Origin of the sequence: Cellulomonas fimi ATCC 484 (genome assembly GCF_000212695.1) — a bacterium.
In the GTDB taxonomy this organism is placed as follows: domain Bacteria; phylum Actinomycetota; class Actinomycetes; order Actinomycetales; family Cellulomonadaceae; genus Cellulomonas; species Cellulomonas fimi.
In genome coordinates this window covers 2,748,168-2,805,838 of record NC_015514.1, presented here as the reverse complement: position 1 = coordinate 2,805,838, position 57,671 = coordinate 2,748,168, and the positions used below count along the sequence as shown (strand labels likewise).

The 57,671-nt window shown below is 75.4% G+C and carries 47 protein-coding genes (2 of these 47 cut by a window edge); 22 read left to right on the top strand and 25 right to left on the bottom strand.

Annotation, left to right across the window (positions count from 1 at the left end):
- On the top strand, positions 1-38 hold the 3' end of the coding sequence (manA, locus tag CELF_RS12750) for a mannose-6-phosphate isomerase, class I (RefSeq protein ID WP_013771676.1). Its footprint begins 1,159 nt before the window's first position; 38 of the gene's 1,197 nt are visible here — the last part of the coding sequence; its start codon lies off the left edge, out of view; its stop codon occupies positions 36-38.
- A 30-nt stretch (positions 39-68) separates the two neighbouring features.
- Here the strand turns inward: manA and CELF_RS12745 are convergent, their stop codons facing one another.
- Complete coding sequence (locus CELF_RS12745; RefSeq protein ID WP_013771675.1) at positions 69-572, bottom strand: GtrA family protein; 504 nt, start codon at positions 570-572, stop codon at positions 69-71.
- A 193-nt stretch (positions 573-765) separates the two neighbouring features.
- On the opposite strand from CELF_RS12745, the gene CELF_RS12740 reads away from it, so the two are divergent.
- Positions 766-1,932, top strand: coding sequence for a 5-(carboxyamino)imidazole ribonucleotide synthase (locus tag CELF_RS12740; protein WP_013771674.1), 1,167 nt, complete (start codon positions 766-768; stop codon positions 1,930-1,932).
- 47 nt (positions 1,933-1,979) lie between these two features.
- Positions 1,980-2,516, top strand: a complete 537-nt coding sequence (gene purE / locus CELF_RS12735; RefSeq protein ID WP_013771673.1) for a 5-(carboxyamino)imidazole ribonucleotide mutase — start codon at positions 1,980-1,982, stop codon at positions 2,514-2,516.
- Between the two features lie 81 nt (positions 2,517-2,597).
- On the opposite strand, the gene CELF_RS12730 is transcribed toward purE, so the two are convergent.
- Positions 2,598-3,530 (bottom strand): LCP family protein, encoded by a 933-nt coding sequence (locus CELF_RS12730; RefSeq protein WP_013771672.1) that lies wholly within the window; start codon positions 3,528-3,530, stop codon positions 2,598-2,600.
- 607 nt (positions 3,531-4,137) lie between these two features.
- On the bottom strand, positions 4,138-5,400 hold the full coding sequence (locus tag CELF_RS12720) for an LCP family protein (protein ID WP_169317637.1): 1,263 nt from the start codon (positions 5,398-5,400) through the stop codon (positions 4,138-4,140).
- A gap of 271 nt (positions 5,401-5,671) precedes the next feature.
- Here CELF_RS12720 and CELF_RS12715 point away from each other — a divergent pair, with 271 nt between their 5' ends.
- Genes CELF_RS12715 through CELF_RS12705 form a run of 3 tightly spaced genes read left to right on the top strand, consistent with a single transcriptional unit; the run spans position 5,672 to position 9,098 of the window.
- Positions 5,672-6,505, top strand: a complete 834-nt coding sequence (locus CELF_RS12715; RefSeq protein ID WP_013771669.1) for an ABC transporter permease — start codon at positions 5,672-5,674, stop codon at positions 6,503-6,505.
- Positions 6,505-7,716: an ABC transporter ATP-binding protein gene (locus CELF_RS12710; RefSeq protein ID WP_013771668.1), complete on the top strand. Its 1,212-nt coding sequence runs from the start codon at positions 6,505-6,507 to the stop codon at positions 7,714-7,716. The genes CELF_RS12715 and CELF_RS12710 overlap by 1 nt, the downstream gene beginning before the upstream one ends.
- Positions 7,713-9,098 (top strand): glycosyltransferase family 4 protein, encoded by a 1,386-nt coding sequence (locus CELF_RS12705; protein ID WP_013771667.1) that lies wholly within the window; start codon positions 7,713-7,715, stop codon positions 9,096-9,098. Before CELF_RS12710 ends, CELF_RS12705 begins: the two co-directional genes overlap by 4 nt.
- 91 nt (positions 9,099-9,189) lie before the next feature.
- Here CELF_RS12705 and CELF_RS12700 read toward each other — a convergent pair whose 3' ends face one another.
- Complete coding sequence (locus tag CELF_RS12700) at positions 9,190-10,107, bottom strand: class I SAM-dependent methyltransferase (RefSeq protein WP_013771666.1); 918 nt, start codon at positions 10,105-10,107, stop codon at positions 9,190-9,192.
- Positions 10,108-10,264: 157 nt separating this feature from the next.
- On the bottom strand, positions 10,265-11,260 hold the full coding sequence (gene rfbB, locus CELF_RS12695; RefSeq protein WP_013771665.1) for a dTDP-glucose 4,6-dehydratase: 996 nt from the start codon (positions 11,258-11,260) through the stop codon (positions 10,265-10,267).
- Positions 11,261-11,429: 169 nt separating this feature from the next.
- Between rfbB and CELF_RS12690 the strand changes: the two genes are divergently transcribed.
- The gene (locus CELF_RS12690) at positions 11,430-13,814 is read left to right on the top strand and encodes a carboxypeptidase-like regulatory domain-containing protein (RefSeq protein ID WP_013771664.1); all 2,385 of its coding nucleotides are present in this window, start codon (positions 11,430-11,432) and stop codon (positions 13,812-13,814) included.
- A 122-nt stretch (positions 13,815-13,936) separates the two neighbouring features.
- Positions 13,937-16,720: a peptidoglycan recognition protein family protein gene (locus CELF_RS19570; protein ID WP_013771663.1), complete on the top strand. Its 2,784-nt coding sequence runs from the start codon at positions 13,937-13,939 to the stop codon at positions 16,718-16,720.
- 139 nt (positions 16,721-16,859) lie between these two features.
- Here CELF_RS19570 and CELF_RS12680 read toward each other — a convergent pair whose 3' ends face one another.
- Positions 16,860-18,365 (bottom strand): glycosyltransferase family 2 protein, encoded by a 1,506-nt coding sequence (locus CELF_RS12680; RefSeq protein ID WP_013771662.1) that lies wholly within the window; start codon positions 18,363-18,365, stop codon positions 16,860-16,862.
- Entirely contained in the window at positions 18,362-18,721 is a 360-nt protein-coding gene (locus CELF_RS12675; protein ID WP_041553495.1) for a hypothetical protein, read from the bottom strand. The genes CELF_RS12680 and CELF_RS12675 overlap by 4 nt, the downstream gene beginning before the upstream one ends.
- 100 nt (positions 18,722-18,821) lie before the next feature.
- On the opposite strand from CELF_RS12675, the gene CELF_RS12670 reads away from it, so the two are divergent.
- Together CELF_RS12670 and CELF_RS12665 are read left to right on the top strand one after the other, a co-directional pair.
- A complete protein-coding gene (locus CELF_RS12670) occupies positions 18,822-21,317 on the top strand; it encodes a glycosyltransferase (protein WP_126297773.1) in 2,496 nt (831 codons plus the stop codon).
- Complete coding sequence (locus tag CELF_RS12665; protein WP_013771659.1) at positions 21,314-23,389, top strand: DUF2142 domain-containing protein; 2,076 nt, start codon at positions 21,314-21,316, stop codon at positions 23,387-23,389. The genes CELF_RS12670 and CELF_RS12665 overlap by 4 nt, the downstream gene beginning before the upstream one ends.
- Positions 23,390-23,431: 42 nt before the next feature.
- Here the strand turns inward: CELF_RS12665 and CELF_RS12660 are convergent, their stop codons facing one another.
- Together CELF_RS12660 and CELF_RS12655 are read right to left on the bottom strand one after the other, a co-directional pair.
- Positions 23,432-24,385, bottom strand: a complete 954-nt coding sequence (locus CELF_RS12660; protein WP_013771658.1) for a glycosyltransferase family 2 protein — start codon at positions 24,383-24,385, stop codon at positions 23,432-23,434.
- Complete coding sequence (locus CELF_RS12655; protein WP_013771657.1) at positions 24,382-25,002, bottom strand: dTDP-4-dehydrorhamnose 3,5-epimerase family protein; 621 nt, start codon at positions 25,000-25,002, stop codon at positions 24,382-24,384. The genes CELF_RS12660 and CELF_RS12655 overlap by 4 nt, the downstream gene beginning before the upstream one ends.
- A gap of 126 nt (positions 25,003-25,128) precedes the next feature.
- Here CELF_RS12655 and rfbD point away from each other — a divergent pair, with 126 nt between their 5' ends.
- Positions 25,129-25,977 (top strand): dTDP-4-dehydrorhamnose reductase, encoded by an 849-nt coding sequence (rfbD, locus tag CELF_RS12650; RefSeq protein ID WP_013771656.1) that lies wholly within the window; start codon positions 25,129-25,131, stop codon positions 25,975-25,977.
- Positions 25,978-26,040: 63 nt separating this feature from the next.
- Here the strand turns inward: rfbD and CELF_RS12645 are convergent, their stop codons facing one another.
- The 3 genes from CELF_RS12645 to CELF_RS12635 all read right to left on the bottom strand — a co-directional run bounded on the left by CELF_RS12645 (position 26,041) and on the right by CELF_RS12635 (position 29,597).
- Positions 26,041-28,317, bottom strand: coding sequence for a DUF2142 domain-containing protein (locus tag CELF_RS12645; protein ID WP_041553493.1), 2,277 nt, complete (start codon positions 28,315-28,317; stop codon positions 26,041-26,043).
- A gap of 105 nt (positions 28,318-28,422) precedes the next feature.
- On the bottom strand, positions 28,423-28,863 hold the full coding sequence (locus tag CELF_RS12640) for a DUF2304 domain-containing protein (RefSeq protein WP_013771655.1): 441 nt from the start codon (positions 28,861-28,863) through the stop codon (positions 28,423-28,425).
- The gene (locus CELF_RS12635) at positions 28,860-29,597 is read right to left on the bottom strand and encodes a glycosyltransferase family 2 protein (protein ID WP_013771654.1); all 738 of its coding nucleotides are present in this window, start codon (positions 29,595-29,597) and stop codon (positions 28,860-28,862) included. Before CELF_RS12635 ends, CELF_RS12640 begins: the two co-directional genes overlap by 4 nt.
- 141 nt (positions 29,598-29,738) lie before the next feature.
- Between CELF_RS12635 and CELF_RS12630 the strand changes: the two genes are divergently transcribed.
- Both CELF_RS12630 and CELF_RS12625 read left to right on the top strand, forming a co-directional pair.
- The gene (locus tag CELF_RS12630) at positions 29,739-31,013 is read left to right on the top strand and encodes a polysaccharide biosynthesis protein (protein WP_013771653.1); all 1,275 of its coding nucleotides are present in this window, start codon (positions 29,739-29,741) and stop codon (positions 31,011-31,013) included.
- Positions 30,995-32,038 carry a glycosyltransferase gene (locus CELF_RS12625; protein WP_041554267.1) on the top strand — a complete coding sequence of 348 codons (1,044 nt, stop codon included), beginning with the start codon at positions 30,995-30,997 and terminating at the stop codon, positions 32,036-32,038. Before CELF_RS12630 ends, CELF_RS12625 begins: the two co-directional genes overlap by 19 nt.
- Positions 32,039-32,092: 54 nt before the next feature.
- Here the strand turns inward: CELF_RS12625 and CELF_RS19565 are convergent, their stop codons facing one another.
- The 8 genes from CELF_RS19565 to CELF_RS12585 all read right to left on the bottom strand — a co-directional run bounded on the left by CELF_RS19565 (position 32,093) and on the right by CELF_RS12585 (position 41,625).
- Positions 32,093-34,501 (bottom strand): hypothetical protein, encoded by a 2,409-nt coding sequence (locus CELF_RS19565; protein ID WP_013771651.1) that lies wholly within the window; start codon positions 34,499-34,501, stop codon positions 32,093-32,095.
- Positions 34,498-35,031, bottom strand: a complete 534-nt coding sequence (locus CELF_RS12615; RefSeq protein WP_013771650.1) for a hypothetical protein — start codon at positions 35,029-35,031, stop codon at positions 34,498-34,500. Before CELF_RS12615 ends, CELF_RS19565 begins: the two co-directional genes overlap by 4 nt.
- 105 nt (positions 35,032-35,136) lie before the next feature.
- Positions 35,137-36,069 (bottom strand): NAD-dependent epimerase/dehydratase family protein, encoded by a 933-nt coding sequence (locus tag CELF_RS12610; RefSeq protein ID WP_013771649.1) that lies wholly within the window; start codon positions 36,067-36,069, stop codon positions 35,137-35,139.
- Between the two features lie 8 nt (positions 36,070-36,077).
- The gene (locus tag CELF_RS12605) at positions 36,078-37,109 is read right to left on the bottom strand and encodes a glycosyltransferase (protein WP_013771648.1); all 1,032 of its coding nucleotides are present in this window, start codon (positions 37,107-37,109) and stop codon (positions 36,078-36,080) included.
- On the bottom strand, positions 37,106-37,582 hold the full coding sequence (locus tag CELF_RS12600; protein WP_013771647.1) for a GtrA family protein: 477 nt from the start codon (positions 37,580-37,582) through the stop codon (positions 37,106-37,108). The genes CELF_RS12605 and CELF_RS12600 overlap by 4 nt, the downstream gene beginning before the upstream one ends.
- Positions 37,579-39,933, bottom strand: coding sequence for a hypothetical protein (locus tag CELF_RS12595; protein ID WP_013771646.1), 2,355 nt, complete (start codon positions 39,931-39,933; stop codon positions 37,579-37,581). Before CELF_RS12595 ends, CELF_RS12600 begins: the two co-directional genes overlap by 4 nt.
- Positions 39,930-40,805, bottom strand: coding sequence for a glucose-1-phosphate thymidylyltransferase RfbA (gene rfbA / locus CELF_RS12590; RefSeq protein ID WP_013771645.1), 876 nt, complete (start codon positions 40,803-40,805; stop codon positions 39,930-39,932). The genes CELF_RS12595 and rfbA overlap by 4 nt, the downstream gene beginning before the upstream one ends.
- 70 nt (positions 40,806-40,875) lie before the next feature.
- Complete coding sequence (locus tag CELF_RS12585; protein WP_041553486.1) at positions 40,876-41,625, bottom strand: TIGR03089 family protein; 750 nt, start codon at positions 41,623-41,625, stop codon at positions 40,876-40,878.
- Positions 41,626-41,845: 220 nt separating this feature from the next.
- Here CELF_RS12585 and CELF_RS12580 point away from each other — a divergent pair, with 220 nt between their 5' ends.
- The 3 genes from CELF_RS12580 to CELF_RS12570 are packed head-to-tail and all read left to right on the top strand — an operon-like array spanning position 41,846 to position 47,376.
- Positions 41,846-42,175, top strand: coding sequence for a WhiB family transcriptional regulator (locus CELF_RS12580; protein ID WP_013771643.1), 330 nt, complete (start codon positions 41,846-41,848; stop codon positions 42,173-42,175).
- Between the two features lie 51 nt (positions 42,176-42,226).
- The gene (locus tag CELF_RS21380) at positions 42,227-45,736 is read left to right on the top strand and encodes a glycosyltransferase (protein ID WP_013771642.1); all 3,510 of its coding nucleotides are present in this window, start codon (positions 42,227-42,229) and stop codon (positions 45,734-45,736) included.
- Entirely contained in the window at positions 45,733-47,376 is a 1,644-nt protein-coding gene (locus CELF_RS12570; RefSeq protein WP_013771641.1) for a DUF5719 family protein, read from the top strand. The genes CELF_RS21380 and CELF_RS12570 overlap by 4 nt, the downstream gene beginning before the upstream one ends.
- 40 nt (positions 47,377-47,416) lie before the next feature.
- On the opposite strand, the gene CELF_RS12565 is transcribed toward CELF_RS12570, so the two are convergent.
- Together CELF_RS12565 and CELF_RS12560 are read right to left on the bottom strand one after the other, a co-directional pair.
- Positions 47,417-48,271 carry a glycosyltransferase family 2 protein gene (locus CELF_RS12565; protein ID WP_013771640.1) on the bottom strand — a complete coding sequence of 285 codons (855 nt, stop codon included), beginning with the start codon at positions 48,269-48,271 and terminating at the stop codon, positions 47,417-47,419.
- Positions 48,272-48,282: 11 nt separating this feature from the next.
- Complete coding sequence (locus CELF_RS12560; protein ID WP_244851190.1) at positions 48,283-48,810, bottom strand: metallopeptidase family protein; 528 nt, start codon at positions 48,808-48,810, stop codon at positions 48,283-48,285.
- 170 nt (positions 48,811-48,980) lie between these two features.
- On the opposite strand from CELF_RS12560, the gene CELF_RS12555 reads away from it, so the two are divergent.
- The 5 genes from CELF_RS12555 to ahcY all read left to right on the top strand — a co-directional run bounded on the left by CELF_RS12555 (position 48,981) and on the right by ahcY (position 53,046).
- Complete coding sequence (locus CELF_RS12555) at positions 48,981-49,352, top strand: DUF3499 domain-containing protein (RefSeq protein ID WP_013771638.1); 372 nt, start codon at positions 48,981-48,983, stop codon at positions 49,350-49,352.
- A gap of 1 nt (position 49,353) precedes the next feature.
- Positions 49,354-49,629: a hypothetical protein gene (locus tag CELF_RS12550; protein ID WP_013771637.1), complete on the top strand. Its 276-nt coding sequence runs from the start codon at positions 49,354-49,356 to the stop codon at positions 49,627-49,629.
- Between the two features lie 73 nt (positions 49,630-49,702).
- Entirely contained in the window at positions 49,703-51,175 is a 1,473-nt protein-coding gene (locus CELF_RS12545; protein ID WP_013771636.1) for a phosphomannomutase/phosphoglucomutase, read from the top strand.
- Positions 51,175-51,378, top strand: a complete 204-nt coding sequence (locus CELF_RS12540; RefSeq protein WP_013771635.1) for a Trm112 family protein — start codon at positions 51,175-51,177, stop codon at positions 51,376-51,378. The genes CELF_RS12545 and CELF_RS12540 overlap by 1 nt, the downstream gene beginning before the upstream one ends.
- A gap of 180 nt (positions 51,379-51,558) precedes the next feature.
- Positions 51,559-53,046 (top strand): adenosylhomocysteinase, encoded by a 1,488-nt coding sequence (gene ahcY / locus CELF_RS12535; protein WP_041553484.1) that lies wholly within the window; start codon positions 51,559-51,561, stop codon positions 53,044-53,046.
- 61 nt (positions 53,047-53,107) lie between these two features.
- Here the strand turns inward: ahcY and CELF_RS12530 are convergent, their stop codons facing one another.
- Positions 53,108-53,938: an RDD family protein gene (locus CELF_RS12530; protein WP_013771633.1), complete on the bottom strand. Its 831-nt coding sequence runs from the start codon at positions 53,936-53,938 to the stop codon at positions 53,108-53,110.
- Between the two features lie 66 nt (positions 53,939-54,004).
- Between CELF_RS12530 and CELF_RS12525 the strand changes: the two genes are divergently transcribed.
- Positions 54,005-54,994 carry a stage II sporulation protein M gene (locus tag CELF_RS12525; RefSeq protein WP_013771632.1) on the top strand — a complete coding sequence of 330 codons (990 nt, stop codon included), beginning with the start codon at positions 54,005-54,007 and terminating at the stop codon, positions 54,992-54,994.
- A 64-nt stretch (positions 54,995-55,058) separates the two neighbouring features.
- Here CELF_RS12525 and CELF_RS12520 read toward each other — a convergent pair whose 3' ends face one another.
- A complete protein-coding gene (locus CELF_RS12520; protein WP_013771631.1) occupies positions 55,059-56,243 on the bottom strand; it encodes a winged helix DNA-binding domain-containing protein in 1,185 nt (394 codons plus the stop codon).
- Between the two features lie 164 nt (positions 56,244-56,407).
- A protein-coding gene (locus tag CELF_RS12515; protein WP_013771630.1) for a DUF58 domain-containing protein crosses the window boundary here: on the bottom strand, positions 56,408-57,671 show its 3' portion. 29 nt of this gene lie beyond the right edge of the window; the window shows 1,264 of its 1,293 coding nt (coding positions 30-1,293); its start codon lies off the right edge, out of view; its stop codon occupies positions 56,408-56,410.

Below are 57,671 nucleotides of genomic sequence, written 5' to 3'. Positions count from 1 at the left end.
GCGGCGACGGCGTGCTCGTCCAGGCGGACGTGCCCTGACCCCGGCGCCGGCCGGCGCGTGCAGCGCCGTCAGGAGCGGCCGGTGAACACCCAGCGCTTGTAGCCGACGTACCGCAGGACCGTGCCGACGGCGATGCCGACGACGGTCGCGACGTTGTCCGCGAGCGGGCTGTCCTGCTGCAGGACGTAGTGGGAGAAGGCCAGCGTGAGGACCGGCACCGCGGCCCCGACGAGGTTGACCGCGCCGTAGACGAGCAGCTCGCGGCCGTGCCGCTCGGTGCGGTGGGCCGCGAAGGTCCAGTGGCGGTTCCCGAGCCACGACACGAGCGTGGCCACCGCCATGGACAGGATCTTCGCCGTGAGCGGCTTGTGCTCGAGCAGCTCGCCGGGGCCGAACCGCAGCAGGTTGAACAGGCCCAGGTCGACGACGAAGGCGACGCCGCCCACGGACAGGAACCGCAGCATCTCGGCCGCGCGGGCCCACAGGGCGCCGAGTCGGGGAGAGGCCTGCGGACGGGCGTCCGGACCCGCGTGCGGCACGTCGGCGACGCGCCGCTCGTCGGTTGCGCTCACGGGCTCTCCTCGACTCGGGCTGCCGTGAGGATATCGGGCATCGTCCGGGACCGGGAACGCGAGCCCTGGCGGAGGGCCGGGGTGAAGCGATTCGGCGCCGCGGGCGGGGCGACGGCGCGGGTGCGACGCCGTCGGCGGCGCCGCGTGGACGCCGACGCGGGCGTGCCCACGTCCTCGATTAGGCTCGGCACCCGTGGCAGCTCCTGTGGTGGCGGTGGTCGGCGGCGGTCAGCTCGCGCGGATGATGGCTCCGGCGGCGACCGCGCTCGGCGTCCGCCTGCGCGTCCTGGTGGAGGAGCCGACGTCCTCGGCGGCGCAGGTCGTCGTCGACGCGCCCGTCGGCGCCGCGTCGGACGCGGCCGCGATCGAGCGGCTGACGGACGGCGCCGCAGTGCTCACGTTCGAGCACGAGCACGTCCCGAACGCCCTGCTCGAGCGCCTCGCCCACGACGGCGTCCCGGTTCGGCCAGGCGCGCACGCGCTCGTCCACGCGCAGGACAAGGCGGTGATGCGGCGGCGCCTGGAGGCCCTCGGGCTGCCGTGCCCGCGGTGGAGCCCGGTCGCGTCGGCCGACGACGTCGACCGCTTCCTCGCGCAGGTCGGCGGCGAGGCCGTCGCCAAGACGACCCGCGGCGGGTACGACGGCAAGGGCGTGCGTGTCGTGCGCTCGGCGGCCGACGTGACGGACTGGCTCGCCGCGGCCGCCGCCGGCTCCGGTGCCCCGCTGATCGTCGAGGAGAAGGTGCCCTTCACGCGTGAGCTCGCCGTCCTGGTCGCGCGCCGGCCCGGCGGCGAGGTGCGCACCTGGCCCGTGGTCGAGTCGCTGCAGCAGGACGGCGTGTGCGCCGAGGTCGTCGCGCCCGCCCCGGGCCTGGACCCGCGGACGGAGGCGCTCGCCGTGGACGTCGCGGTGCGCGTCGCCGAGGGCCTCGACGTCGTCGGCGTGCTCGCGGTCGAGATGTTCGAGGTGGAGCGGCCCGGCCAGGCCCCCGGCGTCCTCGTGAACGAGCTCGCGATGCGGCCCCACAACTCCGGGCACTGGACGATGGACGGCGCGGTGACGAGCCAGTTCGAGCAGCACCTGCGGGCCGTGCTCGACCTCCCGCTCGGCGCGACGGACGCGCGCGCGCCGTGGACCGTGATGGCGAACGTCCTGGGCAGCACCCTGGAGGACCCGACCGACGCCCTCGCTGCGGTCACCGCCGCCGATCCCGCGGCCAAGGTGCACCTGTACGGCAAGCAGGTGCGCCCGGGGCGCAAGCTCGGCCACGTCAACGTCAGCGGCCCGGACCTCGAGGACGTCCGCCGCCGCGCCCGGGACGCCGCCGCGCTGCTGCGCGGGGAGCAGCCCGCTCGATGACCGGGACGGCGACGCCGACCGCCGACGACACCACCGCAGGAGGAACGATGGCACCGCAGCCGCTCGTCGGGATCGTCATGGGATCCGACTCCGACTGGCCGGTGATGGAGGCGGCGGCCGACGCGCTCGCCGAGTTCGACGTGCCCGTCGAGGTCGACGTCGTCTCCGCGCACCGCCAGCCCGAGAAGATGATCGACTACGGCCGCTCGGCGGCCGGCCGTGGGCTGCGCGTGGTGGTCGCGGGTGCCGGGGGAGCGGCGCACCTGCCCGGGATGCTCGCGTCGGTGACGACGTTGCCGGTCGTGGGCGTGCCGGTGCCGCTGCGGCACCTCGACGGCCTCGACTCGCTGCTGTCCATCGTCCAGATGCCCGCCGGCGTCCCGGTCGCGACCGTGTCCGTCGGGGGCGCGCGCAACGCGGGACTGCTGGCCGTGCGGATCCTCGCGTCCGGCGTGGACGCCGAGGCCGCACGGCTGCGCGAGGCCATGGCGGCGTTCCAGGTCGGGCTGCGCGCGCAGGCCGACGCGAAGGGTGAGCGACTGCGGCAGCGCGCGTCCGGACGGCCGGTGGGCTTCACGTCCTGACGGGGCGCCGCCTGGCCGGGCACCGCACCGCGTCGCCGCGGCACGCGCGCCGTCCGTCGTGCGTCGACGCGCGGCGCGCCGTCAGGACGTCGGCATGCCCCCGACGGGTCCCGGCGGGTAGCTGCCGTCCCGGATCGCCACCCAGAACGCGGGCGCCTGGTCCGGGTCCAGCAGCACGGTCGAGCCGAGGTTGTGGCCCGGCCGGTAGTCGATGGTCGCGATGGGCGGCGTGCCGGTGATGCCCTCGGGGCCGCTGGCCGCGCGGAACGCGAGCCCGAGCCGCCCCATCGTGAGGATGTCCGCGTCGTCGTCCATCGTGAGGGCGCCCGTGCCCGCGCCGACGAGCGCGACCTGACGGCCCGGCCGCAGCGCGAGCGAGCCCGGGTCGACCTTGCCCATGACGGCGCCGACGACCTGGCGCTGGCGCTCGGCCCGCCCGACGTCGCCCGTGGGGTCCGCCTTGCGCATGCGCGCGAACGCGAGCGCCTGCGTGCCGTCGACGTCGTGGCACCCCGCCGTCCAGACCATCCCGGAGTCGGGGTCGTTCACGTCGGCGTCGTGGCACAGGTTGACCCCGCCTACCGCGTCGACGACGTCCTGCACGCCGGCCATGCCGATCTCGGCGTAGTGGTCGACCGTGAGCCCGGTGAGCCCCTCGACCGTGCGGACCAGGAGCCGTGGGCCACCCCAGGCGAACGCGGCGTTGAGCTTCGCCGGCCCGTTCTCGGGCACCTCGACGTACGTGTCTCGGGGCAGCGAGATGAGCGCCGTCGGCCCCTGCTCGGGGACGTGCAGCAGGAGGATCGTGTCGGTGCGGGCTCCCTCGGTGCCGTCGGCGACGATCCCGCCGTCCGCGCGCGAGTCGGAACCGGTCAGCAGGTACGTCGTCCCCGGGGTGTCCGGTGCCCCGGACAGTGCCGCGGTGTGCTGGACCTTCCCGTTCGCCCATACGACGAGCCCGATCGGCCAGGCGAGGAGCAGGACGAGGACGAGGGCGAGGGCGCCGAGGACCATGCGGCGCCGGCGGCGCGGGCGCGGTGCGGCCGTGGCCGGGTCGCGGGGCGGCGGCGTCGTGCCGCCGCGCGCGGGACGCGGTGCCGGACCCGCTCCGGGGCGGGCCGCCGGGCGCGTGCCCGTGCCGCGAGGCGGGGTCGACCGCGGGGCCGCGGACGCGGGCTGCGCGGAGCGGGGGGCGGGCGACGCGGGCCGGGCGGCGGGCGACGCGGGCCGCTCCGACCGGGCGCCGGGCGACGCGGGCGTCGGGGCCGACCGCGGGGCGCTCGGGCGGCCCGGCGCGCTGCGCGCGGAAGCGGCGCCGGAGGGACGCTGCGAGGCACGGTCACGTCCCGGCACGACGACGTCGGGCGTCCCGCTCGCGGGCCGACCGGGGCCGGGCTGCGGCGCGAACGACGCGGGCCGGCCGGGCGCCCCGCCGCGGCGGGCGGCGTCGCTCCCGCGCGGGGGCGTCGACGGTGCCGGCTCGGCGGGTCGCCGGGCCGCGCCGTCCTCGCCCACGACGATCGCGGGCCCGGTGCCCGAGGGGCGGCGGGCCGGCGCCGCGGGCGTGAACGACGGCGGCGGTCGGTGCTGACGGTCCGCGGGGCTCACGGGGCCTCCGCCGTCATCCGCACACCGCGGTCGTGTCGCCCGCGGTGAACGCCTCGCGCCCGGCCTTCTTCGTCTCGGTGGGCGTGGGTGTCACGGGCGTCTCCGCGACCGGGGGTGCCTGGGTCGCCCCCGCCGTCGGTGCGGTCGTCGTCGGCGCCGTCGGAGTGGCCGGGACCTCGGGCGTGCCGAGCGCGGGCAGGTCGGCGGCGATGTTGCCCCACATGGTCGCGGCGGCCGACGTCCACTCGACGCGGTTGGGGTCGCTCTTCGCGGGGGCCCACGGCACGGTCATGAAGGTGATGTTGCCACTGCTGATGGACCGCATGTTGTAGGCGAGGCCGACCATCGCACTCGACGAGAACTCGGAGTCCGTGGTCAGCGAGCTGGTCGCGGCGTTGAGGAACCCGACGAGCTGCGGGACGTCGGTGAGGACGTTCTTCGACAGGACGGTCTGCACGATCGCGGCGGCCAGACGCTGCTGGTTGCCGATGCGGTTGATGTCGGACCCGTCGCCGACGCCCTTGCCGTGCCGGGCGCGGGCGAACGCGAGAGCCGCCGGGCCGTTGAGCACCTGGTTGCCGGCCTTGAGGTCGAGGCCGGAGTACGAGTCCTTCATGTCGTTCGGGATGCAGATCGGGACGCCGCCGATCGCGTCGATCATCGACTGGAACCCGCTGAAGTCGACGACGACGAAGTGGTCGATCGGGACGCCGGTGTTCTCCTGCACGGTGCGGATGGTGCACGCGGCGGCCGACGCCATGTCCCCGCCCATGTCCCAGCCCGTCGCGAACGCCTCGTTGAACATGGCGGTCTTCGCGCGCGAGGTCTTGCCGTTCGACATCTGGCACGACGGGATGTCGACGAGGGAGTCGCGGGGGATCGAGACGAGCTCGACCCGCTGCCGGTCCGCCGAGATGTGCACGACGATCGCCGTGTCCGACCGCATGCCGGCGACCGCGCCCGCGATCTCGGCGTTCACCCCGTCGCGCTGGTCCGAGCCGAGCACGAGGATGTTGACGGGCATGCCCGCGTTCGGGTCGTCCGGGTCCGGGGTCGTCGTGACGCTCGGCTTGGGCGCGGCACCGACGAGGTCGGAGACGTCCACGCGGTCGATGTTCCCCTGGAGCTTCTGGACCGTCGCGGCCGCACCGGTCACGCCGAAGGCGAGGATCGCCGTCGTCACGAGCGCGACGTTGCGCAGGGCGTGGTGCGGGCGCACGCGGCGCGAGTGCCGTGCGGCACGAGGGCGCGGGACGGCGGCATGACGGGTCGGCACCCCACGATGGTAGGAGCACCGCCGCGCGGGGCGGCGGAGCCCGGGCAGGGGTGGCGTGGAGGATTCGTGCAGATCACGGCTCCCGGGCCACCCCGTGCCGCGTCGTGCCGCGTGGTCACGCGGCGGGCCCGGCGCGGGCGGGTCGCCCGGACGGAGCAGCGTCCGGGACCGCACCGGCGGGCGATCGGCCCGGGTTATCCTGGGCCGCCGCCGACCGCGGCGTGCGCGGCGGGTCGGGGCGTGCGTCCACCCATCCGCTTCCGGAGGTCCCGTGAGTCTCATCGCCGACGTCCGCGCGTCGCGCGAGCTCCTCGTCAACCTGACCCGTCGCGAGGTCAAGGGCAAGTACAAGAGGACCGCCCTGGGACAGCTCTGGTCGCTCGCCAACCCGCTCGCGCAGATGCTCGTCTACACGCTGGTCTTCTCCGTGATCATCCGGATCGACCCGGGCCCCGGCGACCCGAGCGGCGTGGACGTCTTCGCGGTCTGGCTCATGTGCGCACTGCTGCCGTGGACGTTCTTCACGGGCGTCGTGACCGGTGGCATGTCCTCGCTCGTCGCCAACGAGAACCTCATCAAGAAGGTGTACTTCCCGCGCTCCACGCTCGTCGTCTCGAACGCGCTGGCCACGTCGTACACGTGGGCGATCGAGATGGCCGTGCTCGTCGTCGCGATCCTGCTGGTCGGCGGTCAGCCGCTGCCGTTCCTGCCGCTCGTGGTGCTCGCGATGGCGGTCCTGTTCGCCTTCTCGCTCGGCGTCGCGCTGCTGCTCTCGGTGGCGAACGCGTACTTCCGCGACATGCAGCACCTCGTCACGATCCTGTTCCAGGTGTGGTTCTACCTGACCCCGATCCTGTACCCGCTGTCCGAGGTCGAGCGCCGGGCCGAGGCCGCCGGGCCGATCGTGGGCGACGTGACCATCCTCGACGTCTACAAGCTCAACCCCATGGAGGGGTTCTCCGAGGTGTTCCGCGACCTGCTGTACGACAACCGGCTCCCGCAGTGGGGCACCGCCGTCGAGTGCGTGGTGTGGGCCGCCGTCGCGCTCGTCGTCGGCAGCCTCGTGTTCCAGCGGCGTCAGCGCGGACTGGCGGAGGTGCTCTGATGACCGACGCGATCACCGTCGAGGGCATCTCGAAGCACTTCCGCGTCTACCACGAGCGGAACCAGACGCTGAAGTCGGCCGTCATGCGCCGCTCGCGCGGGACGTACGAGGACTTCCTCGCGCTCGACGACGTCTCCTTCGCCATCCCCGAGTCGTCGACGTTCGCGCTCGTCGGGGACAACGGCTCCGGCAAGTCGACGCTGCTCAAGTGCATGGCGCAGATCCTCGTGCCCGACGCGGGGACCATCACCATGAACGGCAAGGTCGCGGCGCTGCTCGAGGTCGGCTCGGGCTTCCACCCCGAGCTGTCCGGCCGGGACAACGTCTACCTCAACGGCTCGATCCTCGGCATGTCGCGCCGGGACATCGACCGCAAGTTCGACGAGATCGTCGACTTCTCCGGCGTCGAGCAGTTCATCGACCAGCCGGTGAAGAACTACTCGTCCGGCATGTACGTCCGGCTCGGGTTCTCCGTCGCGATCAACGTCGAGCCGGAGATCCTGCTGGTCGACGAGGTCCTCGCGGTCGGCGACACGGCGTTCCAGGCCAAGTGCACCGAGAAGTTCGCGTCGCTGAACCGGGAGGGCCGCACGGTCGTCCTCGTGTCGCACTCGCTGCCGTCGGTGCGCGCGATGGCCGACCAGGCGGTGTGGCTGTCGCACGGGCACGTCCAGTCCGTCGGCCGGGCCTCGGACGTCCTGGAGAAGTACGAGGAGTCGACGCGCGGCGGCGACGGCCGGGCCGTCCTCGGCGGCGTCGTGCACACGGGCAGCGGCGAGGCGCGCGTCACGCGCGTCGAGGTCGTGCCGCCCGCCGGGCACGACCGCCTGGTCGTGGGGGAGCCCGCGACGCTGCGCCTGCACGTGTCCGCCACGACGCGCGTCGAGCGGCCCGTCGTCGGGTTCGCCGTCGAGGCGCTCGACGGGACCTACCTCGCGGCGACGAACACGCGTGACGCCGGCGCGCCCGTCGCCTCGCTCGACGGGGACGACGTCATCGAGTGCGTGCTGCCCTCGATCCAGCTGCACCCGGGCGACTACATCGTCACGGCCGCGATCACGGACGAGACGACGACCCACTCGATCGACCACGTGCGCGACGTGGTGCGCTTCACGGTCGACGCGGGGGCCCGGCACTGGTCGGGCGGGTACCTGGCGCTCCCCGCCGACTGGGCCGCGCCCGTGACCACGGGCCCGGAGGTGTCGTCGTGAGCGGCACGAGGCGGCGCGTCGCGGTCGTCACGCTCGACCGCCTGGCCGAGCAGATGGCGGGTCCCGCGATCCGGGCCTGGGAGATCTCCTCGTACCTCGCGCCCGACCACGACGTGCGCCTCGTGACGTTCGCGGAGTGCACGCGGTCCGGCGACGGGTTCCGCACCGAGCGGATCGGTGTCCCCGACTTCCGCGAGGTCGTCGACTGGGCCGACGTCGTGATCCTGCAGGGGTACGTCGCGGCGACGTTCCCGTGGCTGCGCGAGGCGGACGTCGTCCTCGTGGTCGACCTGTACGACCCGTTCCACATCGAGAGCCTCGAGGTGCAGCGCGACCAGGACCTCGCGGCGCGCGACGCGTCGCTGGCTGCCGCGCTGCGCGAGCTCGACGCGCAGGTCTCCCGCGGCGACGTGTTCCTGTGCGCCTCGGCGCGGCAGCGCGACCTGTGGATCGGCCACCTGGCCGCCGCGGGCCGGATCAACCCCCTGACCTACGACGCCGACCCGGGGCTCGCCGAGCTGGTCCGGCTCGTGCCGTTCGGGATCTCGGACGTGGCGCCCCGGCGCAGCGCCCCCGCGATCAAGGGCGTCGTCCCGGGCATCGGCGAGGACGACCTGGTGCTCCTGTGGGGCGGCGGCGTGTACAACTGGTTCGATCCGCTGACCCTGGTCCGCGCCGTCGACCGGGTGCGCGAGCGCGTCCCGAACGTCCGGCTGCTGTTCCTCGGCATGCGGCACCCCAACCCCGACGTCCCCGAGATGCGTGTCGCGCGTGAGCTGCGGGCCCTGACGAGCGAGCTCGGCCTGCTGGGCACCCACGTCTTCTTCAACGAGGAGTGGGTGCCGTACGACCGCCGGGTGGACTACCTGCTCGACGCCGACGTCGGCGTCACGTGCCACCTGCCGGGGATCGAGACGGAGTTCTCGTTCCGCACCCGCGTGCTCGACTACCTGTGGGCGGGGCTGCCGGTCGTCGGCACCGACGGCGACGCGTTCGCGCCCCTGGTGGAGTCCGAGCGTCTGGGGCGGACCGTCCCCGCACGTGACGTCGACGCGCTCGCCGACGCGCTCGCCGAGCTCCTGCTCGACGGCGACGAGCGGGCACGCACGAGCGAGCGCGTGCGCGCGGTGGCCGAGCGGTTCAGGTGGTCACGCGTGCTCGAGCCGATCGGGGCGGTCTGCGCCGACGCCCGGCGCGCCCCGGACGCCGGCCGGCTGGCCGCGGCCCCCGGTCCCGGCGGTCGCACGGAGCCCGCTGCCTCTCTCGTCGGGCGTGTGCGCCTGGCCGCTCGCACGACGGTGCGGCACCTGCGTTCCGGCGGCGTGCGGCACACCGGCCGCAAGGTCGTCGCGCGCCTGCAGCGCCGCCGCGCCGCCCGCTGACGCGCCGCCGCACGGCGGCGTCCCCGCGACCGACGTCCGTCCCGACAGCCCCCGTCGGGACGGACGAGCGTCCGCCCGACGGGCAACCGCGTCAGGACGGGCGGCGGCGGGTGCGGCCGAGGATGCGTGAGGCCCCGCGCGCGACGCGGTAGGACTTCGTCGCCGTGATCGTGCGCACGTCCTGCGCCAGGCGGTCGCGCTCGGCGGCGAGCGCGGCGATCTCGGCGTGCAGGGCGTCCATCGTGGCGATGAGGCGCAGGTCCTGCTCCTGCACCTGCCGGTCGGACCAGTGCCCGCCCAGCGCGAGCAGCTGCGGCACCGGCACGTCGGCGTCCGCCTCCTCGCGGCCGCACACCAGGTAGAAGTACAGGTACTGGTCGCGCTCGAGCGGCGCGAGGTTCGTCACCTGCAGGTCCACGGGGCCCTCGGACGCGAGCGCCTTCTCGTCCGCCACGGCGACGGCCTTCCACGTCGCCTGGAAGAAGGGACGCACGTGCGGGAACCGGTCCTTGACCAGGTCCAGCAGCTCGTCGTACACGAACTCGTGCAGGTGGTAGTGGTTGCCCTCGATGAACTCGAGGTCGTTCGGCGTGGAGATGATCGCGACGCCGCCCGGGGCCAGCACACGGTCGATCTCGGCGACGAACGCCCGGTAGTCCTCGACGTGCTCGATGGTCTCGAAGGTCGTGACGACGTCCACGCTCGCGTCGTCCAACGGGATCTGGGTCGCGTCGCCCTGCCGGAACTCGAGGTTGTCGCGCGCGAACTTCTCCTGCGCGTACGCGACCGCCTGCGCGCTCACGTCGACGCCCACGACCGACGCGGCGGTCTCGGCGAGGAGGTGCCCGCCGTAGCCCGAGCCGCTCGCGATGTCGAGGACCCGCTTGCCGCGCACCAGCTCGGCGGCCGCCACGTAGCGCGTGACGTGCTCCGCGTACATCAGCGAGGGGCGGTGGAGCTCGGGCACCATGCGCTCGCCGTCGTTGTCGATCGTCGTCGCCTCGCCCATGCCTGCCACCGTCCGTTCCCTGCGCGGGCCATCGCCGTCCGCGCTCCTGCGGGGCGTCACACTACCGGGTCCGGACGGACGTCCCGGACGTCTCGGACGCGGCGACGCCCGCCGTCGCGCGGGGCGTCGGCGGGCGTCGGAGCGGGCGTCGAGCGGGTCAGCGACCGAGCTGCGAGTACTTCGCCTCGGTCTCCTCCTTGCGGGGCCGCCACCACGCCTCGTTCGCGCGGTACCACTCGACGGTCGCCTCGAGGCCCGCACGGAAGTTCTCGTAGCGGGGCGTCCAGCCGAGCTCCTCGCGCAGCTTCGTCGAGTCGATCGCGTAGCGCAGGTCGTGGCCGGGGCGGTCGCTCACGAGGTCGTAGGCGTCGCGCGGCTGGCCCATGATCTCCAGGATCGACTCGACGACGGACTTGTTGTTCTCCTCGCCGTCCGCGCCGATGAGGTACGTCTCGCCGATGCGGCCCTTCTCGATGATGGCCCACACGGCGCTGTTGTGGTCGTCGACGTGGATCCAGTCGCGGACGTTCTCGCCCGTGCCGTACAGCTTGGGGCGCACGCCGTCGAGGACGTTCGTGATCTGGCGCGGGATGAACTTCTCGACGTGCTGGTACGGCCCGTAGTTGTTCGAGCAGTTCGAGATCGTCGCCTGCACGCCGAAGCTGCGGGCCCACGCCCGCACGAGCAGGTCGGACGACGCCTTCGTCGAGCTGTAGGGCGACGACGGGTTGTACGGGGTCTCCGGCGTGAACTTCGCCGGGTCGTCCAGCTCGAGGTCGCCGTAGACCTCGTCCGTCGAGATGTGGTGGTACCGCACGCCGTGCCGGCGGACCGCCTCCAGCAGCTGGTACGTGCCGATCACGTTGGTGCGCACGAACGGCCACGGGTCGTGCAGCGAGTTGTCGTTGTGCGACTCGGCCGCGAAGTGGACGACGAGGTCCACGTCCTTGACGAGGCTGTCGACGATGTCGGGGTCCGCGATGTCGCCCTTGGCGAAGACGACCCTGCCCTCGACGGGGTCGAGGCTCCGCTCGTCGCCGGCGTAGGTCAGCGCGTCGAGGACGGTGACCTGGACGTCCGGGCGCTCCCGGACGGTCTGGTGGACGAAGTTGGCGCCGATGAAACCGGCTCCACCGGTGACGAGCACGTGCATGGCCGCAGTTCCCTCTCGTGGATGGACGAACCCCGACGATACCGGCTGGCGGGCACGCGTCGGCCCGCCTCCGGCGGCGCGAACGGGGGACGGCGACCGCGTGCGGCTGACGCGGGCGCGCCGTGCTGGCCTACACTCCGCCGCGTCGGACCCGACGGAGGGCTGTGGTGTGAGGAACGGACGCACGACCCGGACGGCGGCCCTGGCCCTCGTCCTCGCACTGACCCTGGGCGGGTGGACCGCCACGGGCGCGCAGGCCGCCGCGACCGGCGTGATCACCGGGGTGGTCGTCGACGACACCGGGGCACCGGTCGTGGGCGCCCAGGTCCGCGTCGAGGAGGGCGTGGCGTCGGGCACGACCGACGAGACGGGCCGGTACCGCATCGCGTCGCTCGCCGCGGGCACGTACCACGTGCGGTTCTCGCCGCCAGCGGACAGCAATCTCGTGTTCGAGTACTCCGGCGACGCGGACACGGTCGCCGGGTCGGCACCCGTCGCGGTCGCCGACGGCCAGACCGTCGACGGCGTCGACGCGGAGCTCGCGACGGGTGGTCTCCTGGCCGGCCGGATGATCGGCACCGACGGGACTCCCGTCGTCCACGAGGACGTGTACGTGTACGGGCCGGACGCGACGGACATCACGCACGCGGTCACCGACAGCGACGGCACGTACGTCGTCGAGGGGCGCGGGGACCGTCCCTACCGCATCTACCACGGGAACGTCGCGGGGGAGGTCCACTCGCTCCCGCAGCCGTACCCCGTCCAGGGGCGGGCGGGGGCCGACGTCATCGTCCCCGACGACCGCCTCACGTGGAGCGGGATGGTCGACGGCACCGTCACGGACGACACCGGTGCGCCGGTCGCCGACGTCCAGGTGCGGCTCGAGTCGGTGTACACGCCCGGGTACGTGGTCGCGTCCGCGTGGACGGACGAGGACGGGTACTACCAGGTGCGCGGGTTCGGCACGGGCTGGTTCTACGTCCTGACGCACGCGACGGTCACGGCGAACGGCCTCGGCTCGTCCGTGCTGCCGACCTACTGGCTCGAGGGATCGCCCCTCGGCACGCAGGACAGCGCAGAGGCGCGAGGGCTCGCCTCGTGGTACGCCGAGGAGCCCGTGACCGGGGTGGACATCGAGCTCCCACGCCGGGGCGACGCCGTCGCGGACCTGCGTCCCGCGGTGCTGCACGACTTCCGTGAGTGGTCGACGGTGACGGTCGACGGCTCGGACGCGGCGGTCCCGCCGTCGGGGCTGGTCGAGGTCCGCAGCCGGGGGTACCGGTACGGCGCGTTCCGGCTCGACGGCGAGGGGCGCGGCCAGCTCCCGGTCGGCCTCGGCTGGCAGCAGCAGGAGGTCGAGCTCCTGTACAGCGGGGACCCGCAGCACGCCCCGTCGCGGGTCGTCGTCCGGCCGGAGGAGTTCGTCGCGTACCCGCCGACGCACGGCGTCGTCGCCTTGGAGCCGCGGCGGCTGACGGACATCATGGTCGAGCCCGGCGTGCCGACGTGCACCTCCGTGGGCGGGCGCTGGGACCTTCCACGGGACGCCACGGGCGTGATGCTCAACGTGACCGCGGTCGCGCCGGCCGGCCCGGGCTACGTGGTGCTGTACCCCGACACGGACGACACCGGGAGCACGCCGCCGCCCGCCGAGGGGGCGACCGTGAACTTCGAGGCGGGCAAGGACGTGTCGAACGCGGCGTTCGTCGCGCTGTCGTCGTCGGGCCGGCTGTGCTGGGCCACGCCGCCCGGCGCCGGTCGCACCCGGCTCGTGGTCGACGTCGCGGGCTACGTCGCGGCGGACGCGGGCGTCGAGCTGCGCAGCCACACCCGGCTGCTGGACACGCGGCAGGGGACGGCGCTCGCGCCGCGCACGCCGCGGACCGTCGAGGTGGCCGGGCGCGCGGGCGTCCCGCAGGACGCGACCGCGGTGCTGCTCAACGTCGCGGTGACGCGCGTCGGGGCGGTCGGGCACCTGCGGGTGCTGCCCGAGCCCGGGGGTGAGACGGTGACGGCGCACTACGTGCCCGGCGTCGACAAGTCCGTCGCCGCGCTCGCGCCGCTCGGCCAGGACGGGTCGCTCACGCTCTTCTCCGACTCGTCCAAGCCTGTCGACGTGGTGCTCGACGTGGTCGGGTGGGTGACCGACGGCGGGGTCTACCACCCGCTCGAGCCCGCGCGGGTGCTGGACACCCGGCCTGGCGCGCCGGTCGCCCAGCGCCGCATCGCCGGTCCCCTCGAGGCGAACCGGGTCTACGGCATGGAGCTGCCCGGCGCCGGGGGCGTGCCGGCCGACGCCACGGGTGCGGTCCTGAGCGTCACGGCGATCGCGCCGTCGTCGGTCGGGAACCTGTCGGTCTACCCCGACACGGACGGCACGGGGCTCACGCCGCGGCCGGACGCGTCGAACATCAACTACGTCCCCGGGCGTGCGATCCCCAACATGGTGGTCGTCGCGATCCCGCCGGACGGGCGCGTCAACCTCGTCTCGCAGGCGCCCCCGGGCGGCCTGGTGAACGTCGCCGTGGACGTCGTCGGCTACATCACCGACTGACGGCCTCCACCCCGGGGCGCCCGCCAGGAGGAAACGCCCACATCGGACGACCTCGGTGTCGGTCCTTGACCCGCCGCCATCCGGCTGGTCCACTTCCGGGTGGCGACGGGGGAGGTCCGACGATGACGGTGCGCGGGCGCACGGGGGCGACGACGACGGTGCGCGGTCGCGCCGGGGCAGCGACCACGGTCGCGGTGGTGCTGGGACTGGGGTGGCTCGCGCCACCCGCGACGGCTGCTCCACCGACGTCCGCGGCGCCCGTCGCGGTGCAGGGCGCGGCCCCTGTGGCCGGCGAGGCCGTCCCGAGCGCGGAGGACCTCGTCGTCGACGAGGTGCCCGTCGTCGTCGACGACACGACGCCGGCCGCGGCGACCGCCGTGCCGGAGCCGGAGCTGTCGGACGCGCTGCCCGAGGCGGTCGTCGTCGAGGCCGGGGCTCAGGGCGCCGGCGAGCGCGTCGAGAGCGACGCCGTCCCGGTCGACCCGTACCAGACGCTCGGCGTCACGTGGCCGGCCGACGCCGCCGCGCAGGACGTCGAGGTGCAGGTCCGCACCCGTACGGACGGCGACTGGTCGGCGTGGATGCCGCTCGAGAGCGACGGCGTGACGCCCGACCCCGGCACCGCCGAGGCGGGCCGCGAGGTCCGCGCCGGGACCGAGGCCGTCTGGATCGGCGGCGCGCAGGACGTCCAGGTCGCGTTCGCCGACGGTGCGCAGGTGCCCTCGGACGTCCGCATCGCGCTCGTGGGCGACCCGGCGACGGACGAGGCGCAGGACGCACGCGGCGAGGACCAGGCGTCCCGGTCGGTCGAGCGCACGGCGAGCGCCACGACGACGGGAGACGCCACCGCGACCGCGGTGACGCCGACACTCGTGCCGGCTCCCGGCATCACGTGGCGCTCCGGCTGGGGTGCGGCACCGCAGCTGTGCGCGCCCGACGTGGCCTCGACGCTGCTCGCGACGGTCGTGCACCACACGGCGGGCCCCAACACCTACTCGACGATCGAGGAGGCGAAGGCGCAGATCCGCGGCGACCAGCAGTACCACCAGCAGGCGCGCGGCTGGTGCGACATCGGCTACAACTTCCTCGTCGACAAGTGGGGCAACATCTACGAGGGCCGCGCCAACTCGGCGACGGAGCCGGTCATCGGTGTCCACGCGGGTGGCTTCAACACCGCGACGCTCGGCATCTCCATGCTGGGCGACTACAGCTCGGTGACCCCCGGCGCGAACCAGCAGGAGAGCGTCGCCTGGCTCATCGCGTGGCGCATGTCGCAGTACCACCGCGACCCCGCCAGCACGATCGGCTACACGACCCTCGGCGGCGAGAACTCCCGCTACCCGGCGGGGACGTGGCTCGCTCTGCCCGTCGTCATCGGGCACCGCGACGTCGCCTACACGGCGTGCCCGGGCGAGCGCGGCTACTCGACGCTCGGCTGGCTGCGCACCCGGGCCCGTCAGATCATCGGCGCGACGTTCGTCAACCCGTCGCTGTCCACCACGAGCGCGACCATCGGCTCGTCGGTGACCGTGCAGGGCGGCGTGAACTCGACGATCGCGTGGACGCTGCAGGTCGTCGACCAGCTCACCGGGTACGAGGTGCGGCGCGTCACGGGCGTCGCGGGGTCGAGCAGCGGCGGACCGATCGCGACGTGGGACGGCCGGAACGCGACCGGCGGAGTCGTCGGGCCGGGCACGTACCGCCTCACCCTGAGCGGCACCGAGCAGAGCACGGGCGGCACGGTCAAGCCGTGGAGCGGCACGGTCACGCTCAGCGGGAGCCAGAACCCGCCCACCGAGCAGCCCGTCCCGCTCGTCGGCGACCTCGGCTTCGTCCCGGTCACACCGGCACGCCTGCTCGACACGCGCACGACCGGCGGCTCGCTCGGCCCGGCGTCGCGCATGGACCTCGACGTCACGGGCTCGTTCGGCGTGCCCGACAACGCCAAGGCCGTCGCGCTCAACGTCACCGCCGTCGGCACGTCGCAGGTGACGTTCGTGCGGGTGTGGCCCGCCGGCCAGCCGGCGCCGGGATCGTCGACGTTCAACACCGACGGGCGCCGGACGACCAACGCGGGCGTCGTGGTCGGCGTCGGCGGCGGCGGCAAGGTGAGCCTGTACAACAACGCGGGCACGACGCACCTCGTCGTCGACGTCACCGGGTACTTCGTCGAGGGTGCAGGGACGGGCAGCGGCTACACGCCGCTCGCGACGGGCGCGCGCGTGCTCGACACCCGCTCGGACGGTGGCCGGCTGACGTCGGACAAGACGCGTGCGGTGCAGGTCGCGGGCCGTGAGGGCATCCCGTCCGACGCCCGGGCCGTGCTCGTCAACGTCACGTCGGTCATGCCGGCGGGGCAGGGCAACGTCATCGCCTACCCGTCGGGCGGTACCGTGCCGACCGTCGCGAGCGTCAACCACCTGCCGGGCAACAACGTGAGCAACCGGTCGATCGTGCCGCTCGGCGCCGACGGGAAGGTCGCGCTGGCGCTGCAGGGCGCCGCGGCGGACGTCGTGCTCGACGTCGTCGGCTGGTTCGGCCCGACCGGCGAGCTGACGTTCACGCCGATCCAGCCGACACGCGGCTGGGACACCCGCGCGGTCGCGGGCGGACCGCTCAACCAGCAGGAGGCGCGCGACCTGTCCGTGGCCGCGGCGAACCTGCCCGCGGATGCGAAGGTCGCGCTCGTGAGCCTGGTCGCGACCGGGACGACGGCGGGCATGACGTTCCTCACCGCCTGGCAGCCCGGCAGCGCGCGTCCGACCGCCTCGGACCTCAACGGCGGCGCCGGACGCGACGTCGCGAACCTCGTGGCCGTCCCGATCGGTCCCGACCGGGGGGTCCGGGTCTACAACGACCTCGGTCGCACCGACGTCGTCATGGACGTGCAGGGCTGGTTCGGCTGACCGGCGGCGCGGGCTCCCGGCCTCGAGACGGGAGCCCGCGCACGCCGCGCGCTGCGGGCGGCGGACGGACGGTCCGGGGTGCACGAGACGCCCCGAGCATGCGCCTGCGGCGTTGCGCGCCTCCGGCGTGCGGAGACGGTCAGCGGGTGCTGCGGGTGTTCTCCCACGGGTCGCGCCACGCGAGCCACTCCCACGGCCCCTGCAGGCGGGCGACCTCGTCGTCGCGGATGGTCGCCTCGCGGGTCGACGACTCGTAGTGGTACAGCCGGGCGGCGGGCGTGACGACCACGCGCCGTCCCGTCAGCACGACCTTGTGGCACAGGTCGACGTCGTTGTAGTTGAGCGGCAGGTCCTCGGGCAGGCCGCCGACCTCGCGGTACAGCTCGCGGCTCATGAGCAGGCACGCCCCGGTCGTGGCGACGAAGTCCGCGTCGACGAGCCCCAGGCCGAAGTGCGTGAACCCGTCGGGGTTGCCCTGCAGCACGTGCCACGGGACCCACACGTCGGAGTAGACGACGCCCACGTGCTGCAGCCGCTCGTCCTCGTGCACGAGCCGCGCCCCGACGACGCCCACCGCGGGGTCCTGCAGCACGGACACCATGCGGTCCAGCCAGTCGGCGCCGTCCGCGTCGACGTCGTCGTTGAGCAGCAGGACCAGGTCACCGCGGGCGGCGGCCACGCCCGTGTTGACCGACGTGGAGAAGTTGAAGTCACCCTCGACGGGGGCGACGACGAGCCGGTCGCCGACGACGGCGCGCACGGCCTCGACCACGTCGTCCGGGGTGCCCTGCGACGGCACGAGCACGAGCTCCCAGCGGTCGTACGCGGTGCGCTCGACGAGCGAACGGGCGCACAGCTCGGCGAGCAGGACCTCGGTGCCGCGCACGACACGGCGCCCGCCACCGGTCGGGACGACGACGGACACGAGCGGCCGCTCGGGCACCGCGCGCCGCACGAGCGCGGAACCGGGGTACGCCCCGCGGTCGACGTGCACGTCCTGCCCGACGCGGTCGAAGTGCCGGCGCACGGCCTCCAGACCCGCCTCCCAGGACGTGTCGTCGACCGTCGGCGCGGACTGCCGGCTGAGGCCGACCACCGCGAGGTGCACGATCGCGTCGGTCCTCTCGACGACCCGCAGGTGCGCGTCCCACTCCTCCGCGCCCGCCGAGTCGGCGGTGAACCCACCGGCGGCGACGAGCAGCGTCCGGCGCAGCGCGCACAGACGGCCCAGGTAGCCGGTGCTCCGCTCGTACTCCGGGGACCACGCCGGCTTGGTGAAGATGCCCGACGCGCCCTCGCCGGGCCACTGCTCGTCGGTGTAGAGCACGTCGGTCGCGGGGCTGTCGGCGAGGCGTCGGTGCACGGCCTCGAGCGCGCCCGGCTCCAGCCGGTCACCGGGACCGAGGACCGCGACCCACGTGCCGCGCGCGGCAGCCAGCGCGCGCGCGAGCTGCTCGGGGCGGCTGCCGGGGGCGACGGTGACGTGCACCCACGGCAGGTCGCACTCGACCGGGGCGTCCGCGACGACGACGAGGTCCCACGAGTCGTGCCGCGCACGGACGAGGCGCGCCGCGTCGACGGTCGAGCGCGCGCCGTCGAGGTCGGACCCGGCGGCGACGAGGAGGGTGAGCGTGGGGGCGGTCATCGACCGAGCACGCGCACGGCGCGACGCGCGACCCGACGGGGGAGCCGGACGACCTTGCGGGCGAGCGAGACCGCGGCAGCACCGCCCCCGCGGTTCTCCTCGGCGCGGACGCGCGCCGACAGCGTCTCGATGAGCGCGTCCCGCTCGGCGACGGCGCTCAGGTGGTCCTGCAGGAGGCGGTCGCGTACCCGCACGGCGCCGCGCAGCCCGCTGACCTCCGCCTGGAGGCTCAGCAGGCGCTCCTCGAGCGTCGCGATCCGGCGGCCGGCGACCTCGGTGTCGAGGCGGGCATGGAGGTCTCGGTCCTCGGTGCGCAGCCCGGTGAGCCAGGCGGCCCGCTCGTCCTCGATCGGCATGGGAGCACAGTAGGCCATGGCGGCTCCTGGGCGAACGTCCAGGGGAGTGACGCGCGAACGTCCAGGCGAGCGGGGGTGCCAGCCGTTTAGCATTAGCCAGGTGCGTATCGTCGTGGTCTCCGCCCACTACCCCCCGAACCTGACCAGCGGCGGGACGCTCGTGCCGCAGCGGCTCGCGGCGGGACTGGCGCAGCGGGGGCACGACGTCGCGGTGTACGCGGGCCACCTCGACGCGTCGCGGGAGCCGCTGTCCGGCTGGGACGACGTCGACGAGAATGGTGTTCCCGTGCGCTGGGTGTCGATCACCCCGTTCACCGCCTGGTCGGACCCGCTGAACAGCATCAACCCGGGCGTCGAGGAGGACTTCGCGCGCTGGCTGGCGGACAACCCCGCGGACGTCGTCCACCTGCACTCCCTGCAGACGCTGGGCGCGGGCCTCGTCTCGGTCGCCGCGCGCTCGGGGGCACGGACCGTCGTCACCATGCACGACTTCTGGTGGACGTGCGCGCGGCAGTTCCTCGTCGCGCCGGACCTGCAGCCGTGCTCGCTCGCGGTCGCGTGCGGCCGCTGCCCGTGCGCCGTCGACCACGACTGGCTCACCGAGCGCAACAAGGCGCTCGCGGCGCACCTCGCGGACGCCGACCTCGTGCTCGCCCCGTCGCGCAGCGCCGCCGACGTCATGATCGCGAACGGCGTCGACGAGCGCGTCGTGCGGGTGGACGAGAACGGGCTGCCGCCGACGGACGCCGACCACGTCGAGCGCACGCCGGCCGACACGGTGCGCTTCATGTTCGCGGGCGGCTCGGACCCGATGAAGGGCCTGCCGGTGCTGACCCGGGCGCTCGCGGAGGTCCCCGCCGGCGACTGGTCCATCGACCTGTACGGCGTCGACCCGGTCGCGACCCGCACCCTCGGCGACCACGTCCGGCCGCAGCCGGCGTTCCGCCCCGCCGAGCTCAACGGCGTCCTCGCGGCGCACGACGTGCTCGTGCTGCCGTCCGTGATGCGGGAGTCCCACTCGATCCTCACCCGGGAGGCACTCGGGGCTGGGCTCGCGGTCGTGTGCACCGACACGCTCGGGCCCGAGGAGGTCGTCGACGACGGCGTGAACGGCCTCGTCGTGCCCGCGGCCGACCACCGGGCGCTCGCCGTCGCGCTCACGGGCCTCGCCGGCGACCTGCCGCGCGTGCGGGCGCTGCAGGAGCGCGCGGTCGACGTCCAGGTCCGGGCGGTCGACGACCAGGTCGCGGGGCTCGAGGAGACGTACCGGCAGCTGCTGCGACGCGCCGACGAGCTGCCGGCCGACCCGGCCCCGCTCGTGCGGCGGGTGCTGTTCGTCGTCGGCATCAACGGCGCCCCGCTGCGGTACCGGGCGCAGCTGCCCGCGGAGTCGCTGCGCGAGCTGGGGATCGCCACCGACGTGCGGCACTACCGCGACCCGGAGCTGCCGGCCCTGGCCGCCGCCGCGGACGCGGTGGTCGTCTACCGCGTCCCCGCGACGCGCCAGGTCCTCGACCTCGTCGCCCAGGTGCGCGCGCGCTCGAGGCGCGTGCCGGTGCTGTTCGACGTCGACGACCTGATCGTCGACCCCGAGCTGCGCGGCGAGGTCCACGGCCTCGAGGGCATGGCGGAGCACGAGCTCGAGCTGTGGTGGCGCGGCGTCGCGCGGTACCGCACCACGCTCGAGGCGGCGGACGCCTACGTCGGCAGCACCGAGGAGCTGTGCCGGCGGATCGGCGAGCTCACGGGCCTGCCCACGCACCGGTTCGCGAACGGCGTCGGCTCGGCGCTCGGGGCCCTGAGCGAGGCGGCGCTGGCCCGTCCCCGCACGGCCGGCCCGCCGCGCATCGGCTACTTCTCAGGGACCACGACGCACGACGCCGACTGGGCGATCGTCGAGCCGGCCGTCGTCGAGGTCATGCTGCGGCACCCCGAGGTCGAGCTGTGGCTCGGGGGCCACCTCGGCACCGGTCCCGCGCTCGAGCAGGTCGCGTCCCGCGTGCACCGCCTGCCGATGCTGCCGTGGACGGAGCTGCCCGGCCGGCTGCGGGACCTCGACGTGAACCTCGCCCCGCTCGTGCTCGGCAGCACGTTCAACGAGGCGAAGTCGGCGATCAAGTGGCTGGAGGCCGCGCTCGTCGCGACCCCCACCGTCGCGTCCCCGACCCAGCCGTTCCGCGAGAGCATCGTCGACGGCGTGACGGGTCACCTCGCGAGCGACCACGACGAGTGGGTCGCCGCGCTCGAGCGCGTGCTCACGGACGAGCACCACCGCACCCTCGTCGGGACGCGGGCACGGCGCTCCGCCCTGCTGCGGTGGGCCCCCGCGCGCCAGGGGCACCGGTACCTGGAGATCCTCCAGGACGCCGCCCGAGCCGTCGCCGCGCAGCCGGAGCGCCGGGAGAGCACCTGGCAGCCCGTCGCGGACGACGAGCCCTACAGCGCCGCGGACGCCTGGGTCGAGCAGTACCCGCCGCGGCTCGGCGTCGTGGTGCCCGCGTGGCGGCTCAAGGCCTCCGCCGTGGGGCGCGTCTACCGCGCAGCCGGCGCGCGCGGTGTCGCGAGCAAGGCGCTGCGTCGGCTGAGGCGGGTGTGAGCGCCGACGTCGCGACGGCGGAGCCGACGGCTCCGCCGAGCCGGCGACGGACCGCGCTGCGCACCTGGGCCCCCCGTGTCGCGGTCCTGCTGGCCGTCGTGGCGACCGCGGTCGGGTGGCTCGCGCAGCCGACCGGACCACGCAGCGGCGACGTGCAGGAGCGGCTCGTGCTCACCGCGCCCGGCCCCAACGTCGGGCCCGACGGGTCGGTTCGGCTCGACGTCACGGCGACGCAGGACGGCTTCGCCGCCGTCGACGTCGTGTTCGCCACGTTCCTCGGCACGATCGACTGCACGCTGCAGACGACGGTGCGTCACGACGGCGACGAGGTCGGCTCGGCGCGGGTCCCGTGCGCGGCGCTCGTCGACAACGTCCCGACGACCGTCGTCACCGTCCCGCCGCAGCGGGAGTCCGCGGGGGAGCGGTACGAGGTCGAGCTGTCGCTCGCGCCCGGCAGCACCACCGGCCCGAGCGTGTGGGACACCCTGAGCGGCCCGGCCGTCGTGCCGGGCTACGACCCGCAGCCGCACCGCTGGGACGCGCTCGCCGACGTCGTCGAGCGGGTCGACCGGTACACCGCCCCCTGGGGCGCGCCCGTCGCGCTCGTCGCGACCGTGCTGCTCGGCCTCGCCTGCCTGGTGCTGCTCGTCCTGCGCCCGCGCTGGGGGCTGCCGCTGCTGCTGGGCCTCGTGCTGGTCCGCGGCCTGCTCTGGGCGTCGCTCCTGCCGCCGCTGCAGGGCATGGACGAGGGGGCGCACGTCGCGTACGTGCAGTACCTCGCCGTCGAGGGCGCGGTGCCCGAGCGCTCGTGGGAGGCCCGGCCCGAGCCCCCCGTGAGCGACTCGCTCGTCGTGACGACCGAGCGGATGGGCGTCTCGGCGCTCAACCCCACCGACCGGCCGGACTACACCGACGACGCGGTCCGCGACCTGCGCGAGGCGGACGCCGCCGCCGGCACCGAGTCGTCGGGCGCCACCACGGCTGCCGGCTACCCGCCGGGCTACTACGGCCCGGCCGCGCTGTTCTACCTCGCCGCGCCTGACGACACGGTCGCCCAGGTGCACGCGATCCGTCTGTGGTCCGTCCTGCTCGGCGTGCTCGCGGCGTGGTTCGCGTGGTTGTTCGCGGGCGAGCTGTTCCGCTCCGCGTCCGCCCGCGCCGCGCTCGTCGTGGCCGTCGCGCTGCAGCCGATGGTCGCCCACCAGTTCGCCGTCGTGAACAACGACGGCCTGGCGATCGCCTCGGGGTTCGGCTGCCTGTGGATCGCCGCCCGGCTCACGCGCGAGGGTCGCGCGCCCCGGCTCATGGCGCTGGCCGGGGTCGTGCTCGGGTTCGGCCTGCTCGCCAAGCCGTACGCGGTCATGGCGGCGCTGCCCGTCGCCGCGGGCTGGGTGCTCGGCAAGGTCGCGCACCGGGTCCGCGACTGGCGCGCGCTCGTCGGTGAGCCGCTGCTCGCCGCGGGCGGCGTCGTCGCGACGTACGGCGTGTGGCTCGTCGCCGCGGCGCTCGCCGGCATCCCCGGGACGACGAGCTTCCCGAGCGACCCGGCCGACGCGGGCCGCGACCCGATCACCTACCTGGCGACCCAGTGGGACCCGGCCCTCGTCGAGATCCGCGGGCTGTGGGTCGCCCAGATGTGGGGCTCGTTCGGCTGGGTCAACCCCCCGCTGCCCGAGGCCTGCCTGACGGTCGTCGGGTGGGTGCTGCTCGCGCTCGTCGCCGCCGTCGTCGCCTGGGCGGTCCTGCTCGTGGCCACGTGGCGCAGCCGCTCGGCGGAGGACGTGCAGGTGGACCGGCTCGTCGTCGTCTGCCTCGCGAGCGTGCTGGGCGGACTCGCCCTGCTGTACGGCGTCGAGTACCTCTACTTCCGGGCGTCCGGGCTGACGAACCTGCTGCAGGGCAGGTATGCGCTGGCGGTCGTGCCGGCGCTGCTCGCGCTGCCCGGTCTGCTGACCCAGCGCCTCAGCCGCGGCAGGCTCGGCGCGACGGGGGCGACCTGGCTCGTCGCCGCGGGCGTGGCGGCGCTGTCCGTCGCGGCTGTCGGCGTCGTGGTCGAGCACTACTACCTCTGAGCCGCCGCGGTCGTCTGAGCCGCCGACTCCGAGCCGCCGGGCTCAGACCGCGGCACGCACCGCCGTCCCGACGCTGCCCGGCATGGGACCCGTGCGGCCGCGCAGGCCGTCGACGAGACCGCGCAGCATGAGCGGGACGCGGCGACGCCGGGGCGCCACGGCGACCGTGTAGAACACGACGTACTTCGTGATCCACCACGCGTAGCCCCAGCGCCACCCCGCGGGCAGGGCGGAGGAGCGCACGAGCAGCACCGTGTTGCGGACCATGTAGTAGTTGCGCGGGATGGACTGCACGTGCACCGAGCGCTCGCGGCCGGGCACGTACCGCGGGTCCTCGCCCAGCTGGTGCTCCAGCTCGGCACCGACGACCGCGTACAGGCCGTACCCGGCGTTACGGGCGCGCACGCCCCACTCGAGGTCCACGTGGTCGATGAAGAACCCGTCGGCCATCGGACCGACCGCCTCGACGGCGGCCAGGTCCACGAGCGTGCCCGAGGCGATGAGGAAGGCGACCTCGACCATCCGGCCGTCCGTGGCGGGCAGGTCCGTGCGGCGCGGGCCGAAGCGCCGTGCGGCGTAGACGAACGCGGGCTCTCCGTCGCGGTCGTCGCTCGCGACGGCGCCGACCGCGGCGACCGGGCGGCCGTCGGGCGACGGCGATCCGATGGCCGTCACGAGCCGGTCGACCAGGTCGGGCTTCGGCAGCGAGTCCTGGTCGAGGAGCAGCACGTGCGTCGCGCCGAGCTCCCTCGCGTGGTCCAGGCCGACGTTCTGCGCGGTCGCGATGCCGTGGTTGGCGCCGAGCTCGACGAGCCGCGCGCCCGCGGACGCCGCGGCCGCGCGCAGGTCCGCCAGGACGGGCTCGGCGCTGCCGTTGTCGACCACGACCGTGTCCGCGACCTGCGGTCGCACCGCCTCGAGCAGCCGCCGGGTCTCGGCGACGTCGGGGCCGTACGTCACGACGACGGCGACGACGCGCACCGTCCCCGCGGTCACCGGTCGCGCAGCCCGGCGACGAACGCCTCGACGTCGGCGGCGACCGGGAGCAGGCCCTGCGCCTGCGCGTCCGCGAGCGACGGGGCCTCCGCGTCCTTGGGCGACAGCAGCGGCGTCAGGGGACGGCCGTCGCGGCCCTGCGTCGGCCACGCGATCGCGAGGTCGGCGTCCAGCGGGTGCACGCCGTGCTCGCGACCCGGCGCGTACGGCGCGGAGCACAGGTACAGCACGGTCGAGTCGTCCTCGAGCGACATGAACGCGTGACCCAGGCCCTCGGGCACGTAGATCGCGCGCCGGTCGACGTCGTCCAGCAGAACCGAGTCCCACTGCCCGAACGTGGGCGAGCCGACGCGGATGTCCACGACGACGTCCAGGACGGCGCCCCGCGCGCAGGTGACGTACTTCGCCTGGCCCGGCGGGACGTCGGCGAAGTGGATGCCGCGCAGCACGCCCGCCGCGGACACCGAGCAGTTCGCCTGCGCGAGGGTCAGGTCGTGGCCGACGGCCTCGCCGAACGCGGCGCCGGCGAACCACTCGAGGAACACGCCTCGGTCGTCGGCGAACTGGCGGGGGGTGATCTCGAGCGCGCCGGGGACGCTCAGCTCGCGTACCTGCATGGGGGGCATTCCTCCTGGGGTCGACGTCAGGGTAGTACGTCGCGACAGGCGCCCGGACGCGCGCCGGTCCAGCGGGCGGGGGCCGGATACCCTGCTGGGGGTTTGCTCACGACGGAGGGTGGTTCCATGAGGTGGTCGGTGGTCGGCGCGAGCGGGATGCTCGGCCAGGACCTGGTGGCGGTGCTGCGCGACGCGGGCGAGACGGTGACTGCGCTGGACCGTGACGAGGTCGACATCACCGACCTCGCCTCGGTGCGCGCGGCGCTCGTGGACGCGGACGTGGTCGTGAACACCGCGGCCTACACGGCGGTCGACCAGGCCGAGACCGACGAGGCGCGGGCGTTCGACGTGAACGCGACGGGGGTCGGCAACCTGGCGCGCGTGACGCGCGACATCGGTGCCCGGCTCGTGCACGTCTCGACGGACTACGTGTTCGACGGCCACGCGCAGACGCCGTACGACGAGGACGCGCCCCTCGCGCCCCGCTCCGCCTACGGGCGCACGAAGGCCGCGGGGGAGTGGGCGGTCCGCGCGGAGCAGCCCGACCACCTGATCCTGCGGACCGCGTGGCTGTACGGCGCGCACGGCGCGTGCTTCCCGAAGACGATCGCCCGGGTCGCGGCCGAGCGCGGCGGCCTCGAGGTCGTCGCGGACCAGGTCGGGCAGCCGACGTGGACGCGGGACGTCGCGGACCTGGTGGTGCGCCTCGTCGCCGCGCAGGCGCCGGCCGGCACGTACCACGCGACGTCGTCCGGCACCGCGACGTGGCACGAGTTCGCGCAGGCCGCGGTCGTGTCCGCGGGCATGGACGCCGCCATCGTGCGGCCGACGACGGCCGAGGCCTACGCGCGGCCCGCGCCGCGCCCGTCGTACTCCGTGCTCGGGCACGACCGGCTGCGCGCCGTGGGCGTCGACCCGATCGGCGACTGGCGCGAGCGGTGGGCGCAGGCCGCCGAGGGTGTGCTCGCGGGCTGACGAGCCCAGACGCGACGGGGCGGGACCGGAGGCGGTCCCGCCCCGTTCGCGTGTGCGGGCGCGTCAGCCGTAGAAGTACTCGAGGGTCCGCTTGAGGCCCAGCAGGAACAACCCGCCCATCGCCACGGCCAGCACGACGTTGACGACGAGCGGCGAGACGCGCCCGCGCGTGAACCGCTCGACGAGCAGGCCGGGCAGCGCGAGGATCGCCGGCAGCGCCAGGAGCGCGTACCGGCCCTGCAGCAGGTCGTTCTGGCCCGTCGAGGCGTAGTAGACCCAGGCGGCCGCGTACAGCGTCACGACGATCGCGGCGACGAGGGACGCGGGGATCGCGATCCGGACGTCGAGCGGCAGCTCCTGCGTGGCCAGGTCGTCCGCGGTGCGGACCGGCGCCGGCGCCTCGGCGACCGCCGTCCCCGTGGCCCCGGTGGTGCGGGGCGCGCCGAGCGCGCCCGGCGTCCCGGCCGTCCCGGTCGCCTCGGGGTCGGCGTCCCCACGGCCGGCCGCGCGTCGCCGGACGGCGACGACGACGACGAGGACCAGCCACGCCGCGATCGCCGCCAGCAGCGCGAGCAGGCCCGCGAAGACGAGCGACGGGATCGGCTCGGGGAACGGGATCCGGACCCAGCCGAAGTTGCCCCAGAGCTGGTCGGCCCACATCCGCTTCGCGGTCTCGCCGCCGACGCCGATCTGCGCGTCGACGAACGCCCGCAGCCCCCGGGCGCCGGCACCGTCCGGCACGCGCTGCGCGGGGATGTCGACGACCATCGCGACGACGCGCCACAACCCGTACGTCGCGACGAAGCCCAGCGTGACCAGCCCGGCCTCGCCGGCGAGCACGCGCCAGCTCCGCTCGCGGTGGCGCACCTTGCCGATGAGCCACCCGAGCGCGAGCGGGACCGCGACGGCTGCTCCGAACGGCTTGCCCAGCAGCGCGAAGCCGATGATCACGCCCGCGAGCAGCGCGAGCCACGGGGCTCGTCGTCGCCGCGCGAGCTCGAGGCCGAGCAGCAGCGCGCCGAACCCGCAGACGATCACCCAGGCGTCGTTGTTGACGATCGCGAACTGGTGCGCCGCCATCGGCTGCAGGACCCCGGCGAGCGCGAACGCGACCTGCGCGCCCGGACGCGCGGGGAACAGGCGCCGCGCGAGCAGGACGAGCAGCACCGCACCGGCGACACCGAGGGCGACGCTCCACAGGCGCGTCGCGGCGACCTGGGCGTAGATGTCGTCGCCGCCCAGCGGGTAGAACAGCGCCGCCGCGAGGTAGTACGGGGGCGGGTACGCCGCGGCCGGGCCGCCGCCGCCGCCGTCGGGCGACTCCTGCGCGACCTCGTCCTGCACCTCGCGCTCGCCCTCGGGCGTGTAGACGGGACGGTCGCCGGGCGCGGTCGCGGAGATGTTCACCGAGTCCTGCGCCGCGTGCAGGCGGTCGCTGTAGATGTCCTCGTTGTCCGCCTGGCCGGGCAGGGCCCGCTCCTCGGCGAGGAACTGCACGTTGGAGAAGTGCGCCGGCTCGTCCATGCCGCCGAACGTCGGCACCGCGGCGCTCCAGACGAGCCCGCGCACGAGCGCGAGCACCGCCACGACGACGAGGAACGCGCGCGGGCGGCGGGACACGAGCGTCGCGCCCGCGAGCAGCGCGCCGACGCTCGCCAGCGTCACCGCGAACGCCGCGGCACCGCCCCACGCGGGCCCGTAGGCGGCCATGCGGTCGCTCACCACGTCGAGCTGGTCCCACCAGCGCGCCTGCGGGTCGTACAGCGGGCGGACGTTCGCGCTGAGCTCGGTCTCCTCCTCGCCGAACCACGCGAGCGCCGCGTCGCCGTCGGGCTCGCCCGCCCACAGCGCGACGCCAGGGGTGTCGTCGGTGTCCACCCGTTCGACGACCACCTCGAACACGGTGCCCACGGGCTCGTCGCGCGGCTCGAACGTGAGCACGTCGACGGGGGTCGTGTCGGGCACCTCGGTGCAGGACAGCACGTCCGTCGCGACGACGGCACCGCTGGTGCGCTCGGCGTCGTCGCCGTCGTCCTCGTGCAGCGTGACCCGCACGTCGCAGTCCGCAGCGCCCAGGAACGTGCCGAACGTCAGCTGGACCGCCGTGAACCGGTCGTTCGACGTGGTGATCTGCTGCGCGACCCGGTCGCCGGGCTCGAGCTGCGGCAGGACGCCCGTGACGCGGACGTTGCTCGTGGTGTCGCCGACGAGCGTGCCGCCCGTGCGGGTCACGAGCACCGCGACCGTCGCGACGAACGCGAGGGCCACGAGCACGGCGACCACCACGGGGCGCAGGAGCACTCGTCGCAGCGCGGGCAGGGGGCCGCCGGGCGTCGTCATGTCAGGGGTGCTCCGCGGGTCGAGGTCGTCGTGCCGTCCGGTGCTCCGGGGCCAGGACATAGTACGGAGCGGCGCTGTGCCCCGGGGGCGGCTCCGGCGGCGACGTCAGTGCTGGCTGAGGCGGTCGTCCGCGCCGGGCGCGAGACCCGTCGGCGCGTCCTCGTCGGCGGGGGCCGGGGCCGGCGGCACCGGGGCCGCGGGCGCGCCGCCGCGCGCGGACTCGACCTCGAGGCGCAGCAGCGCGAGCTCCTCGGCGATCGTGCGCGTCTCCTCCTCGAGCGCGGACACCTCGGAGCTGAGCTGGATGCAGACCGCGAGCACGACCGCGAAGCCGGTGGCGAACAGCAGGTTGACGGGGGTCTCCACGCCGACGAGGTCCGACAGCCAGAACGCCAGCCCGGGGAAGACCGCCATGACCACGACCGCGACGGCCAGGGCCAGCCAGATGCCGACGTACTTCTCCCGGACCTTGCGCGTGCGCAGCAGCAGGAAGATGAGCACGACGAGCAGGACGCACAGCGCGATCGCGAACACGTAGCCGCTCATGCCGCGACCCCCTCGGCGACGACCGGCTCGCTCGGCCGGGACAGGGCGATGACCAGCGCGAGGACCGCGCGGACCAGGAAGATACCGGCCTTGACCGGGTTGTGCGACGGCCGCCCTCCGGCACGCTCGCGCATCGCGACGCCGACCTGGCGGATCCGCAGCCCGGCGCGCGCCGCGACCACGAGCGACTCGATCGTGTCGCCCAGGTACTCGGCGGGGTAGTTGGCGGCGAACAGCCGGATCGCCTGACGGTTGCACGCCTTGAAGCCGGACGTCGTGTCCGTGAGCCGCGTCCGGCAGACGCGCGAGAGCGTCGTGGACAGCACGCGCATCGACCACCACCGCGGGCCGCGCACCTGGTAGTCGCCGACGCCCGCGAACCGGGCGCCGATCAGCACGTCCGCCTCGAGCTCGTCCATCGACTCCAGGAGCGTCATGACCAGGCCGGGGTCGTGCTGGCCGTCCGCGTCGAGCTGCACCGTCCGGTCGTAGCCGGCCCGGAACGCGTACTTGTAGCCGGCGCGCATCGCCCCGCCCACCCCGAGGTTCACGGGCAGCTCGAGCACCTGGGCCCCTGCGGCCCGCGCGACGTCCGTCGTCCGGTCGGTCGAGCCGTCGTTGACGACGAGCACGTCCGCGTGCGGGACCTTCTCGGCGATCTCCCGGATGACGTGCCCGACGGTCGCCTCCTCGTTCCACGCGGGCACGATGATGAGCAGGGATCGCTGCGGCATGGCGCCACTGTACCGACGTGCACCGGTCGGTCCGGCGCGTCCGGGGTGCCGCGGGCGGACGGTACGATCGCACGGCCCGCCCCGGGGACGGGCGTCGTCGGCCCGGTGCGCGCCGACCCCACGACCGACGGACGGAGACGGATGGCCGACGCGCGGCAGACGCTGCGAGCCCGCACCTCGTCGCCCGTCGTCCCGGTCGGCGGCGGGCTCGTCGCCTTCGGTGTGGCCAACTTCGCGTTCCTCGCGCTCGCGGCGCGCGACCTCGGCCCGGCCGGGTCGGCTCCCGTGTCGGTGTTCTGGACGGTCGTCAACGCGTTCGGCATCGGCCTGTTCATGCCGCTCGAGCAGGACCTGGCGCGCCGCCTCGCCGCGGCGCGCGCTCGCGGCGGGACCGGACGCGTCGGCCGTGCGCCGCTGCTGTACACGCTGGGCGCGCTCGCCGTCGTCGCGCTCGTCCTGCTGCTCGCGGGCGGGATGCTCGGCCGGGTCGTGCTCGACGGCCAGTCCGGGCTCGTGTGGGTCGTGCTCGCCGCGCTCGCCGCGCAGGCCGTCGCGTACGCGACCCGCGGGCTGCTCGCGGGCGAGGCCTCCTTCGGCCGGTACGGCGTGCAGCTCGCGGTCGACGGCGCCCTGCGGACCGCGGGCTCCGCGGTCCTCGCCGCGACCGGGAACGGCACGGCCGTCGGGTACGCGCTCGTCCTGGTCGCGGCGCCCGTGCTCGCGTCGGTGCTCGCCCTGCTGGGTCGCCGGCCGCGCGGGGTGACCACGGCGGAGCCGTCCGCGGAGGGGCAGTCCCGGGTGCCGTTCGGCGCGCTCGTCTCGGTGTCGCTGCTCAGCCAGGTGCTCGCCAACGCCGGCCCGATGCTCATCGCGTGGCTCGCGGAGCCGGGCGACGAGGCGATGGCCGGCCGTTTCGTCGCGGCCGTGACGGTCGCGCGGATCCCGCTGTTCGCCTTCGCGGCCGTGCAGGCCGTCGTCCTGCCCGCGCTCGCGGCGCGTGCCGCGGCGGGTGACGTCGCCGGGTTCCGCGCGACCACCCGGCTCGCGGTGCTCGGCACCGCCGGGCTCGGCGCCGTCGGTGCGCTCGGCGTCCTCGCGATCGGCCCGTTCGCGCAGGTGCTGCTGTACGGCCAGGACTTCGCCGTGTCCCGCACCCTGCTGTTCCTGATCGCGGCGTCCGGCGCGTTCTTCATGTTGGCGCAGGTGATGGCGATCGTGCTGCTCTCGCGCGGGGACGACTGGGCGGCCGCGGTCGGCTGGGGCGTGGGCGTCCTCGCGCTCGGGCTCGGCTTCCTCGTGCCGACGGGGCTCGCGGAGCAGGTCGCGCTCGCGCTGTGCACCGGGGCCGCCGCCGCCGCGGTCTGCCACGCGGTCCGGGTCCGGACCACCCTGCGTCGATGGGAGCCAGCACCGTGACCAGCGCACCGGCCGACCTCACGGTCGTCGTCCTCGCGTACGGCGACGAGCCGTACCTCGGCGCGGCCGTCGGCGCCGCCCTGGACTCGCGCGACGTCTCGCTGCGCATGGTCGTCGTCGACAACGGGTGCACCACCGACGCGGTCGAGCGGCTCCCCGACGACCCGCGCGTCACGGTGCTGCGTCCCGGTCGGAACCTCGGCTTCACCGGGGGTGTCGACCTCGGCGCGCGGGACGTCACCACGCCGTACCTCGCGCTGCTCAACAGCGACGCCGTGCCGCGGCCCGACACGTTCGCGCGCCTGGTCGCGACGCTGCGCGACGAGCCGGACGTCGGCATCGCCGGGGCGCTCGTCGTGCTCGCCGACGAGCCGCAGACCGTGAACTCGGCCGGCAACCCGCTGCACGTCCTCGGGCTGTCGTGGGCCGGCTCCATGGGCACGCCCGCGGCCGACGCCGCCGGGGTGCGGGACGTCGCGTCCGCGTCTGGCGCGTGCCTCGTCCTGCCGACGGCCTGGTGGCGCGAGCTGGGCGGCTTCCCCGTCGAGTACTTCGCCTACCTGGAGGACCTCGAGCTCGGCTGGCGCACCTGGCAGCACGGCCGCCGCGTGGTCGTGGTCGGCGAGGCGGTCGCCGCGCACCACTACGAGTTCGGGCGGTCGCCGCTCAAGATGTACCTCGTCGAGCGGAACCGGCTGCTGCTCCTCCTCACGACGATGCAGCGCAGGACGCTGCTCCTGCTCGCGCCGCCGCTGCTCGCGTTCGAGGCGGCGATCGCCCTCGTCGCGGTCCTGCAGGGGTGGGGCCGGGCCAAGGTGCGCGGCTGGGGCTGGGTGCTGCGGCACGGCGGCTGGATCCGCGCGCGGCGGCGCGTCGTGCAGGGCTCGCGCACCGTGCGCGACCGGGACCTCGCGCACCTCATGACCGACCGGTTCGAGCCGGCCCAGATGCCGCTGCCCGCGTCGGCTGCGCCCCTCGAGCGCGTCCTGCAGCTGTACTGGCGAGCGGTCCGCCGCGCCCTCTGACCCGGGCGCCGGTCACGGGTCCCTGCCGGCAGGCCGGCGGGGACCCGCGCCGCGTCAACCGACCGTGACCGTGCGGCAGCCGAGCATCGTGTTCGAGCCCGCCGTCGTGTTGATGGCCCACACGCACACGTTCCGGCTGCCCGGTGCCGCGGGCATCGTCGTCGTGAAGCCGTGCTTGTCGCCCTTGCCGAAGGCCGCCCCGACGTCGGTGCGCACCGTGTCCGCGAGGAACGCGGACGACGCCGTGTCGACGTACATGTGCACCGGGATCGGGTCGGTGGTGTCGGGGTCGAGCGCCCAGCCCGACGCCGTGACCGTCCCGTCGGGGTTCACCGTGACCGAGTCGAGGAAGCCCGTGGGGGCCTGGTTCACGGCGGGCTGCGGCACGGTCACCGTCCGGCAGCCCAGGTGGGTGTTGGCACCGCCGCCGGTGTTGATCGCCCACAGGCACACCGAGCGGGTGCCCGGAGAGGCCGTCATCGACGTCGTGAAGCCGTGCTTGTCGCCCATCCCGAAGGCCGCCCCGACGTCGGTGCGCACCGCGTCCGCGAGGAACGCGGTCGACGCGGAGTCGACGTACATGTGCACGGGGATCGGGTCGGTCGTGTCGGGGTCGAGCGCCCAGCCCGACGCCGTGACCGTGCCGGATGCGCCGACCGTCACGGAGTCGAGGAACCCCGTCGGTGCCCGGTCGGGCAGCGGCGAGACGACGGTGACGGTGCGGCACCCCAGGAGCGTGGTGTCGGCGGTCGTCGCGTCCTTGGCGCGCACGCACACCGACCGCGAGCCGGGCAGCGCCGGGAACGTCAGGACGAAGCCGTGGTTGTCGCCCTTGCCGAACGCGGCGCCGACGTCCTTGCGCACGCCGTTGGCGAGGTAGGTGCGCGTCGTGCCGTCCACCGCGACCTCGACCGTGAGCGGCGCGGTGGTGTCGGGGTCCAGGGTCCAGCCGGCGGCGGTGATCGTGCCGTCCGCGTTGGCCGTGACCGAGTCGAGGAAGCCCGTCGGGACGGCGTTGGGGGCGGCCGACGGCACCGTGACCTGACGGCACCCGAGCATCGTGTTGGGTCCCGCGGTCGCGTTGATCGCCCACAGGCACACCTGGTGCGTGCCCGGCGGTGCCTGCGCGGTCGCGGTGAAGCCGTGCTTGTCTCCCTTGCCGAACGCGGCGGCGATGTCGGCGCGCGGCGCGTCGGCGAGGAACGCCTTCGAGGCCGTGCCGACGTACATGTGCACGGGGATCGACGCGGTCGTGTCGGGGTCGAGCGCCCAGCCGGAGGCCGTGATCGTGCCCGACGCGCTCGTCGTGACGGAGTCGAGGAAGCCGGTGGGGGAGGCGTTCGCCACCGTGACGCTGCGGCAGGCGATGAGGGCGTTGCCGCCGCCGCCCCAGTCGTTGATCGCGTAGACGCACACCTGCCACGTGCCCGGCGTCGCCGGCACCGTCGCGGTGAACCCGTGCCTCGACCCGCGCTGGAAGGGTGCGACGAGGTCGGGCCGCTCGCCGTCGGCGACGAAGGCGTACGACGCGGGACCGACCCAGACGTGCACCGGGATCGACGCGGAGGTGTCGAGGTCGAGCGCCCAGCCCGAGACCGTGATGCTCTCGGACGTCGTCGTCACCGAGTCGAGGAACCCGGTGGGGAGACGGTCGACCGTCGGCCCGAACCAGTCCGTGAAGTAGTTCCAGAAGTTGCGGTTGCCGTAGGACGAGCAGCCGTCGCCCGTGCCGTACCCGGCCGCGAGAGCGGCACCGTTCGGCTGGTACGGCGTGTAGTTGTAGAGGCTCGCCGTCGCCTGGTTCTGGATGAACACCGGGGACGTGCCGCACGCGCTGTTCGGGTGGTAGCGCACGTTGTTCAGCTGGCCGGCCCGGTGGCTGTACCGCGTGGGGTTGTTCGCGTAGTTCCGGAGCTGCGACGCCGCGGAGTACACCTGGTTGAAGAAGCCGTAGTAGAGGCTGTTGCACGCCGCCGTGTCGGGACAGCCGAAACCCATCGCCGAGCGGTACCGGGTGGGCGTCAGGCTCGAGCCCGACGCCGTCACGAGCCCCTGCTCCTTCTGCAGCGTCGCAAGGATGACCTGCGGGTTGATCCCGCACGCCTCGGCGACCTTCGTGATGATCTGCGCCGCACTCTCGTTCGCGGCCCCCTGGTACGGCTTCGTGCACCGCGCGTCGGCGGCCCGCGACGACGTCGACTCGGTGTACTGGCGCAGGCACGGCGTGCCGTCGGCCGCGGGCACGCAGCGCGCTCCCTTGGTGTCGAGGAACGACTGCACCGCGCCCGCCGACATCGTCCGGGAGTCGTAGAACAGCGCGTCGCTGATGATGAGGCCCGGGTCGAACCGGCTCAGGTCGGCGGCGGCCGCCGGCCGGGCGGGCAGCGCCACGAGCGCGAGCGACGCGAGCAGTCCGAGCACCGCCAGGAGGGCGGCACGGTGCGGGGCGAGGCGTGTGCTCACGGGACGTCGATCTCCACCTGCTTGCTGGTCCCCGAGCTCGTGGGGCTGTCGTAACTCAACTCGGCATCCCAGCGGCCGTTCGTGAGCCTTTCGCGCGGCACGTCGACGGTGCCGCACGAGGTCGTCGTCGCGTCCGGCCACGCCTCCTGCGCGACCTCGACGACCTCGGTGCCGCGCGTGAGCCGCGCCGTGCACGTCCCGCCGGGCTCGACGAGCTGCACGTACCCGACGAGCTGGACCGTGCGGGTCGACTCCGACCAGCCCGCGGACGTGAGCACGACCTCGAGGCCCGGGCCCGGCTCCACCGGCGCGGGCTCGGCGGGCGGAGGTGCGTCCGGGACCGCGGGGTCCGTGACGGTCGGGGACGGCGTCGGGGTCACCGCGTCGACCGGGGTGGCCGACGCCGTGACGGTGGGCGTGCCCGTCGCGGTCGACGGCGCGCTCGCACCGGGGGAGGCGCTGCACGCGGCGAGGGTCGCGGCGGTCAGCACGGCCAGGGCCAGCGCGCGGCGGCGGACGGACGAAGGCACGGCGAGGCTCCCGGGTTCGGCGGACGGTCTCCTCACGGTACGGCGGGTGCACGGTCGCGCCCGTCCGCCGCGCCCCGTGTCGCCGGGGACGATCCGGACATCGCCTCAGCGCGCGGCTGCGGCGCCCGTCATCCAGCGGCGCAGCACGTCCTGGTGGACGCGGTGCACACCCACGGGGAGGGGCGTGCGGGGCAGGGCCGCGAGCCGGGGGTCCGACGACTGCACGGCCTGGTGGCGCTGGTGCACGGTCGTCGGCGTCGAGGCCTGCACGATGTGGGTGCGGCGGTGCACGACGCTCTGCACGAGGCGCGCGACCTCGCCGACCGTCGTCGTGCGGTGGCTCGCGAGCACGCGCGTCACGGGTGCGCCGGCCGGCTCGGTGCGTGCGACGTCGAGCAGGGTGTGCACGAGCGCGCCGGCGTCGTCGGCGTAGAGGTAGTCCCGCGTCGTGTCGAGCGGCACGTGCAGCGTGATCACGCCGCCGCGCACGGCCTCGAGGCACATCGAGCTCACGAGGCCCTGACGCTTGGCCAGGTTCTGGCCGGGCCCGAACAGCGTGGAGAGGCGGGCGACGGCGAGCCGCGGACCGTCCGGGGCGACGAACACGTCCCGCAGCGCGTCCTCCTGCCGGAGCTTCGCGACCGCGTAGGGGCTCACGGGACGGGCGGCGTCGCTCTCGTCGTACAGGCGGGGCTGTGCGCCGAAGACCGCGGCCGACGACGCGAACAGGAACGTGCCGTCGGGGTCCGGCTCCTGCGCGACGAGCCCGGCCAGGCGCAGCAGCGTCGACTCCTGCGCGAGGAGCTCGCCGGGGTCCGAGGAGACGACCCCCGTGCCCGCGGCCCACACGACCCCCCACGGCCGCCCCGGCTCGCGCTGCCGCCGGAACTCGGCGAACGCGTCGGCGAGCGCCGCGTCGACGAGGCCCGCGGTGTGCCAGGGCACGGGCGCCGCGCGGTGCACGCGCGTGCCGGGCGGGCGGCGCCGCACGACGGCCGAGCCGAGCAGCCCGCCGGCCCCGACCACCCACAGATCCACGGGTGTGCTCAGCGCGCGCGCGGGCCGTCGCGCCGGACGCGCACGAACGAGTCGGACATCGCGACGTACAGGGGTTTGCCCATGGACATCCCGGCCGCCATCCCGACGTACTCCGCGATGACGCCGAGGGACAGCAGCGTGACCCCGCCCACGAGCAGCACGACCACGACGATCGTCGTCCAGCCCGCGACGTCGGTGGTCCCCACGATGCGCTGCACGACGAGGACGACGGCGTACACGAGGCCGAGCGCGGCGGTGAGCACGCCGAGCCCGGACACCAGGCGCAGCGGGCGGTTCCCCGTGGACAGCACGAGGCGCCAGAAGTGCGACAGGAGCCGGCGCAGGCTGTAGCCGGCGGCCTCGCGCCCCTCGGTGCGCAGCGCGGTCGGGCAGGTCGCCGTCGCGCCGATCACCCACGCCAGCGCGATGTCGAGGTACACGCCGGGGCCGCAGTACGCGGCGACCGCACGCGCGTGCTCGCCGTGGATCGCGCGGAAGCTGTGGAACGGCACCGCGGACGGGCCGGTGAGCGCGCGCAGCACGACACCCTTGGTCAGGCGCGACGCGAGGTTGCGGAACGCGGAGTGCGGCGCGGCGTTCGTCGGCTGCGCGTAGACGAGCGCGGCCCGCTGGTCGTACGCCGTGTCGACGAGCCGGGCGACGTCCGCCGGGTCGTGCTGACCGTCCTCGTCCATGGTGACGACCCAGTCGCCGCGGGTCACGGCGATCCCGGCGACGGTCGCGGGGTGCTGGCCGAAGTTGCGCGAGAGCCAGACGGGCCGGACCCACGGATGGGCGGCCGCGAGGTCGCGGATGACCGCGTCGCTGTCGTCGGGGCCGTTGTCCCACACGAGCACGACCTCCGCGACGACCAGGGGGCGACCCCCGGGCGACACGAAGGGGGTCGCGAGCGGCGCGAGCTCCTCGACGACCCGCGCGAGCGTGTCCGCACCGCGGTAGACGGGGATGACGACGCTGATCTGCGCGGGGTCCGCGGTGGGCGTCTCGACGGCGCTGGGCGCCTCGGCGGGGCCGGTCATGCGGGGGTCTCCTCGGCCCGGTGGGCGTGACGGCTCCGGAACACGAAGCGACTGTACAGGAGGTAGTTCCAGACGGCGGCGACCCCGATGGCCAGGGTCTTCGCCACCGCTCCGACGACTCCGACGTGGGCGACGCCGAGCCCGTCGAGCGCCGCCGTCACCCCGAGGATCACGGCAGGCTGGATGACCCAGATCCCGATCCCGGCGACGAGGACGAAGCGCGCGACCTGCCCGCGCCGACCGCCCGTCGAGCGGAACACGAAGCGGCTGTTGCCGAGGAAGCTGACGATCAGCCCGGCCGTCGTGGAGATGAGGTTCGCCAGCACCGGCGCGGTGCCGAGCGCGAACAGCAGCACGTACACGCCGAAGTCGACGAGCGTGTTGATGACGCCGACCGAGGCGAACCGGGCCAGCACGGAGCCCTGCACGAACGTCCGCACGCGGTCGACGTGCCGGGAGGTGGGCGACGTCATGCGGGGCGTCCCGCACGGTCGGGTGCACGCCCGGTGCCGGGTGCGTCGCCGGTGGGTGCGTCGGTGCCGGTCGCGTCGGTGCGGGGCGCGTCGGTGCCGGTCGCGTCGGTGCCGGGTGCGTCGGCGGCGGTCGCGCGGCGACGCCGGGCGGCGAGCACCGTGAGCGCCGTCCAGCCGACGACCCCCGCGAGGCCCGCCGCGAACATCAGCCACGCGGCCCGCATGCCGGGCAGCGCGTACGTCGCCGTGAGCTGCCACCGGCCGGCCGGGAGGTCGGTGACCAGCTGGCCGCCGTCGCCCGCGCGCACCGGCAGCGTCCGGCACGCGCCCTCGTCCGCGGGGCACGCCTCGACCCGCCAGCCGTCGTAGTACGCCTCGTTGAACGCGACCGTCGTCGCGCTGCCCGCGTCGACGTCGTAGACGAGCTCCGGCGACGGCGAGTAGGACACGGGCCGCACGTCGAGCGACCCGCACGTCCCCTCCTGCACGCACGTCTCGGTCACGGCGGCGTCGGGCAGCGCGTCGCCGTCCGTCGCCACGACGAGCCCGGGCGCGAGCCAGAACGCCCACGCGTCCGGCCGGGTCCGGTCGTCCTGCAGCGAGGCGAGGATCTGCTCGAACGTCGGGGTGCCCTTCAGGTTGGCGTACCCGTCGACCGACAGGCCGCCGGAGTAGAAGACGCGGCCGCTGCCGTTGCTGAAGACGTCGAAGACCGTGGGGGCGATGTCCGTCGGCACCGCGTGCGTGCGCGCGGGGCGCTGCTCGGCGGACAGGTCGGCGGGGCGGGACGCGATCACGTCGGCGACGGGTGCGCCGAAGACGACCTGCTCGATGTCGGCGCGCGACACCGACCACGGCGTGGGAGTGCCGTACGCCCACAGCAGCCCGGACACCGCCGCGACGACGGGCACGGCACCGACCACCACGCGCAGGCGACCGGCGAGCAGCGGGCGGCACGCGAGGACGAGCAGCACCGCGGACGCCGCGAGCAGGGCGGTCTGCGCGCCCCAGTCGGTGAGTCGGAAGGGTCCCGCGGCGCCGATCACGGCCGCCGTCACGACGAGCACGCCGAGGGCGACGAGGCGGCCGCGGCCGAGGGGTGCGTCCGTCACGGCGGTACCCGCCGTGCCGGCCTCCCGCGCGCGTCGCCGCGTGAGGATCTCGTCGATCCCGACCGCGGCGAGCACGACCACGACGAACAGCACGAAGGGCTTGAAGTCGGAGAACCGGAACCGGCTCACGTCGAGCCCGGGGAGCTGCGCCACGAGCCCCGACCAGGGCGTGCCCGGGGCGCCGAGGACGACGGCCACGGCCCCCGTCGCGGCGGCGACCCGCGCCAGGGGGCGGCGCCAGGCGACGAACGCCGCCGCGGCCAGCGCGGGAGCGGGCAGGAACAGCGACCGCATCGTCACGTCGTTCGGGATCGTGTTGTCGGCGTACGAGAACCACAGCGTGCCGAGCATGGTCCACGACCACGCCGAGACGTCGCCGTCGCCCGGCACGCCCGCGCCGCGCGCGAGGAACGCGGGCACGAACCGCAGCGCCGTCATGAGCACCGCCAGCCCGCCCGCGACCGCGAGGGGCAGGAGGTGGTCGCGGAGCGCGGGCCTGCTCGTGACCTGGTGCAGCACGACCCACGTGAGCCCGACGTACAGCGTCGCGATGAGGATCCCGGGGTACGTGCCGAGCAGCGCCTGCCACAGGAGCAGGACCGCGACCGCGGGCGCCCAGGGCCGGCGCCAGGGCCAGCGCGGCGACGTCACGAGCAGCACCCAGGGGAGCCACGCGTACGCGCGCATGATGTCGAGGTGCGAGGCGTTGGAGTAGAAGCCCGCGGCGAAGTGCCACAGCACGAGCGCGGTGAGCGCCGCCGCGGGACGCAGCCGCCAGGCGCGCGCGAAGACGTACGCCCCGACCGCGCCGAACGCGACGTGCAGCGCCGACAGGACCGCGGCGGCGTGCTGGTCGAACAGGCCGAGGAGGTTCATCGCGCCGACCGGCAGGTAGAACGAGCTGTTCTGCAGGTTGACGACGCCGGGGTAGCCGCCCCAGAGGTACGGCAGCCACGCGACGGGGCGGAAGAACCCGCCGTCGTGCCACCACGCGAACGCCTCGGTCGTGTAGTGGCTCTGGAAGTCCCACGGCGGCAGCGTCGCGCCCGTGTAGTACCGGGCGAACGTCAGGACCTGCAGCGCGACGACGACCGCAGCGACCACGGCCGCCTCGCGCACGCCAACGGGCGCGCGCAGGACGGCGCCGCGCACGGTACGCCAGGCGCCGCGCGCGCGGCCCGCGCCGGCGGCGGCGCCGACCGGCCCGCCACCGTCCACGCCGGTGGCGGGGTGCGTCATCGGCTGGCGGGGTCGGCCAGCAGGCCGAGCAGGTAGGAGCCGTAGCCCGACTTCACGAGCTTCTCGGCGCGGTCGCGCAGCTCGTCGTCGGACAGGAAGCCGCGGCGCCACGCGACCTCCTCCGGCGCGCCCACCTTGAGCCCCTGCCGGTGCTCGATCGTCCGGACGTAGTCGGACGCCTCGAGCAGCGAGTCGAAGGTGCCCGTGTCGAGCCAGGCGGTGCCGCGGGGGAGGACCTCGACCTGCAGGCGGCCCTGCTCGAGGTAGGTGCGGTTGACGTCCGTGATCTCGTACTCGCCGCGCGCGGACGGCTCGAGGTCCCGGGCGATCGCCACGACGTCGTTGTCGTAGAAGTACAGGCCGGGGACGGCGTAGGAGGACTTGGGCTGCGCGGGCTTCTCCTCCAGCGAGAGCGCCCGGCCCTCGTCGTCGAACTCGACGACGCCGTACGCCGTCGGGTCCGCGACGCGGTAGGCGAACACCGCACCGCCGTCGATGTCGGAGAACCGCTGCAGCTTCGACCCGAGCCCGGGCCCGTAGAAGATGTTGTCGCCGAGGACCAGCGCGGCTCCCTCGTTCCCGACGAAGTCGGCGCCCAGCACGAACGCCTGCGCCAGCCCGTTGGGCTCCGCCTGCACCGTGTAGCTGATCGAGATGCCGAACTGCGAGCCGTCGCCGAGCAGACGCTGGAACTGCTCCGCGTCGTGCGGCGTGGTGATGACCAGCACGTCCCGGATGCCCGCGAGGATCAGCGTGGACAACGGGTAGTAGATCATCGGCTTGTCGTAGACCGGGACGAGCTGCTTGCTGACGCCGAGGGTGATCGGGTGCAGCCGGGTGCCGGACCCGCCCGCCAGGATGATTCCGCGCATGGCGAGATAGTGTGTCCTATCTGCGCCGCATCTCCTACTCCGCGCGTCCCGCCCGGAGCGTGACCGCCGGTCAGGCGGTCGGCAGGCCGGGTTCCAGCCGGTCGAGGTCGACCCGCTCCGTCCCCACCAGCCGCTCGCGTGCGTCCGCGTCCTGCCGCAGCCGTCCGGCCGCACCGGACGAGGTGAGCACCACGGAGCCGTCGCACGCGAGCACGCCGAGGGTCGTCACCACGGTCTGCGCAGCGCCGGCCGCGGCGGTCAGCACCCGCGACCGCTCGGGCACGTCGGCCGAGCCGACCGCGTGCGCGAGGAGGTCGCCGTGCGTCACCGGCGCGCCGTCGGCGAGGAGCGCCGCCCGCTGCGGCTCGACCGCGGGCACCCAGCCGAGCGCGTCCCCGTACGTCATGACGGAGGCGGCACCGTCGAGCGCGCCCGCGGGCAGGTCGTCGACGCGGCGCGCGAGGGCCGGCAGCGCGAGGGCGACGACGGCGGCGCGGCGGGCGTCGTGACGGCCCGGGCGGTCCGTGACGACGACGTCTGCCGCAGGGGCCTCGCCGGTGCCGACGGTCGCGCCGCAGCGCCAGGCCGCGAGCGCCCACAGGACGGTCCGCCAGTGCCCCGGCAGGTCGAGCAGGACGACCGTGCCGGGTCCCGCGTCCAGCTCCTCGACGAGGAGGTTCGTCGTCTTGCTCACCCAGTTGTCGAGGACCGCCCCGGAGAGCTCGACGCGCTCCCCGTCGTCGCCGTACCAGGTGATCCGGGGGCGTCCCGGCTCGCGGGTGAGGAGGGCCGTCAGGTCGGCGATGGTCGTCGCTGGCACGGGCTCAGAGTAGGCGCGACACGCCGTCTTCACCCGTGTGCCACAAGATCACCCCGACATATCCGGGCAACTACCACGGCTCCGCTTGACGCCCTCGAACGACACGCGTGTAATTCCTTAGAAGAGATTCATGGAGCGAGCACCACGACGCGGCCCGGGGCCGGAGCCGCACGCCGAGCCTTGATCGAGACGCACGAAACACCCCGCACGGAGGCACGCCATGTGGCACCTGCTCGACGACGACGACGAGTCCTTCCCCTCCGACGCGCACAAGCCTGCCGCTCCGGCGTCCAACGTGCTGTCCCTCTTCGGCGCGCCCGAGGACGACGGTCCCATGGGGTGGCAGGAGCGCGCGCTGTGCGCGCAGACGGACCCCGAGGCGTTCTTCCCCGAGAAGGGCGGCTCGACCCGCGAGGCCAAGCGCGTCTGCACCGGGTGCGAGGTCCGCGCCGAGTGCCTCGAGTACGCGCTGGCGAACGACGAGCGGTTCGGCATCTGGGGCGGCCTGTCCGAGCGTGAGCGCCGCAAGCTGAAGCGCCGCGTCGTCTGACGAGTGTCGCTCCCGGGCTCCTCGGGGGCCGGACGGCAGGATGACCGGAGCATGACCGAGACCCTCCCGCCCGTGGACCTGCCCACGACGACCGCCTCGATCCCGGTGACGACACCGGTGACCGCGGTCGTGGTGACGCGCGGGCGCACGCGCTACCTCGAGCCGACGCTCGCCGCGCTCGCCGCCCAGACGCGGCGACCCGCGCGCGTCGTGCTCGTCGACGCCTCGGACGGCGAGCCTCTGGACGGTGTGCTCGAGGCGATCTTCGCCCGCCACCCGGGCAGCCCGCGGCCCGTGCTGACCGCGGTCCGTGCACCGGGCGCCCGCACCTTCGGGCACGCCGTGCGCGCCGCGCTCGCGGACGACGCGAGCCGCCCCGGCGGCGGACCGACGCCGTGGCTGTGGCTCCTGCACGACGACAGCGCCCCCGCGCCCGACGCCCTCGCCGAGCTCGTGCGGGCGGTCGGGCACGCGCGGTCGGTCGCGGTCGCGGGCGCCAAGCAGCGCACGTGGACCGACCCCGAGCGCCTGCTGGAGGTGGGGCTGCGCACGTCGCCCGCGGGCCACCGGCTGACGGACGTCGCCCCCGGCGAGCTCGACCAGGGACAGCTGGACGCGCGCGAGGACGTCCTGGGCGTCGGGCTCGCCGGTGCGCTCGTGCGCCGCGACGTCTGGGACGAGCTCGGCGGCACCGACCCGGCGCTCGGACCGTTCGGCGACGGCGCCGACCTGTCGCGGCGGGCGCGGCTCGCCGGTCACCGCGTGGTCGTGGTGCCGTCCGCGGTGGTCCGGCACGCGCAGGCGGGCTACCTCGGGCTGCGGGGTGCGAGTGCTCCCGACCCGCGCGACCTCGACGGGGACGGGCTCGACGACGCGGGCGACCCGCGCCGGTCCTACGCGGCGCGGCGACGGGCCGCCGTGCACCAGCGGCTCACGGGCGTGGCCCTCCCGGTCGTCCCGGTCGTCGCGCTCGTGGTGCTCCTGACCGGGCTCGTGCGGGCGCTCGTGCGGCTCGGCGCGAAGCAGCCGGGGCTCGCGGTGGCGGAGCTGCGCGCACCCCTGGGGGCCCTGCTGCGGCCGGCGGCCGTCGTCCGTGCCCGCGCGACCGCCCGACGCACACGTCGGCTGCCGCGGCGCACGCTGCGGCCGCTCCAGGCGCGCTGGCGGGACGTCTGGGCGCTCGACCGGGACCGGCGCCTGACGCGCGCCGAGGCCCGGCGGGTGGTGCGGGCGCCGTCGGAGCTCGAGCTGCGCGAGCTCGCGGCGCTCGCGACGCGCCGGCGGGCGACGCTCGGGGTGCTCGTCGCCGTGCTGGCCGTCGTGACCGCGGTCGCGCTCGGGCCGCTCGTCGGTGCGAGCGCCGGCGGCGCGAGCCTCGTCGGCGGGGCGCTGCTCGGCACGGGCGCGGACCTGGGCGGGCTGTGGCGTTCCGCGACGTCCGGGTGGGTCCCGGGCGGGCTCGGTGCCGCCGGGCCCGCGGACCCCCTCCTCACGGTGCTCCTGCTGCCCACCGCCGCGACGGGGTCGGCGGCCGTGGCCGTCGCCGTGCTGCTGCTCGGCGGCGTGCTGCTGTCCGGCCTCGGGGCGTGGGCCGCGGCGGGTGCGGCGACGCGGTCCGTGGGCGTGCGCGCCTGGGCCGCCGTCGTGTGGGCGGGTGCGCCCGCTCTGCTGCTCGCGCTCGGCCAGGGGCGGCTCGGCCCCGTCGTCGCGCACGCCGTGCTCCCGTGGGTCGTCCTCGGAGTGGCGCGCGCGGCCGGTGTGCAGCGCGTCGACCAGGTGCTGTCCGGGCTCGTGACGGCTCGTGCCGCGGACGACGACGGGGACGACGACGTGGACGACGTCGACCAGTCGGGGGTCGACACCCCGGTCCGTGGCGTGCCGACCGTCCCGACGCAGCGCGTCGCGCCCGGCGTGGGCGCCGTGCCGGAGGACGCGCGGCTCGTCGGGGCGTCCGACCCGACCGGCTCGATCACGGCTGCCGCTGCGGCGGCGCTCGCGTTCGCCGTCGTCGTGGCCGGTGCGCCGGCGCTGCTCGTGCCCGGTGTGCTCGCGCTGCTCGTGGTCGCGCTCGGCGCCCCGCGTCGTCGCGGCCGGCTGCTGCTGGTGCCGGTGCCCGCGCTCGTGCTCGCCGGGCCGCTGCTCGCGGAGGCCGCCGCCCGGGGCCTCGGCGGCTGGCGCGTGCTCCTCGCCGACCCGGGGCTGCCGCTCGCGGTCGACCCGGCCGACCCGGTCGCGCGCCTCCTGGGGCTGCCGAGCCCGGCGGACGCGCTCGTCCCGGCGCCGCTCGACGGCGGCCTCGCGGTCGCGTGGCCCCTGCTCCCGGGGGCGGTGCTGCTCCTGCTCGCCCTGCTGGCCCTGCTGCGCGGCCGCCCGGTCGCCCGTGCGGTCCGCGTCGCGTGGGTCGTCGCGGCACTCGGGCTGGCGTCCGCGACGGTCGGCGCGACCCTGGTCGTGGCGCTCGACGGCGGCCGGCCGGCGCACGGCTGGGCCGGTCCGGGGCTGTCGCTGGCATGGGCGGGCCTCCTCGCCGCCGCGGTCATCGGCGTCGACCGCTTCCGTGCGCGCCTCGGTGCCGCGTCGTTCGGCTGGCGCCAGCCGGTCGCGGCCGTCCTGACGCTCGTCGCGGTGCTCGCCCCCACGGTGTGGCTCGCCGGCTGGGCGTGGCAGGCGCGCGCGGGCGACGCCGTCACGGTCCGTGCGCTCGAGCGCGCGGTGGTGCCCGCGGTCGGCCAGCAGGCGCAGCTCTCGCCGCTCGCGTCCCGCGTGCTCGCGCTCGAGGTGGCCGCCGGCGGTGACCCGGTCGTCGGCTGGCAGCTGCTGCGGGACGACGGTCCGCGGCTCGACGACGTCGGCGCGACCCCGGCCACGCGGTCCGTCGACGGCGACCTCGAGACGCCGCTCGCCGCGGGTCGGGACGAGGCGACCGCCGAGGTCGACGCCCTGGCCGCCCGCCTCGCGTCGGGATCCGGCGGGGACGTGGCCGGCGAGCTCGCCGGCCTCGCGGTCGCCGCGGTGCTCGTCCCGTCGCTGCCCGAGGCGGACGACGCCGGGACCGCGCGCGCCGCACGGGCGCAGCGCGACGACCTCGTCGGGCGGCTCGACTCGACCCCGGGTCTCGAGCGCGTGACGCAGACCCCCGCCGGCACCCTGTGGCGCGTGCGGGCGACGGCACCGGCCGGAGCGGTCCCCCCGGTCGTCGTGCCGTCCTGGGCGCGGCTCGTCCCGGTCGGCGCGGACGTCACCGACCCGGCCGTCCCGGCGGTCGCCGTGGAGTCCACGGACCGGGCCGTCGACACGACCGTCGCCGCAGCCGACGGCCCCCGCACGCTCGTGCTGGCCGAGCGTGCCGACGCACGGTGGCGGGCCTGGCTCGACGGTGCGCCGCTGCGGTCCGTCGACGTGGGGTGGCGGCAGGCGTTCGAGGTGCCGGCCGACGGTGGCGAGCTCGTGGTACGCGTCGACGCGCCCGACCGCACCGCCTGGCTCGTGGCGCAGGGGCTCGTGCTGCTCGTCACCGGCCTGCTCGCCCTGCCCGTGCGCCGCCGCAGGGGGCGGTCATGACCGACGGCGCGACGACGAGCGGGGGATCGGTGCAGGAGCGCACCTGGCGTGGACGGCTGGCACGCAGCGGGACGGCGGTCGCCGTCGTGGGGCTCGTCGCCGCGGTCGTCGTCGCCGGGGGCCGGGCGCCGGCGGACGGCGGCGTCGACGGTGCGACCGGTCCGGGCACCGTGACCGTCCCGCCGTCGGCGACGACGCTCGTGTGCGCGGGCCCGCTGATCCTGCCCGACGACGCGGGCCGAGGTGACTCCGCGTTCGACCCGACCCCCGTCGACCCGGAGACGGGTGCCGCCGTCGTCGCGTCGACGCACGGCGGTGGCACCGTCACGAGCCTCGACGGCTCGCAGGAGGTCGGCGACCTGTCGACCTCGACCGAGGCGCTCGTGGTCGACGACGTGACCGCGCCGCTCGTCGTGCGCGCCCTCCCCGAGGGCGACGCGGCGGCCCGGGTGGGCGCCGTGAGCAGCGGGCTGGTCACCGCGGGCGACCTGCGCGGGCTGTCCGCGGCGTCGTGCAGCCAGGCGGTCGCGGACGCGTGGCTCGTGGGCGGCGCGACGGACCTCACGAGCACCGCGCAGCTCGTGCTCGCCAACGCGGGCAGCACGCCGGCCGAGGTGACGCTGGAGATCTGGGGGCCCGCGGGGCCCGTCGACCTGACGGGCGAGCACTACCTCGTCGCCCCGGGCACGCAGCGTGTCGTGCCGCTCGGGGGGATCGCGGCCGAGCAGCGCCGGCTCGCGGTGCACGTCGCGACGACGGGCGGCCGCGTGGCGGCGCACGTGCAGGACTCGGCCCTCGACGGGTTCACGCCCGCCGGCACGGACCTCGTGGTCCCGGGGGCGGCCCCGTCGAGGCGTCAGGTGGTGCCCGGCGTGTCGACGCTCGCGAGCGAGGTGGGCGACGAGGACGCCGGGGCGCTGCGCCTGCTCGTCCCGGGGGACGTCGCGACGTCCGCGAGCGTGAGCGTGCTCGGGCCCGACGGCGCCGTGGCCCTGCCGGGTGCCCAGGACCTGGAGCTCGTCCCCGGCGAGGTCACCGACGTCCCGCTCGGGGGCCTGCCTGCGGGCGCGTGGACCGTGGTCGTCGACGCCGCGGAGCCGGTCGTCGCGGCGGCCGTGGTGTCCCGGCCCGGCGAGCCGGGCGAGCTCGACGACGTGCCCGCCGTGGAGCGCGCCTGGGCGCCCTCGGCGACGCCCAGCGACGGCGGGGTCGTCGTCGTGCCCGACGGCACGTCCGGCACGCTCGTGCTGACCGGCCTGCCGGAGGCGGGTGGCGACGCCGACTCCGTCGAGGGTGGGGCGTCCACGTCCGCCACGCTGCGGCTGCTCGGCGACGGCGGCACGGTCCTCGCCGAGCGTCGGGTGACCCTCGCCGCGGGCACGACGGGCGCCTGGCGGCTCGACGCACTGCTCGAGGGCGAGGACGTGCTCACCGCCACGTCCCAGCTCGCGCAGGAGACACGGGCCGGGACGGTGCGGGCGGTGGACGTCGAGGTCGGTGGCGGCTCGCTCGCGTGGGCCGTCGTCGCGGAGGTGACCCGCACCGACGGCGTGCTGCTCTCGGTGCTCGCCCCGGTGCCCGCCGCGAGCGGCGTCGCGGAGGTCGCGGTCCAGCAGGACGAGCGGCTCGGCACGCGCTGACTCCGGGGACCTGCACGCGTGACGGTGCGTCGCGCGCGCGTCAGCGGGCGGCGCGCAGCTCCGAGCGCTCGCGGAGGCGCAGCCCCAGCGTGACGGCCGTGCGGACCGGCCACTGGTAGGGGTGCGGGTACCGGCGGCCCACGTACCGGGCGGCGCTCGCGTGGTGCGCCGAGATCATCCGCGCGGGCCGCTCCCGCCACGAGGTCCCGCCGACGTGGGTCACGCGCGCGGCGGGCACGTACACGTTGCGCCACCCGGCGCGGCCCAGCCGGTCGCCCAGGTCGACGTCCTCGAAGAACATGAAGTACCCGTCGTCGAACCCGCCGACGGCCTCGAACGCCTCCCGGCGCAGGAGCAGGCACGCACCCGACAGCCACCCCGCGTCGCGCCCGTCGCCCGTCGTCTCGTTCTCGGCGCGGTACGCGCGCGTCCAGGGGTTCCCCGGCCAGACCTTGCCGAGCAGCGCGTGGCCGGCGCCCTGCGTGAGCGAGGGCAGGGCGCGCGCCGACGGGTAGACCGTGCCGTCGGTGTTGAGCAGCGCCGGGCCGAGCGCACCGGCGTCCGGCTGGGCCGCGCCGGCGGCGAGGAGCGCGTCGAGGGAGCCGGGCGCCCACTCCAGGTCGGAGTTGGCGACGACGAGCCACGGCGCCGTCGTCCCCGTGGCGCCCAGGTTCGCCCCGCCCCCGTAGCCGAGGTTCGCCCCGCTCTCCATGAGCCGGGCGCCGTGCCGGGCGGCGACGTCCCGGGCGACCGCGTGGTCGTCGCCGTTGTCGACGACGACGAGCTCGAGGGGGGAGGTCGTCGCACCGGCGAGCGTGCGGGCGAACCGCTCGAGCTCCTCACCGGGGTGGTAGACGACGCAGACGACTCGGACGAGGGGCGTGGTGGTGCTCATCGTCGGACAGGCTAGTGGTCCTCGCCGTACCCCGGGTCCACGTCCTCCGGGTCCCGGTCGAGCATGTGGGCGACCTGCTCGACGACGACGTCGCGCACCAGGTCGGCGAGGTCGCCGGGGTCGGCGGCGCGCGACTCGACGGGCCGCCGGTAGACGACGATCCGGGCGGGCAGGCCGGCGTCGGCGGGGAAGTACCGGCCGAGCGGGACGCCGCCGCTCTCCCACGGTGCGGGGTCGGACGGCGGGACGTCCTCGACCGCGAACTCGGTGCCGTCGAGCTGCCGGCGCCAGCGCCGCTCAAGCCGCTCGACGGCGTCGAGGACGAGGTCGTCGAAGCGCTCGGCGCGCGTCCGGTACGCGGGCATCGTGGACGGCATGAGCGGACCGCGCGGGCCGCGGCCGCGCCGGTCACGACGCCGCACGGGCTGGACTGCGCCCTCGACGCCCGCGGGGTGCCCGCCGCCACGCCGTCCGGGGACGCCGCGGTGGCCCGGGGGCGACGGGTGGGCCGAGGAGTGCGAGGGGCCCTGTGACGTCACGGGAGCACTGTAGTCCGGCCCGCTCGGGTCGATCGGCCCGCACGCCGCGCCGTCGCGGCGACCGCGTCGCACGGGGGACGGGGGCGGCGAGCACCGTCCGCCGGGTGGTGCGGGGGCGCGGCGCGGCGTGGGGGACGCCGGGTGTCGCCGTCGGGCGGTACGGTCAGCCCGTGAGATCCGTCCGGCAGTGCTCGCGCACGGCGTGCGGCCGTGCCGCCGTGGCCACGCTGACCTACGTGTACGCCGACCAGACCGCCGTGCTGGGTCCGCTGGCGCACCACGCCGAGCCGCACTCGTACGACCTGTGCGTGGAGCACGCCGAGCGTCTCACGGCCCCGCGCGGCTGGGAGGTCGTGCGTCTGACGCCGGACTTCACCCCTGCGGCACCGAGCCGCGACGACCTTCTCGCGCTGGCCGACGCCGTCCGGGAGGCGGGCCGTGGTCGCCAGACGGCGCCCGCGCCGGCGCCCGAGCCCGTGGCGGACGCGCTGGCCGACGCGCCGCGCCGGGGCCACCTGCGGGTGCTGCGGGGCGAGGGCTGAGGTGCCGCGACGTCGGGGGGAGTCGGGCCGCCGGGACGCGCGGCCCGCGGAGCCGCTGGGGTCGCTGAGCCAGGCCGGAGGCCCGGTAGCGCCCGGGACGGAGGCGTGCCAGCAGTGCGGCGAGACGAACCTGACCCGGATCCGGATGACGCTCGCGTCGGGACGGCCGGCGGTGTTCGTCTCGTGCCCGTCGTGCGAGCGGACCGGCTGGTTCGCCCTGGACGGGGACGGCACGCCGCTGCCGCGCGACGAGGTCGTGCCGGGCGACGACCGCTGAGCCGTCCGCGCGTGGCCTGCCTCACGTCCGCCGGTGGTCGTCGGCCGTCCCGCTGCACGTGCGCGCCGATACGATGCGGGGCGTGACCACCCCTTCGCCCGAGCGCGTCGACCTGTCCGCCCTGATCAAGGCCTACGACGTGCGTGGTGTCGTGCCCGAGCAGCTCGACGCCCGTGTCGCGCGCGCGATCGGCGCCGCGTTCGCGGACGTCGTGGTGCTGCCCGAGGCGGACGGTCGCGCACGCGTCGTCGTCGGCAACGACATGCGCCCGTCGGGGCCGGAGCTGGTCGCCGCCTTCGCGGACGGGCTCACGGCGCGCGGGGTCGACGTCGAGACGATCGGCCTGGCGTCCACGGACGGCCTGTACTTCGCGTCGGGGTCCCTCGGCGTCCCCGGGGCGATGTTCACCGCGAGCCACAACCCGGCCGAGTACAACGGCATCAAGCTGTGCCGTGCGGGCGCGCGTCCGGTCGGTCAGGACTCGGGCCTCGCGCGGATCCGCGAGCTCGCGGGCGACTACCTCGCGCAGGGCGTGCCGGAGGTCGCCGCCGGCGAGCGCGGCACCGTGGGCACGCGCGAGATGCTCGCGCCGTACGCGCAGTTCCTGCGCAGCCTCGTCGACCTCGGCGGCATCCGGCCCCTCAAGGTCGTCGTCGACGCCGGCAACGGGATGGGCGGCTACACCGCGCCCGCCGTGCTCGGCACGGAGGCCGGGCTGCCCGCGCTGCCGCTCGAGGTCGTGCCGCTGTACTTCGAACTCGACGGCACGTTCCCCAACCACGAGGCGAACCCGCTCGAGCCCGAGAACCTGCGGGACCTGCAGCGCGCGGTCGTCGAGCACGGGGCCGACCTCGGCCTGGCGTTCGACGGCGACGCCGACCGGTGCTTCGTCGTCGACGAGCGCGGCGAGCCCGTGAGCCCCTCGGCGATCACGGCCCTCGTCGGCCTGCGCGAGGCCGGTCGCGAGCTGGCGGCGGGCCGCACGCCGACGGTCATCCACAACCTCATCACCTCGCAGGTCGTGCCGGACCTTCTCCGGGCCGCGGGCGCGACGACGGTCCGCACACGCGTCGGGCACTCGTTCATCAAGGCCGAGATGGCCGAGCACGGGGCCGTCTTCGGCGGTGAGCACAGCGCGCACTACTACTTCCGGGAGTTCTTCTTCGCGGACACGGGCATGCTCGCCGCGCTGCACGTCCTCGCGGCCCTCGGCGGCCAGCCGCACCCGCTGTCCGCGCTCGCCGACCAGTACCAGCCGTACGTGGCCAGCGGGGAGATCAACTCACGCGTCGAGGACGTCGCGGCGGCGCGCGCCCGCGTCGTCGACGCCTACGTGACGCGGCAGGGCGCCGGGCCGGTCGAGGTGGACGAGCTCGACGGCCTCACGGTCTCGCACTGGGACGGCCACCCGCAGTGGTGGTTCAACCTGCGCGCCTCGAACACCGAGCCGCTGCTGCGTCTCAACGTCGAGGCCGCGGACGAGGACATCATGGAGAAGGTGCGGGACGACGTGCTGGCGCTCGTCCGCCAGGGGGAGGGGTCCTGATGACCGGTACCGCACATCCGCTCGAGCCGTGGGTCCGCGACCTGCTGCGCTGCCCGGTCTCGGGGGCGACGCTCGTCGACGCGGTCGGTCCGGACGGGGAGCCGCTCCTCGTCTCGACGGCGGACGAGCCGCTCGCGTACCCCGTGCGCGACGGGATCCCCGTGCTTCTCGCCGACGAGGCGCGGCCGGCTCCCCGCGCCTGACGACCGGGCGCGGTCCGCGCTCGCCGGCACCGACCGCGCCGGGCACCCGCTACGCCTGAGGGGGCGCATGCCGTGCGCCGCCTGACGCGGCCCTCCGTCGCGCGCGACGTCCGACACGTCGGCGGAGCGTGGGGCACGATGGGAGCGGGCAGGGTGGCCCGTCGACGCTGCGAGGTGCGCATGGCGAGCTTCAGCGAGGTTCCCGACCGGTACCGCGTGCGCGACCTCGGGCTCGCGGCGGCCGGTCGCCATCAGGTGCGGCTCGCCGAGCACGAGATGCCCGGGCTGATGGCCCTGCGCGCGGAGCTGGGTGGTGCGCAGCCCCTCGCGGGCGCGCGGATCACGGGCTCGCTGCACATGACCGTGCAGACCGCGGTGCTCGTCGAGACCCTCGTGGCGCTCGGTGCCCAGGTCCGCTGGGCGTCGTGCAACATCTTCTCGACGCAGGACGAGGCGGCCGCCGCCGTCGTCGTCGGCCCGGACGGCACGCACGCGCGCCCCGCCGGGCCCGCGGTGTTCGCGTGGAAGGGCGAGACGCTCGAGGAGTACTGGGAGTGCACGCGGCAGGCCCTGCTGTGGCCGGACGGCGGCGGCCCGGACCTGCTGCTCGACGACGGCGGGGACGCGACGATGCTCGTGCACGAGGGCGCGCGCGCCGAGGCCGCGGGTGCCGTGCCCGAGGACCCGCCGCCGGGTGACCCCACCCGGTCCGAGGAGCTGCTCGTCGTCCGACGCCTGCTGCGTCGCTCGCTCGGGCAGGACCCGCAGCGCTGGAGCCGGGTCGCCGCGGGGGTCGTCGGGGTGTCCGAGGAGACGACGACGGGCGTGCACCGGCTCTACCGGCTCGCCGCCGCGGGCGAGCTGCTGTTCCCCGCGATCAACGTCAACGACGCGGTCACGAAGTCGAAGTTCGACAACCGCTACGGCATCCGCCACTCCCTGCCCGACGGCCTGGACCGGGCCACCGACGTGCTCATCGGCGGCAAGGTCGCCTTCGTCGCCGGGTACGGCGACGTCGGCAAGGGTGCGGCCGAGGCGTTGCGGGGCCAGGGGGCACGCGTGCTCGTCTCCGAGGTGGACCCGATCTGCGCGCTCCAGGCGGCCATGGACGGGTTCCAGGTGGTGCGCCTCGACGACGTCGTGGGCGAGGTCGACTTCGTCGTCACGGCGACCGGCGACCGCGGGGTCGTGACCGTGGAGCACCTCGCGGCGATGAAGGACAAGGCCGTCGTCGGCAACATCGGGCACTTCGACGACGAGATCGACATGGCGGGCCTGGCCGCGCACCCGGGCGTGCGCCGGACGGAGATCAAGCCGCAGGTGCACGAGTGGACCTTCCCCGCCGACCCCGCGACCGGCCGTCCGGAACGGTCCGTCGTCGTGCTGTCGGAGGGGCGCCTCCTCAACCTGGGGAACGCGACCGGGCACCCGTCGTTCGTCATGAGCACGTCGTTCACCAACCAGGTGATCGCCCAGGTCGAGCTGTTCACCCGGCCGGACGCGTACGACCGGTCCGTCCACCGACTGCCGAAGGTCCTCGACGAGAAGGTCGCCCGCCTGCACCTCGACGCGCTGGGGGTCCGCCTCACGCGCCTGACCCCGCAGCAGGCGGACTACCTCGGCGTCGACGTCGACGGACCCTACAAGCCGGAGCACTACCGGTACTGACCGCCGCGGCGCCGTCCGGCGGTCGCGCGCGCGTCGGCACCCGGACCCGCGTGCGGCGCGGTCAGTCCGGGTCGGGGACGCCGTGGGGCAGGCGGTGCAGCTGACGCGCGTCCGCGGCGTCCCGTGCGTCCTGCCGGAGCTGTGCGGCGAGCTCGCGCGTGCGGCGCTCCGCGAGCACCGCGGCGAGGAACGCCTCGGGGTGCGTGCCGGGCGGGGGCGCCGGGTGGACGTGCTGGGCGACCTCCGCCGACAGCCGCGAGCCCAGCTCGACCCGGGACGCGGGGTGCAGGCGGGGGGCGCGCGTGAGGAACTGCCGGACCGACAGCGCGAGGCCGTCGGGCAGGCGGGCGACGTCGGCGGACTGCGCCCAGCCGGCGAGCCAGGGCGGCATCTCGACCGGTCGGCGCTGCTGCGCCCCGCCCCGGACGCGGACCGCGTACGTGCCCGCCAGGATGTCGCCGACGCGCTTGCCGCGCGGGTGGACCATCGAGCAGATGAGCGCGACCGACCCCGCCGTGAGCCACAGCTCGACGACGCCCACGAGCGCGCGGACCAGGGCCTGCCGCAGCACGATCGGCCCGCCGTCGTCACGCACCACCCGGATGCCGACCGCGAGCTTGCCGAGGGACCGGCCGCGCGTCAGCGTGTCGAGCACCGTCGGGTAGATGACCGTGATCGTCGCCAAGGTGACGACCCAGCCGATGCGGAACGCCTCCTCCGACGTCGGCGTGCCCGCCGCCGGTCCCACCACCGCGAGCAGGATGCCCAGCCCGGTGAGGACGGCGCCGAGCACGAGCAGGTCGAGCAGCGCCGCGAGCAGGCGGGACGCCGCCGACGCCGCGCGGCTGTCCAGCAGCACGCCCTCGCCGATGACGATCTCGTCCGTGGCCATCCCCACCTCCTCCGACCTGGGGAACCCTAGCCGCTGCCGGGGCCACGAGATGGCAGGCTGTGCACCGTGGACCTCGACGCCTACCAGGCCGCACGCACCGAGTCGTGGCAGCGCCTCGACCGCCTCGTCCGCCTGCGTCGGCGCACGGGGGCGGAGGCCGACGAGCTGGTCCGCCTCTACCAGTCCGCGGCCACCGACCTGTCGGTCATCCGGTCCGCCGCCCCCGACCCCGAGGCGGTGAGCCGGCTCTCGCAGCTCGTCGCACGGGCGCGCGCGGCGATCGTCGGCGGTCACGACCCCAGCTGGCGCATCGTCGCCGCGTTCGTCGGGCAGCACCTGCCGGCGGCGCTGTACCGGATCCGCTGGTGGACGGTCGCGGTGATGCTCGCGTTCGTCGTGCTCGCCGTCGTGTCGGGCGTGTGGGTGGCGACGCAGCCCGAGGCGCTCGCCGCGATGGGCACGCCGGCCTACCAGCAGGAGTACGTGGACACGGCGTTCGCCGAGTACTACGACCCGGGTGCCGGGTTCGCCGCCATGGTGTGGACGAACAACGCGTGGATCGCGGCGCAGAGCGTCGCGTCCGGCATCACGGGCATCGGACCCGTGTACGTGCAGGTGGCGAACGCGATCAGCGTGGGTGCGACCGGCGGGATGATGGCCGAGCACGGCGAGCTCGCGCTGTTCCTGCAGCTCATCGCCCCGCACGGGCTGCTCGAGCTCACGGCCATCTTCGTCTCCGGAGCCGCAGGGCTGCGCCTGTTCTGGACGTGGGTCGACCCCGGGCCGCGCACACGGGGCCGCGCGCTCGCCGAGGAGGGGCGCGCCTTCTTCACGGTCGCACTCGGGCTGGTGGGCGTGCTCGCCGTGTCGGGTGTCGTCGAGGGGTTCGTCACGGGCTCCGACCTGCCGTGGGGCGTCAAGGTCGCGATCGGTGCGCTCGTGCTCGCCGCGTTCTGGGCGTACACGCTCGTGCTCGGGCGGCGCGCGGTGCGGGCCGGGGCGACGGGCGACCTCGAGGCCGACCGCGCGGGCTACGTCGTACCGCAGGCGGGCTGACCGGACCGGTCCCGCCGCGGCGCTCCGCCCCCGCCACGACGGCCGCGTGGCGCGGGGCGGACGCTCAGGTCACGACGACCGAGCGCTCCGCCGCGTCGTCGGCGAAGAACGTCACGAAGGCCTCCGCCTCGAGCGCGACCTCGCGCCGGTGGTGCGCCGCGAGCGGCGCGAACGGCGTGACCACGAGCGTCGCGCGCTCGCGGCGTCGCCTGCCCGGTCCCGGCTCGAGGCGGTCGCGCTGCACGCGCCACGTCGCCGCGACCTCGCCGTCCACCAGCACCGTGCCGGGTACCACGCCGTTGCGGCTCTGCATCGCGCGCCGCTGCTCGTCCGACACGATCCGGGTGCGGTCGGCGTGCCCGAGCAGCACGTTGTCGAGGTCCGGCAGGAACCGGACCGGCGCGGGCGTCTGCGCGGGTGGCCGCGGGCCGTCCGGCACGTCGAGGACCTCGCGCGGGCGGGAGCGCCCCGGTGCCGGCTCGGCGGCGAACCGCACGACGCGGTCGCCGAGCCGCTCGACGACGGCCGCGAGCCCGGTCAGCCCCGACCAGGCCTGGACGTCCGCGACGGATGCCGGGCCGAACGCCGCGAGGTAGCGCAGCACCAGCCGCTCGAGCTCCGCGGCGAGCACGTCGGGGTCGCGGACGTCCGGCACCGTGCCGTCGGGCGCACCGAGCCAGGCGTCCGTCGTCGTCCACGTCGTCGCACCGGACCGCCCCCACACCCCACGCGGCGGGACCTGGACGAGAGGGAGCGTCCCGCGGGCCGCGTACGCGAGCGTCGTCGGCGCGACGTCCGGCCAGTCCTGCGCGAGCAGACGGCCCAGCACGGTGCTCGGGCGCGGCTCCTCCTCGACCAGGGTGCGGGCGCGCGCCGTGACCGCGGCGACGTCGAGCGTGCGCAGCGCCGGGCCGTGCTGCGTGTTCGTCAGCAGGTCGCGCTCGTACAGCGGTGCCGTCAGCGTGGGCAGGACGCGCGCGTCGCGTGCGGACAGCAGGTGGATCGTGCCGCGCATGACCGCGGTCCGCACGAGGCGCCGGTCCAGCAGGGCGTCACCGAGGTCGTCGTGCGTGAACCCCGCGACCCGGCTCCACAGGCCGACGTAGGGAGACCACGCGTTCTGCGCCTGCAGGCCGACGAGGTGCTCGACGGCGTCGACGGTGCCGGTCGTGGCCCGCTCCAGCAGGTGCTGGCGGGCGAGCAGCGCGCGGTTGAGCTCGACCCGGGTCAACGGGGGAAGGAGGGCCATGCGGGCACGCTACCGACCGCCACCCACGGCGTCTGCGCGGACGCCGTGCAGGTCCCACGTGAGGCCGCGCCGGTGCTCCGCCGGGCTCGCGGGTGCACACCGCCGGGGGTGCCGGCCTCCTCGCGCGGTGGCGCTCGTGCGGACCGCGCCGACGTCGAGCCCGGTCAGAGCCGGCCTGCCGCCTTGAGCGCGAGGTAGGTGTCCGCGAGCCGCGGCGCGAGGTCGTCCGGCAGCGCGTCGAGAACCTCCACGCCGCGTTGACGCAGCCGCACGGCCACGGCCTCGCGCTCGAGCTCGGCGCGCTCGGCGGCCGCGGCGTCGTAGACCGTGTGCGCGTCGCCCCCGTCGGCGCGCAGCGCCGCCGTCTCCGGGTCCGCGACGGACGCGAGCACGACCTGGTGCCGCGACGTCAGCTGTCCCACGACGCCGAGCAGGCCGCGCTCCACGGCGGCGGCGTCGAGCGAGGTCAGCAGCACCACGAGCGCACGTTGGCTGAGCCGCGACCGCACCTGCGTCACCACGCCCGGCCAGTCGCTCTCGACCAGCTCGGGCGCGGTCGTCGCGAGCGCGTCGGCGAGCGCCGGCATGAGCCGCGGCCCGGCCGTGCCCGCCACCCGGGCCCGCGCGCGCCGGTCGTACGCCAGCAGCTCGACCCGGTCGCCCGCGCGCGTCGCGAGCGCCGACAGCAGGAGAGCCGCCTCGATCGACGCGTCGAGCCGTGGTGCGTCGAGCACGCGCACGGCCGACGTGCGGCCCGTGTCGAGCACGATGAGGACACGCCGGTCGCGCTCGGGCCGCCAGGTCCGCACGACCACGTCGCCCCGGCGTGCCGTCGCCCGCCAGTCGATCGCCCGGACGTCGTCGCCGATCACGTACTCGCGCAGCGAGTCGAACTCGGTGCCCGGTCCGCGGACCTGCACGGCTGCCCGGCCGTCCATCTCCCGCAGCCGTGCGAGGCGGCTCGGCAGGTGGCGGCGCGACGCGAACTCCGGGAGCACCCGGAGCCGCCCGGGGACGGTGAGCGACGCCTGCCGCCCGGCGAGGCCGAGGGGGCCCGAGGCGCGCACGGTGACGCGGTCGGCGTGCGCGTCACCACGGCGCGTGGGCCGCAGCACCGTCCGCACGCGCACGCCGTCGCCTGCCGGGACGTCGACCCGGTGCCGGTCCTGCACGGCGGACGCCGACGGCGGCCACGCGTCGCGGACCAGCCCCCGCAGCCGCCGCGAGCCGACGTTCGTCAGGGTCAGCGTCGAGGTCGCCTGCTCGGTCAGGCGCACCGACTGCGGCACGTCCCGCCGGACGGCGACCTGTCGGGGGGAGGCCGCGAGGAGCGCGTCGAGGACGCACAGCGCGAGGCACACGAGCCCCCACACCAGGACGGTGCCGGTCGACGGCAGCAGCAGCAGCACGGGCACGCCCGCCGCGACG

Excerpts from the sequence above, each read along its gene's own strand:
- purE (WP_013771673.1), top strand. The coding sequence starts at position 1,980 with ATGGCACCGCAGCCGCTCGTCGGGATCGTCATGGGATCCGACTCCGAC.
- CELF_RS12730 (WP_013771672.1), bottom strand. The coding sequence starts at position 3,530 with ATGGTCCTCGGCGCCCTCGCCCTCGTCCTCGTCCTGCTCCTCGCCTGG.
- CELF_RS12710 (WP_013771668.1), top strand. The coding sequence starts at position 6,505 with ATGACCGACGCGATCACCGTCGAGGGCATCTCGAAGCACTTCCGCGTC.
- CELF_RS12700 (WP_013771666.1), bottom strand. The coding sequence starts at position 10,107 with ATGGGCGAGGCGACGACGATCGACAACGACGGCGAGCGCATGGTGCCC.
- rfbB (WP_013771665.1), bottom strand. The coding sequence starts at position 11,260 with ATGCACGTGCTCGTCACCGGTGGAGCCGGTTTCATCGGCGCCAACTTC.
- CELF_RS19570 (WP_013771663.1), top strand. The coding sequence starts at position 13,937 with ATGACGGTGCGCGGGCGCACGGGGGCGACGACGACGGTGCGCGGTCGC.
- CELF_RS12680 (WP_013771662.1), bottom strand. The coding sequence starts at position 18,365 with ATGACCGCCCCCACGCTCACCCTCCTCGTCGCCGCCGGGTCCGACCTC.
- CELF_RS12675 (WP_041553495.1), bottom strand. The coding sequence starts at position 18,721 with ATGCCGATCGAGGACGAGCGGGCCGCCTGGCTCACCGGGCTGCGCACC.
- CELF_RS12655 (WP_013771657.1), bottom strand. The coding sequence starts at position 25,002 with ATGCAGGTACGCGAGCTGAGCGTCCCCGGCGCGCTCGAGATCACCCCC.
- rfbD (WP_013771656.1), top strand. The coding sequence starts at position 25,129 with ATGAGGTGGTCGGTGGTCGGCGCGAGCGGGATGCTCGGCCAGGACCTG.
- CELF_RS12645 (WP_041553493.1), bottom strand. The coding sequence starts at position 28,317 with ATGACGACGCCCGGCGGCCCCCTGCCCGCGCTGCGACGAGTGCTCCTG.
- CELF_RS12640 (WP_013771655.1), bottom strand. The coding sequence starts at position 28,863 with ATGAGCGGCTACGTGTTCGCGATCGCGCTGTGCGTCCTGCTCGTCGTG.
- CELF_RS12635 (WP_013771654.1), bottom strand. The coding sequence starts at position 29,597 with ATGCCGCAGCGATCCCTGCTCATCATCGTGCCCGCGTGGAACGAGGAG.
- CELF_RS12630 (WP_013771653.1), top strand. The coding sequence starts at position 29,739 with ATGGCCGACGCGCGGCAGACGCTGCGAGCCCGCACCTCGTCGCCCGTC.
- CELF_RS12625 (WP_041554267.1), top strand. The coding sequence starts at position 30,995 with ATGGGAGCCAGCACCGTGACCAGCGCACCGGCCGACCTCACGGTCGTC.
- CELF_RS12605 (WP_013771648.1), bottom strand. The coding sequence starts at position 37,109 with ATGACCGGCCCCGCCGAGGCGCCCAGCGCCGTCGAGACGCCCACCGCG.
- CELF_RS12600 (WP_013771647.1), bottom strand. The coding sequence starts at position 37,582 with ATGACGTCGCCCACCTCCCGGCACGTCGACCGCGTGCGGACGTTCGTG.
- CELF_RS12595 (WP_013771646.1), bottom strand. The coding sequence starts at position 39,933 with ATGACGCACCCCGCCACCGGCGTGGACGGTGGCGGGCCGGTCGGCGCC.
- rfbA (WP_013771645.1), bottom strand. The coding sequence starts at position 40,805 with ATGCGCGGAATCATCCTGGCGGGCGGGTCCGGCACCCGGCTGCACCCG.
- CELF_RS12580 (WP_013771643.1), top strand. The coding sequence starts at position 41,846 with ATGTGGCACCTGCTCGACGACGACGACGAGTCCTTCCCCTCCGACGCG.
- CELF_RS21380 (WP_013771642.1), top strand. The coding sequence starts at position 42,227 with ATGACCGAGACCCTCCCGCCCGTGGACCTGCCCACGACGACCGCCTCG.
- CELF_RS12570 (WP_013771641.1), top strand. The coding sequence starts at position 45,733 with ATGACCGACGGCGCGACGACGAGCGGGGGATCGGTGCAGGAGCGCACC.
- CELF_RS12565 (WP_013771640.1), bottom strand. The coding sequence starts at position 48,271 with ATGAGCACCACCACGCCCCTCGTCCGAGTCGTCTGCGTCGTCTACCAC.
- CELF_RS12545 (WP_013771636.1), top strand. The coding sequence starts at position 49,703 with ATGCGGGGCGTGACCACCCCTTCGCCCGAGCGCGTCGACCTGTCCGCC.
- CELF_RS12540 (WP_013771635.1), top strand. The coding sequence starts at position 51,175 with ATGACCGGTACCGCACATCCGCTCGAGCCGTGGGTCCGCGACCTGCTG.
- ahcY (WP_041553484.1), top strand. The coding sequence starts at position 51,559 with ATGGCGAGCTTCAGCGAGGTTCCCGACCGGTACCGCGTGCGCGACCTC.
- CELF_RS12530 (WP_013771633.1), bottom strand. The coding sequence starts at position 53,938 with ATGGCCACGGACGAGATCGTCATCGGCGAGGGCGTGCTGCTGGACAGC.
- CELF_RS12520 (WP_013771631.1), bottom strand. The coding sequence starts at position 56,243 with ATGGCCCTCCTTCCCCCGTTGACCCGGGTCGAGCTCAACCGCGCGCTG.